We start from the raw sequence: 48697 nt of genomic DNA on the forward strand, positions 1-48697 counted from the left end.
CGCGCCAAAGGGGCGGAAGTGTGGCGCTGGATTGAAGAAGGCGCGCACCTTTACGTCTGCGGCGACGCTAATCGCATGGCGAAAGACGTTGAGCAGGCATTACTGGATGTGGTGGTCGAACACGGCGGCATGGATCGTGAAACGGCTGACGAATTTTTAAGTGAGCTGCGCATTGAGCGCCGTTATCAGCGAGACGTTTACTAATGAGCGAAAAACATCCTGGACCGCTGGTCGTTGAAGGCAAGCTGACCGACGCCGAGCGTCTGAAAAAACAGAGTAACTACCTGCGCGGCACCATTCTCGAGGATCTCGATGATGGCCTGACCGGCGGCTTCACTGGCGATAATTTCCTGTTGATCCGTTTCCACGGCATGTACCAGCAGGACGACCGCGATATTCGTGCCGAGCGTGCGGCGCAGAAACTTGAGCCGCGCCACGCGATGATGCTGCGTTGCCGTCTGCCGGGCGGGATTATCACGCCAACGCAATGGCTGGCGATTGATAAGTTCGCCACCGATAAAACCATTTACGGCAGCATCCGTCTGACTAACCGTCAGACCTTCCAGTTCCACGGCATTCTGAAAAAGAACGTGAAGCCGACGCACCAGATGCTGCATGAAGTGGGTCTCGACGCACTGGCGACCGCCAACGACGTGAACCGTAACGTGTTGTGCACCTCGAATCCAGTCGAGTCGGAATTGCATCAGGAAGCCTACGAGTGGGCGAAAAAGCTCTCCGAGCACCTGCTGCCGCAAACCCGCGCTTACGCTGAGATCTGGTGGGATAAAGAGAAGGTTGCTACCACGGATAAAGAACCGATTCTGGGCGAAACCTATCTGCCGCGTAAGTTCAAAACTACCGTGGTGGTGCCACCGCATAACGATGTCGATCTGCATGCGAATGACCTGAACTTCATCGCTATTGCTGAGAACGGCAAGCTGATTGGCTTTAACCTGTTGGTTGGCGGTGGTTTGTCGATCGATCACGGCAATAAAGCGACTTACGCGCGTACTGCGAGTGAGTTTGGCTTCCTGCCAGTAGAGAAGATCCTTGATGTGGCGGCTGCGGTAGTGACCACGCAGCGCGACTGGGGTAACCGTACCGACCGTAAGAATGCCAAAACCAAGTACACGCTGGAACGTGTAGGTGTCGAGACCTTTAAAGCGGAAGTGGAAAAGCGTGCTGGCCTGACGTTTGAACCGATTCGTCCTTACGCGTTTACCACGCGTGGCGACCGCGTGGGCTGGGTGAAAGGCATTGATAAGAAATGGCACCTGACGCTGTTTATCGAAAACGGCCGTCTGCTGGATTATCCAGGCCGTCCGCTGAAACGCGGCATCGCCGAAATTGCCAAAATTCACCAAGGCGATTTCCGCCTCACTGCCAACCAGAACCTGATCGTGGCTGGCGTGCCGGAGAAGCAAAAAGCGCAGATCGAAGCTATTGCCCGTGAACACGGTTTGATGGAAGCGGTGACGCCACAGCGTGAAAACTCCATGGCCTGCGTGGCCTTCCCAACCTGCCCATTAGCGATGGCCGAAGCCGAACGCTTCCTGCCTTCGTTTGTGACCAAGGTTGAAGAGATCATGCATAAGCACGGCGTCGGTGAAGAGCACATCGTGCTACGCGTTACCGGTTGCCCGAACGGCTGTGGCCGTGCTTTGCTGGCGGAGTTGGGTCTGGTGGGTAAAGCACCAGGCCGCTACAACTTACATATTGGCGGCAACCGCATGGGTACGCGCATTCCGCGTATGTACCGCGAGAACATCAACGAAGGCGAAATTCTGGCCAGCATCGATGAGCTGGTGGCGCGCTGGGCAACCGAGCGTCAGGCCGATGAAGGCTTCGGTGACTTCGTGATTCGCGCTGGCATCATCAAAGCCGTGGTGGATCCCGCCCGTGATTTTTGGGACTCGGAGGCAGTATGACGGTACTTGATCTCGCAGCACTGAATAGTGGCAGCAAAGTCGATCGCATCATGGCACTGGCCGAAAGCAACGTGCAGCTGGAGAAACTCTCCGCTGAGCAACGCGTGAGCTGGGCGCTGGAGAATATGCCGGGCGCGTTCGTGTTGTCCTCCAGCTTTGGTATTCAGGCGGCGGTTCTGCTGCATATGGTGACGCAGCAGAAACCGGATACGCCGGTGATCCTGACCGATACCGGCTATCTGTTCCCGGAAACTTACCGCTTTATTGATGAGTTGACTGAGAAGCTCAATCTCAATCTGCAAATCTTCCGTGCTGAGACTTCTCCAGCATGGCAGGAAGCGCGCTACGGCAAACTGTGGGAGCAGGGCGTCGAGGGGATTGAGCAGTACAACCAAATCAACAAGGTCGAACCGATGAATCGCGCGCTGCAAACCCTGGGTGCGCAGACCTGGTTTGCGGGTCTACGCCGTGACCAGTCAGGCAGCCGCGCCAGTTTGCCGGTGCTGGCGGTACAGCGCGGTGTGTTCAAGATTCTGCCGATCATTGACTGGGATAACCGTCAGGTGCACCAGTACCTAAAACAACATGGCCTCAAGTATCATCCGCTGTGGGATGAAGGCTATTTGTCCGTGGGCGATACGCACACCACTAAGAAGTGGGAACCGGGCATGGCAGAAGAAGAAACTCGCTTCTTTGGCCTGAAGCGCGAGTGTGGATTGCACGAAGGTTGATGCATCAATAAAAGGGTTGCGGCGTGATTTATCGCGCCTCCCTGCAGCGCCTCTAACGCTGACAGGTGCACGATAAATCGTGCCGCTTCCCAATTGTCCTTTAAATCCCTTTTAACCCTTCAAACGCCTCCGCTGCACGCGTCACGTTCACTTTGGTCACGTCATAATGCGCCACCGCGACAAAGGGATCTTCCGCGAGGATAGTATCCAAACGGGCGCGATCCATCTCCTTCACCAGCACCATACCGCCAGTGCGCGGATCTTTACGGCCTGCGGCAATGAAGTCACCACTGTCAAAGTAACGATCCAGCCACTCAATGTGTGGCGCCAGCAGCGCATCGGCTTCTTCTGCCGGACGGAAATAGTTGAGATACACCACGTACATCGCAAATCCTTAAGTTGTTGGGTTAGCCAGCTCAGTGACCAGCGGCAGTAAGATCTTCACGCTATCACGCGTGCGTTGCGTAATCCGGCCCGGTAGCCAGCGATCCAGATAATTGAGGTTATCCCGGTCGGTTTGATGGCGTACGTTGCCCTCCGGGAAGTGGCTGCTGTGCGCCCGTTGCTGCTGTCCATCTTTATTACCCAGCGCCCAGTTGGCGGCGGTGACATCCAGCAGCGGCATGCCGGCTTTATCAAACGGATTCACGCCCGGATAGTCGCGTGCCGTCAGCGTGTGGCTGGCGGCGGAAATACCGTAGCGATGCGCGAGCTGCACGGCGCGCGCGCTGGTCTGCTTGCGTACCGCTGAGGGCGTATTGGCGCCACTGTTAAAATAGAGGTGATCGCCGACGATCAGACTGTTGAGATCAATCACCAGCAGCGTGTTCTTTTTCTCCTGCGCACTCATCCGCGACAGGTAGTCATCCATCCCGTGCAGCCCGGCTTCACCAGCGCTAAGCGCGACAAAGCGCACGCCATAATGCAGTGGGGTTTTACTCAGCTGTTGCGCCAGCTCCAGCATTACGCCAAGGCCAGAAGCATTGTCGTCCACACCTTGTAAACGCAGGCCGCCCAGATTGTTATCCGCTTCATGACGGCTGAGTGGCGTCCAGGTGTCGAGATGCGTGACGATCAGGATCTCTTGCGGCACCGCACCGCTGCGCGCGGCGATCACCGACGTGGCGGAGACTTTACGTGCGCGGGTTTCACCCTTGCGCTCTAACCAGTTGTAGCTGGTATTGAACTGGCGGGTATTACTCTTGTAACCCAGCTCGGTGAATTGCTGTTGCAGATAATCGGCCGTCATCAGCTCAGCAGGGCTGCCGCTCATACGGCCAGGGAAATAGGTGGCGATATGGCGCAGCTGCTGTTCGGCAAAATGCCCCGGCGCATAGGTTGCGGCTTGGGCAAAGAGAGGCAAACCGCCCGCGATCAGTGCAGCCAGCACGGTGCGGCGGAGGGTGGCAAACATAGTTAAGGTCCTTTTGTGACATCCCGTCAGGCTAAAAAAATTCTGGATTAGTATGAAACTGTGACCGCGATTGCACAATTTGAATTGCTCCGAAACACCAGCAATATCATCTGTTAAGCACAAATTGTTATCAGCAATCCTGGGGCGTTATTCCATTCGGTAACTACTAATGCCAATTCGTAATTTCATCTGCCAGAAGGTGGGAAAGTATAGTCGCGTTAACTTATTGTAAAACTAACAAGGTTAACGTGGATTATCTGCCTCTCTTTGCCGATCTCAAAAACCGTCCAGTGCTGGTTGTTGGCGGTGGTGAAATCGCGGCGCGTAAAATCGAACTGCTGCGACGTGCCGGTGCGCGCGTGCGGGTAGCGGCGCGCGACCTTGGCCATGAGTTGCAGGCGCTGCTGGAAATCGACGCCATCGAGTGGATTGCACATCACTTCGATCCGGTTCAGCTGGATGGCGTCTTTTTAGTCATCGCTGCCACTGACGATAACGCGCTCAATGCGCAAGTCTTTGACGCCGCCAATGCCCGCCACAAGCTGGTCAACGTTGTCGACGATCAGCCCAAGTGCAGTTTTATCTTCCCCTCTATTGTCGACCGCTCCCCCTTGGTGGTGGCGATCTCCTCTAGTGGTACGGCGCCAGTGCTGGCCCGCTTATTACGTGAAAAAATTGAGTCGCTGTTACCTGCCAATCTCGGTCAGATGGCTGAAGTGGCAGGACAGTGGCGTGACAAAGTTAAACAGCGCTATCACAGCATGTCGGAACGTCGTCGTTTTTGGGAGCGGGCATTTAACGGTTTGTTCGCCAGCCAGATGTCAGCCGGCAACGTCAACGAAGCGCGCCGCACGCTGGATCGCGAGTTAGAGAACAGCAGCGACAATCAGGGTGAAATCACCCTGGTGGGCGCGGGTCCAGGTGACAGCGGTTTACTGACGTTACGTGGCCTGCAGGTGATGCAGCTGGCGGATGTGGTGCTGTATGACCATCTGGTGAGTGACGAAGTGCTGGAGCTGGTGCGCCGTGATGCTGACCGCATCTGCGTCGGCAAGCGTGCTGGAGCACACTCCGTATCCCAGGAAGAGACCAATGCGATGCTGGTTGAGCTGGCGCAGCAGGGTAAACGCGTGGTGCGTCTGAAAGGCGGCGATCCGTTCATCTTCGGTCGCGGCGGCGAAGAGCTGCAGGCGGCGAAAGCGGCGGGCATTCCTTTCCAGGTGGTGCCGGGCATTACTGCGGCAGCGGGAGCCACTGCTTATGCCGGGATTCCGTTAACCCATCGCGATCACGCGCAGAGCGTGCTGTTTGTCACCGGCCACTTACGCAGTGATAGCGAGGGCATTGACTGGCCGACGCTGGCGCGTGCGCGTCAGACCCTGGCAATTTATATGGGCACGTTGAAAGCGGCAGAAATTGCGGCGGGCCTTATCAAACATGGACGCGCGGCATCAACGCCAGTAGCCGTCATTGGCTGCGGCACGCGTCAGAATCAACAAGTGCTGACCGGTACCTTAGATCAGCTTGAGGCGCTGGCGGTTGCCGCGCCCACACCGGCCCTGATTGTGGTGGGGGAAGTGGTGAATTTGCACGGGCAATTAGCCTGGTTCCAACATTCGGCACAGCAGGGGGCTCGTGAGTCCGCCGTTGTCAATTTGGCTTGAGGAAAAATTATGGACCAAAATCGTCTTACTCATCTGCGCCAGCTGGAGGCAGAGAGTATCCATATCATCCGCGAGGTGGCGGCCGAGTTCAGCAATCCGGTGATGATGTACTCCATCGGTAAAGACTCCTCGGTAATGCTGCATCTGGCGCGTAAGGCCTTCTATCCTGGCACGCTGCCATTTCCGCTGCTGCACGTTGATACCGGCTGGAAATTCCGTGAAATGTACGAGTTTCGCGATCGTACCGTGAAAAACATGGGCGCGGAACTGCTGGTTCACCGCAACCCGGAAGGCGTGGCGATGGGCATCAACCCGTTCGTCCACGGTAGCGCCAAACATACCGACATCATGAAAACCGAGGGCCTGAAGCAGGCGCTGAATAAGTACGGGTTTGATGCCGCTTTCGGTGGTGCGCGTCGTGACGAAGAGAAGTCACGCGCCAAAGAGCGTATTTACTCGTTCCGTGACCGTTTCCATCGTTGGGATCCGAAAAATCAGCGTCCTGAGCTGTGGCATAACTACAACGGTCAGATCAACAAAGGCGAAAGCATCCGCGTGTTCCCGCTCTCCAACTGGACCGAGCTGGATATCTGGCAGTACATCTTCCTGGAAAACATCGAGATCGTTCCGCTGTACCTTGCGGCACCGCGTCCGGTGCTGGAGCGTGATGGCATGCTGATGATGATTGATGACGATCGCATTGATCTGCAGCCTGGCGAAGTGATCAAACAGCGCATGGTGCGTTTCCGTACCCTCGGCTGCTGGCCGCTGACCGGTGCGGTGGAATCCGAAGCGCAAACGCTGCCGGAAATTATTGAAGAGATGCTGGTCTCCACCACCAGTGAACGCCAGGGCCGTGTGATTGACCGCGACCAGGCCGGTTCGATGGAAATGAAGAAACGTCAGGGTTATTTCTAAGGAGACGCAGATGAATACCGTAATTGCACAACAGATTGCCGATCAGGGCGGCGTAGAAGCCTGGCTGACCGCGCAACAACACAAAAGCCTGCTGCGTTTCCTGACCTGCGGTAGCGTCGACGACGGCAAAAGTACGCTGATTGGTCGCCTGCTGCACGATACCCGTCAGATTTATGAAGATCAGCTCTCTTCGCTGCACAACGACAGCAAGCGTCATGGCACCCAGGGCGAGAAACTCGATCTGGCGCTGCTGGTGGATGGCTTGCAGGCCGAGCGTGAGCAGGGCATCACCATCGACGTGGCATATCGCTACTTCTCCACCGAGAAGCGCAAATTTATCATCGCCGACACGCCGGGACACGAGCAGTACACCCGCAACATGGCGACCGGCGCATCCACTTGTGATCTGGCGATTCTGCTGATCGATGCGCGTAAAGGCGTGCTGGATCAGACGCGTCGTCACAGCTTTATCTCTACGCTGCTGGGTATCAAACACCTGGTGGTCGCCATCAACAAGATGGATTTGGTGGAGTATAAACAGGAGACGTTTGAACAGATCAAACAGTCTTACCTCGATTTTGCTGGCCAGCTCCCTGAAGATCTGGATATTCGTTTTGTGCCGATGTCTGCGCTGGAAGGCGATAACGTGGCGACGCCAAGTGTGACCATGCCATGGTACAGCGGCCCTACGCTGCTCGACGTGCTGGAAACCGTGGAGCTGAACCGCGTGGTGGATCATCAGCCGATGCGCTTCCCGGTGCAGTATGTGAACCGTCCAAACCTCGATTTCCGTGGTTATGCCGGTACGCTGGCCTCCGGTACGGTGCAGGTCGGACAGCGCGTGAAAGTGTTGCCTTCAGGCGTCGAGTCTTCGGTTTCACGTATCGTCACTTTCGATGGCGATCTGCAGGAAGCCGCAGCGGGTGAAGCGATTACGCTGGTGCTGAAAGATGAGATCGACATCAGCCGTGGCGATCTGCTGGTGGATGCGGCTGCAGAGTTGCAGGCGGTGCAGTCTGCCACTGTTGACGTGGTGTGGATGGCAGAACAGCCGCTGCAGCCGGGTCAGAGCTATGAAGTGAAGATCGCCGGTAAGAAAGCGCGTGGCCGCGTGGAAAAGATCATTCATCAGGTGGAGATCAACACGCTGGAGAAACGTGCGGTGGAAAGTCTGCCGCTGAACGGCATCGGCTTAGTCGAGATCACGTTTGATGAGCCGATGGTACTGGATGCCTATCGCCAGAACCCGGTCACAGGCGGCATGATCTTTATCGATCGCCTGAGCAATGTCACGGTCGGTGCGGGGATGATCAATCAGCCGCTGAGTGATGTGCGTGGGCAGGCTGGCCAGTTCAGTGAATTCGAGCTGGAGTTGAATGCGCTGGTGCGTCGTCACTTCCCACACTGGAATGCACGCGATCTGCTGGGTGGCAAGTAATGGCCCAACACGACGAAAACGTGGTGTGGCACGATCATCCGGTCACCCGTGAAGAACGGGAACAGCAGCACGGCCATCAGGGCGTGGTGCTGTGGTTTACTGGGCTATCAGGCTCGGGTAAATCCACGGTGGCCGGTGCGCTGGAGCAGGCGCTGCATCGCGCGGGCGTCAGCACCTATCTGCTGGATGGCGATAACGTGCGTCACGGCCTGTGCCGTGACCTCGGCTTCAGCGATGACGATCGCAAAGAGAACATCCGGCGCGTGGGAGAAGTGGCGAAACTGATGGTGGATGCCGGTTTAGTGGTTTTAACTGCCTTTATTTCGCCGCATCGCACGGAGCGTCAGATGGTGCGTGATTTGCTCGGCACCGGGCAGTTTGTCGAAGTGTTTGTCGATACGCCGCTGGCCGTGTGTGAAGCGCGTGACCCCAAAGGTTTGTATAAAAAAGCGCGCGCCGGTGAGCTGCTTAATTTTACCGGTATCGACAGCGTTTATGAGGCGCCAGACGCGCCTGAAATCCATCTTGATGGCGAACAATTAGTTACAAACTTGACCGCCCAATTGTTAGACCTCCTGCGTCACCGCGATATCATCAGATCCTGAACCGACAGCGGCAAATCTCGATTGGTTTGCCGCTTTTTAGCGTCAACAGGATCTCTATGCAGAACGTTACCCCCATGCTGGCACGCAAAGATGAACGCACCCCGGATGAGTCCCGCTCATCACTGCCGGGCGGCGTGATTGGCTTTCTCTCGTACTGGTGCGCGCTGGCGATTCCGTTCATGCTCTACGGTTCCAACACGCTATTCTTCTTCCTCTACACCTGGCCGTTCTTTTTGGCGCTGCTACCGGTATCGGTGCTGATTGGTATCGTACTGAGCTTAATGATTCGCGGACGCCTGTTCTGGAGTGGGGTGATCACCGCCATCGTGGTGGTGTGCCTGTTCTGGTTGCTGTTCTCATTTCTCTCGGGTTGGTAGTCCGATCCTGATGTGCAAACGCATCGGCAGGTTACAAAACTTTACCTGCCGTCCCGCTTTTAGCCTTGCCGTTTTTTGTACAGACAATCGTCTGCTGCTGGCATTTTCGCTGTCGCTGTGGAGTCCTGTGCGAAGTTATGGGATGATTAGGCCGTTTTTCAGGGGGCGGGGATGGGAAAACTGACGTTACTGTTGCTCGTGCTGCTGGGATGGCTCCAATATTCCTTGTGGCTGGGTAAGAACGGTATTCATGACTATACGCGCGTCAATGAAGACGTCGCGTCGCAACAGGCGAATAACGCCAAACTCAAAGCACGTAACGATCAGTTGTTTGCCGAAATTGATGACCTCAATGGCGGTTCAGAAGCAATTGAGGAACGTGCACGTAATGAACTGGGTATGATCAAGCCCGGTGAGACTTTCTATCGTCTGGTGCCAGACCAGAATAAACGTAACGCGCAACAAGCTGCGCAAAATCAACAACGATAAACCATGAACAACCTCTCTTCCCTTGCGGATGTGATTGCCGTGGTGCCTGCCGCAGGCGTGGGCAGCCGTATGCAGGCTGCCTGCCCAAAACAGTATCTGACCATTGGTCAATTTACCCTTCTTGAACACAGCGTTGCGCGCTTGCTGGCTCATCCAGCCGTTAAGCAAGTGATCGTGCCCATCAGTCCTGATGATGGCTGGTTTGATTCGCTGCCACTGGCGCAGGATGCACGCGTGCTGCGCGTGACGGGTGGCGACACGCGTGCTGAGTCGGTGCTGGCAGGTTTGCAGGCGATTAAGCATAGCGAATGGGTACTGGTGCACGATGCCGCGCGGCCATGCTTGCACCCGGATGATCTGGCACGCCTGCTGGCAGTTCGTGAGCACAGCAAAGTGGGTGCGATTCTGGCGGCACCGGTGCGTGACACCATGAAGCGTGCTGAACCTCGTAAAACGGCGATTGCGCATACCGTTGAACGCGAAGATCTCTGGCACGCACTCACGCCACAATTTTTCCCGCATCAACTGCTGACGGCGTGTTTAACGCGTGCACTCCATGAAGGCGCTACCATTACCGATGAAGCGTCGGCGCTGGAATACTGCGGCTATCATCCAGAGCTCGTCAGCGGACGCAGCGACAACATTAAGGTGACGCGGCCAGAAGACCTGGCGCTGGCGGCCTTCTATCTCACCCAGATTCAGTTAAAGGAGAGCGCATGATGCGTATCGGTCACGGTTTTGACGTTCACGCTTTTGGCGGCGAAGGTCCGTTAGTGATTGGCGGGGTGCGTATTCCCTTCGAACACGGTTTTATTGCCCATTCAGATGGCGATGTGGCACTGCATGCATTAACGGATGCACTGCTCGGCGCGATGGCGATGGGCGATATCGGCAAGCTGTTCCCGGACACCGATCCCGCCTTCAAAGGGGCGGACAGCCGTGGCTTGCTGCGTGAAGCCTGGCGTCGTATTCAGCAGAAAGGTTATCGCATTGGTAATGTCGACGTGACCATCATCGCGCAAGCGCCGAAAATGCTGCCGCATGTGCCGCAGATGCGCGTCAACATCGCTGAAGATCTCGGTTGCCATATGGATGATGTCAACGTCAAAGCGACCACGACTGAGAAGCTTGGCTTTACCGGCCGTGGCGAAGGCATTGCCTGTGAAGCCGTGGCGCTGCTGGTGAAGGCCGATTAAGTATGAGTGAACTGCTTTACCTGCACGGCGTTCCGAGCGCCACCGGCGTGATCAAGGCCAATCCCGAAGATTTCGTGGTAATTGAAGACCTCGGCTATCCCTATGATGGCGAAGGCGAGCAGGTGCTGGTGCGCATCCGCAAGATAGGCTGCAATACACGCTTTGTCGCCGAAGCTATCGCGAAATTCCTCGGCGTGCATCAACGTGATATGAGCTATGCCGGGATGAAAGACCGCCATGCGGTGACTGAGCAGACGCTGTGTTTCCGCGTGCCGGGTAACGCGATGCCGAATTTGGCCGGTTTCCAGCTGGAAGGCGTGGAAATTCTGCAGGTGATCCGCCATAAGCGCAAATTGCGCACTGGCGCGCTGGCGGGGAATGCGTTCCGTTTGGTTGTGCGTCAGATTTCGGATCGCGCGGAAGTGGAAGCGCGCTTGCAGCATATCCAGCAAAGCGGCGTGCCTAACTACTTTGGTGAACAACGCTTTGGCCGCGGCGGCAATAACCTGACGCAGGCAAAATTGTGGGCAGAAGATAAGTTCCGCCCGCGCGATCGCAGCATGAAAGGTATTTTGCTGTCTGCTGCGCGCAGCCAACTGTTTAATCAGGTCACCAGTGCGCGTTTGCAGCGTGATGGCGTGTTGGATCAGGTACAAGCGGGTGATGCACTGCAGCTGGCCGGTCGCGGCAGTTGGTTTGTGGCGCAGGCGGAAGAGCTGGCGGAATTGCAGCAGCGTGTGAATCATCATGAACTGCGCATCACCGCGCCTCTCGCAGGGCGAGGTGATCTGGGCCCTCAGGGTGACGCGCTGGCCTTTGAGCAGGCTAATCTGGCACCGGCTGCGGATTTGCTGGCGCTGCTGGAGCGTGAGCGCGTTGATGCGGCACGCCGCGCCATGCTGGTGGTGCCAAAAGATCTGCGCTGGAACTGGTGGGATGACGTCACGCTAGAGATGCAGTTCTGGCTGCCAGCCGGGAGTTTCGCCACCAGCGTGGTGCGCGAACTGCTGAGTAACGGTGCCGCTGCGCCTATCAGCGATGAATAACCCCACTTTACCCGGCCTCAACGCCGGGTAAATATCTGCTCCGGCTGCATAATGTTGCGGCAAACGCCGGAAGTTCCGTGATTTACGCCTACCACTTCCCGCGCCTCACCGCTAGAATGCAAACATCTTCGTCTCGCCAAATCTTGTTTGTGCGGCACCCCAACAGCGGATGCCAGGCGAGTTGAGGACCCGTTGAATGAACAAAGGTCAGGAACAGATGCGGATATTGCTCAGCAACGACGATGGAATTCATGCCCCCGGCATTCAGACGCTGGCTCGCGCACTGCGTGAGTTTGCGGAGGTGCAGGTTGTCGCGCCCGATCGCAATCGAAGTGGCGCATCAAATTCTCTGACGTTAGAAACCCCGCTGCGGACTTTTACCCATGAGAATGGTGACATCGCTGTACAGATGGGCACGCCAACGGATTGCGTGTTTCTTGGGGTTAACAAACTGATGCAACCGCGTCCGGACATTGTGGTTTCAGGCATCAACGCTGGCCCCAATCTGGGTGATGACGTGATTTACTCTGGCACCGTGGCCGCTGCGATGGAAGGACGCCATCTTGGACTGCCTGCGCTGGCGGTTTCACTCAACGGCCATCAACACTATGCCACCGCTGCGGCGGTGACCTGCACGCTGCTGCGTGCGTTGTCCCGCGCACCGCTGCGCACCGGGCGTATCCTGAACATCAATGTGCCTGATCTACCGCTAGCGGAAATCAAAGGTTTCCGTGTGACGCGTTGTGGCAGCCGCCATCCGGCCGATCAGGTGATTTGCACGGAAGATCCGCGCGGCCATACCCTGTACTGGATTGGCCCGCCGGGGGACAAACTGGATGCGGGCCCCGACACCGATTTCGCTGCGGTAGATGCAGGTTACGTGTCGCTGACGGCATTGCATGTCGATCTTACGGCACATGCGGCGCAGGAAGTATTAAGCGACTGGTTGATCGAGGCTGAGGTAAATCTCGCATGGTGAACCGGCGCATCGAAACGCTGTTAGAGCAACTGCGTGCGCAGGGCATTCACGATGAGCACCTGTTAAAAGCCATCGCTGATGTCCCGCGTGAACGCTTTATCGATGAGGCGTTTGAGCATAAAGCCTGGGAAAACGTTGCGCTGCCGATTGGCAGTGGGCAGACCATTTCACAGCCCTACATGGTAGCGCGGATGACCGCGTTACTTGAACTGAACCCGGAATCGCGCGTGCTGGAAATCGGCACCGGTTCAGGCTATCAGACCGCTATTCTGGCCCATCTGGTCAATCACGTTTATTCCGTTGAACGCATTAAAGGGTTGCAATGGCAGGCTAAGCGTCGCCTGAAACAACTCGACCTGCACAATATTTCGACTCGTCATGGTGACGGTTGGCAAGGTTGGGCCGCACGTGGCCCGTTTGATGCCATCATTGTCACCGCTGCACCCCCTGAAATTCCGACTGCGCTGATAGCGCAATTAGGTGAGGGTGGCAAAATGGTGCTGCCAGTCGGCGAAGATCAGCAGGTTTTAAAGCGTTTGCGTCGTCAGGGTGGTGAATTAATTGAAGAAATCATCGAACCCGTCCGCTTTGTGCCGTTAGTTCAGGGCGATCTGGCCTGAGCCATTGCTACGTAAATCTTCACAACTGTTACATGGCATGGCGCAGTTGATATTGTTACTATCCTTGTTAATCAATGTGAAAGACCGTATTCCGCCTGTTGCGCAGTGAATAATGCGGTCACAACCACGACACAGTTACATCCAGGATTGCCATAACGGGGGATCAATGAGCACGGGAAGCACAGTATTTCAATTACGCCGTTTGGCGGCACTTTCACTGGTAGGTTTTTGGCTGGCGGGTTGTAGCTCAGGCGACAACACGCAGGCTCCGATTAGCCAGATTGGCGGCGGTGGCGACAGCGGTATTATGTCCTCTGGCGGCGGCACGACCTCCTCACCGAGCAGCGGTGGCATGCTCTCATCGCAGAATAGCACCGTGCCAGCTATGCCACACGGCGGAATGTTAAGCGGCGGTACACCATCAGCTGCACCCTCCGGGGGAATGGTTAGTGGCAATAATAATGTTGTCACGCAAAATGGTCGTATCGTGTACAACCGTAATTATGGGAATATTCCTAAAGGTAGTTACGGTGGTGAGACTTACACCGTTAAACGTGGAGATACCCTGTTCTACATTGCCTGGATTACCGGCAATGACTTCCGCGATCTGGCGCAACGCAATAACGTCCCGGCCCCGTATGGCCTGGAAGCGGGGCAAGTCCTGCAGGTTGGCAACGGTAATGGCCAGACCATCACCGGTGGCAATGCGATAACCGCAGCGGATGCGACACAGGGCGGCGTGCCGGTGGCATCCAACCAAACGCAAATTAAATCGGCCCCTGTTGCACAGCAACCTGTTATTACGTATTCTGATGATTCGGGTTCGACAGGCGGTAAAATGCTGCCGTCGAAAGGGGCAAATAATGTGGCAACGACCACAGCTCCGGTTACCGCACCACCTACAGTCAGCAGCACGACTAACAGCACAACCCCAGTGGGAAGCTGGCGTTGGCCGACTGATGGGAAGATCATCGATAACTTCTCCGCTGCGGAAGGCGGAAACAAAGGGATCGATATCGCCGGTTCGCGTGGACAACCTGTTGTCGCCACTGCTTCAGGAAGGGTGGTATACGCAGGCAACGCGCTCCGTGGGTACGGTAATTTAATCATCATCAAACACAATGATGATTATCTGAGTGCTTACGCCCATAACGATTCCATGCTGGTCCGGGAACAACAGGAAGTTAAGGCGGGGCAAAAAATCGCTACCATGGGTAGTACCGGAACCAGTTCGGTAAGATTACATTTTGAAATTCGTTACAAGGGGAAATCCGTAAACCCGTTGCGTTATTTACCGCAGCGATAATCCGGCAGAACCTTAGGTGTTCTGCCCTTGGATCACGGGTAGGAGCCGCTTATGAACCAGAATACGCTGAAAGTTAACGAGTTACATGAAGATGCGGAATTCGAGGAGAACGGAGCTGAGGTTTTTGATGAGAAGGCTCTCGTTGAGAACGAACCTGGTGATAACGAAGTAGCTGAAGAAGAGCTGTTGTCACAGGGTGCGACGCAACGCGTTTTGGATGCGACGCAGCTTTACCTTGGTGAGATCGGTTACTCTCCACTACTGACAGCAGAAGAAGAAGTGTTCTTCGCTCGTCGTGCACTACGTGGTGACATTCCTTCTCGCCGCCGCATGATTGAAAGTAATTTACGCCTGGTGGTGAAAATTGCCCGTCGTTATAGCAATCGTGGTCTGGCACTGCTGGATCTGATTGAAGAGGGTAATCTCGGCCTGATTCGTGCCGTGGAGAAGTTTGACCCAGAACGTGGGTTCCGTTTCTCAACCTATGCCACCTGGTGGATTCGTCAGACTATTGAACGGGCGATCATGAATCAAACCCGTACTATTCGTCTGCCGATCCACATCGTTAAAGAGTTGAATGTTTATCTGCGTACCGCGCGCGAACTTTCGCATAAGCTTGACCATGAGCCGAGTGCTGAAGAGATTGCCGAGCAGTTAGACAAGCCGGTTGATGATGTAAGCCGTATGCTGCGTCTCAACGAGCGTATTACCTCGGTTGACACACCGCTGGGTGGAGATTCCGAAAAAGCGCTGCTGGATATCCTGGCCGATGAAAAAGACAACGGCCCGGAAGACACCACGCAGGACGATGATATGAAACAAAGCATCGTTAAGTGGTTGTTTGAATTGAATGCCAAGCAGCGTGAAGTGCTGGCGCGTCGTTTCGGCCTGTTAGGCTATGAAGCGGCAACGCTGGAAGATGTGGGCCGTGAGATCGGGTTGACCCGTGAGCGCGTCCGTCAGATTCAGGTTGAAGGTCTGCGCCGTCTGCGTGAAATCCTGCAGACTCAGGGCCTCAACATTGAAGCACTGTTTCGCGAATAAGCCGTAACCGGCAATAAAAAACGGTGACCCTTGGGTCACCGTTTTTTTATGTGCGTTATCAGGCCGTTACGCTAATGAGCGGCGTCATTACCCGCCGCTCATTAAAATTGAACTAGACCAATGTTTTAAGGCGGTAAATCCACTCCAGCGCCTGTTTTGGCGTAAGACTATCAGGGTCCAACGCTTCCAGTGCGTCTACGGCTGGCGATGTTTCTGCCACCAGCAGCTGCATTTGCGATCCTTCTACCGTAGATGCCGCAGAACTGCCGGAGAGCGCTTCCAGCTCTTTCAACTTGTTGCGCGCACGTTTGATCACGTCTTTCGGCACACCCGCTAATGCAGCAACTGCTAAACCATAGCTTTTGCTGGCTGCACCATCTTGTACGCTGTGCATAAATGCAATGGTATCGCCATGCTCCATGGCATCAAGATGCACATTCACTACGCCTTCCATTTTTTCCGGCAGGGTCGTAAGTTCGAAGTAGTGGGTGGCAAACAGTGTCATCGCTTTGATGCGGTTTGCCAGGCTCTCCGCACAAGCCCATGCCAGCGACAGCCCATCGTAGGTCGATGTGCCGCGACCGATTTCATCCATCAACACCAGGCTGTTCTCCGTGGCGTTATGCAGGATATTGGCCGTTTCCGTCATCTCAACCATAAAAGTTGAACGCCCAGAAGCCAGGTCATCAGCCGCACCGACGCGAGTGAAGATGCGATCGATAGGGCCCATTATGGTTTCTTCGGCTGGCACATAGCTGCCAATCCACGCCATCAGCGCGATCAATGCAGTCTGACGCATGTAAGTACTCTTACCGCCCATGTTGGGGCCGGTGATGATCAACATACGTCGTTGATTCGACAATGATAGCGGATTAGCAATAAACGGCTCTTTCAGGACCTGTTCCACGACCGGATGGCGGCCCGCGGTGATGCGAATGCCCGCTTTTTCCTGCAACACCGGGCGGCAGTAATTCAGTGTCCAGGCGCGTTCTGCCAGGTTAGCCAACACATCCAGTTCAGCCAGCGCCGCGGCACTGATCTGCAGTGCTTCAAGATGTGGCAGCAACTGATCGAGTAACGCTTCGTACAGGCCTTTTTCCAGCGCCAGCGCTTTGCCTTTTGAGGTCAGTACTTTGTCTTCATACTCTTTCAATTCAGGAATGATGTAGCGCTCGGCGTTCTTCAGGGTCTGGCGGCGGACATAGTGAATCGGCACCAGGTGGCTTTGGCCGCGGCTGACCTGAATGTAGTAACCATGAATTGCGTTAAAACCCACCTTTAAAGTATCCAGCCCTAGCTTCTCTCGTTCGCGAATTTCCAGGCGGTCGAGATAATCAGTGGCACCGTCGGCCAGCGCACGCCATTCATCTAATTCAGCGTTATAGCCGGGCGCAATCACACCCCCGTCACGCACCAGCACGGGAGGAGATTCAATGACGGCTAGTTCCAGCAGCTCGCGTAGTTCAGTAAATTCACCCATCTGCGAACGCAGATTGACCAGTTGAGTCGCCTCGACACCTTCCAGCTGATGGTTTAATTCCGGCAGCTGCTGGAATGCATGCCGCATGCGAGCTAAATCACGCGGGCGCGCGGTGCGCAGTGCCAGACGCGCCAGGATGCGTTCCAAATCGCCCACCTGGCGCAGTACCGGCTGTAATGCTTCACTCAGAGATTGCAGTTCGGCAATCGATTCCTGGCGACGACTGATGGTGGTGACATCGCGCAGCGGCATATGCAGCCAGCGCTTCAGCATACGGCTGCCCATCGGGGTAACGGTTTTATCCAACACTGCCGCCAGGGTATTTTCGGTGCCCCCGGCCAGGTTTTGCGTGATTTCCAGGTTGCGGCGAGTGGCTGCATCCATGATTACGCTGTCCTGCTGGCGCTCCATACTTAACGAGCGAATATGTGGCAGGGAGGTGCGTTGGGTATCCTTAACATATTGAAGCAGACAACCCGCAGCGCGTAGCGCCAGATGAGCCTGTTCAACACCAAAGCCGCTAAGATCACGCGTGCCGAATTGCAGGTTTAATTGCTGGCGTGCGGTGTCGATTTCATATTCCCATAGCGGACGACGGCGCAGACCACGACGCTGATCGATCAGCGCCATGGCCTGGAAATCTTCGGGATAGAGCAGTTCAGCAGGATTAGTGCGCTGGAGTTCTGCCGCCATGGTCTCCTGGTCGACAGGTTCGCTCAGGCGAAAACGCCCCGAGCTGATATCGAGGGTGGCATAACCAAACCCGCGCTGGCTCTGGAAGATGGCCGCCAGTAAGTTGTCCTGACGCTCCTGCAGCAGCGCTTCATCACTGATGGTGCCTGGTGTCACAATGCGCACGACTTTACGCTCAACCGGTCCTTTGCTCAGTGCCGGGTCGCCAATCTGTTCGCAGATCGCCACGGATTCACCGAGCTGGACCAGTTTTGCCAGATAACCTTCAACAGCATGATAGGGCACGCCCGCCATCGGGATGGGTTCACCCGCTGACGCGCCGCGTTTCGTGAGTGAAATCTCCAGCAGTTGTGAGGCTCGCCTGGCGTCGTCGTAGAACAGCTCGTAAAAATCGCCCATGCGATAAAACAGCAGGATTTCGGGATGGTCAGCCTTCAGGCGCAGGTATTGCTGCATCATGGGCGTGTGGCCAGTAAAGTCCATTTGCGCTGCTCCTTTCATCTCGTTTTCGCTCAAAATTCACTCGTTCAATCATGGCTGCCCGATATGAGCAGGCCAGTGTGGTGCGTTATCTCACAGACGGATAACCAAGGCGCAGATATTAACATTTTGCCCTGCGCGCATCATCCGGCTGCAATGGATTCTGGCTGCCGACCTTAACAAATTGCGATAAGCAGTAAAAAGTAAAATTGGGCGATAAAGATAAAGTGTGGAGCTGTTCCGCAAATTTTCGCTGCAACCCACTGAAACCAGGGAATAGCGGCGTAAATTTAAGATATTGCTCTGTATCCCGCTTTGATGAACGATTACCATGTTGGCTTCCGGTTTCATCTGGCTTATGGATATCTAATGCGTTTTAAGGTTGCTTTTCTTCCACTTATCGCCTTGCTTGCTGCCTGCAGCAGTAAGCCTGCAACCCAGCAGCAAACCGCCGTTGTGCCTGCACCAAAAGGTGGTTTTTTACTGGAACCTTCACACGCCGTTCAGTCGATGTTTGGTGATTTCGCAGGGAATCCAGCGGCTGAGCAGTTTATTGATCAAATGGTGGCAAAACACGGTTTTAACCGTGATCAACTGCACGCCGTGATTGGCCAGGCGAAGCGTCTTGATTACGTGCTGCGCCTGATGGATCAACAAGCACCAAGCTACACGCCTCCGACGGGGCCAAACGGCGCCTGGATCCGCTACCGTAATAAATTTATCACGCCAGATAATGTGCAAAATGGTGTGGCGTTCTGGGATCAATATCAGGACGCGCTGCAACGCGCTCAGCAGGTTTATGGTGTGCCGCCGGAGATCATTGTCGGAATCATTGGTGTGGAAACACGCTGGGGTCGGGTGATGGGCAAAACGCGTCTGCTGGATGCGCTGGCCACCTTATCCTTTAGCTATCCTCGTCGCGCGGCCTACTTCAGCGGCGAACTGGAAACCTTCCTGCTGATGGCGCGCACTGAACAGGATGATCCGCTGGATCTGCGCGGTTCCTTTGCGGGTGCAATGGGGTACGGTCAGTTTATGCCGTCTTCCTATAAAGAGTATGCGGTCGACTTCAATGGTGATGGCCACATTAACCTGTGGGATCCTGTGGATGCGATTGGTAGCGTAGCAAATTACTTTAAAGAGCACGGCTGGCGGGCAGGGCAGAATGTTGCCGTACCGGCAAGCGGGCAGGCTCCTGCGCTGGAAAATGGGTTTAAAACGCTTTATCCGGTGAATACGCTGATGGCGAGCGGCCTGACGCCGCAAGGATCGCTGGATGGTAATAACCAGGCGAGTCTGCTGCGCCTTGATCTTGGCACCAGTTATCAATATTGGTATGGCCTGCCTAACTTCTATGTCATCACGCGTTATAACCACAGCACACACTATGCCATGGCTGTATGGCAGTTGGGTCAGGCAGTGGCGAAAGCGCGTCAGGGCAACATGCTTTAATGCTGTCCTTATAAAGAGTGAGGGTATAAGATGGCGCCCCTTTTGCGGTGCCATCTTCACCGCCTTTCGACTTCTGAGGAATGCTCATGACAACATTACCTGCTTGCCCTGTGTGTCAGGCTGATTATACCTGGCAGGATGGTGAGAACCTGAACTGCCCATCTTGTGGTCATATCTGGTCACCGAGTGCTGATGCAGCATCGGATGGTTTGGTGGTGCGGGATGCCAATGGCAATCTGCTGGCTGATGGGGACAGCGTTACTGTGGTTAAGGATCTCAAGGTGAAAGGCAGTTCTTCAACCCTGAAGATTGGCACCAAAGTGAAAAGCATTCGTCTGGTTGAAGGCGACCACAACATTGATTGCAAAATCGATGGTTTTGGCCCGATGAAACTCAAATCTGAGTTTGTTAAAAAGAACTGAGAACAGGACGGCTGCCCGGCCGTCCCTTATTGTGATCACATCAGCAAACGATCCAGCTCTGCGCACTGCTCAACCGTGAGTTCACCGCCATAATTACGTGAATGACTGCTCATAGAATCATATTTGCGCGCCACTGCGGTTTTGATGGTCGTGACAAAGTCATCGCCGATGGTGTAAATCGCCATCAGCTTACCAATACGCTGTTGAATTTGTGCCAACTGCGCTAACTCTCCCGCTCGCCATGCGTGCATCGCCTCGGCAAACAACTCCGGTACTATGTTGTTTAAGCCGGAAATCACCCCGGCACCGCCTGCCAGTAAATTGGGCAGCAGATATTCGTCATATCCGGAAAGCACCGTGAAATCAGGGCGTACCTTTTGGGTTTCTTCAATCAGGGCCCGGTTGTGTGAAAGACAATCCATGGTGTCTTTAATGCCGATAAACTGCGGCAGTTCAGCGGCTAATTCTGCTACCAATGCGGGCGTCAAATCGCAGCCGGTGCGCGCCGGGAAATTATAGGCAAACCACTTTCCACCTAGCTGTTTATCCAGTGCTTTAAAGTAGCTCAACAGCTGTTTCTGCGTTTGCCCATAGTAGTAGGGCGGCAAAACCATCACGGCGTCATAACCGTTTTGCCAGGCGGCTTCAGCGAGCTGCAACATGTCGGGAACGCAGGTACTTGAGATATTCGCGACCATGGTCAGTGGCGAAAGCTGACGAGCTTCGCGAATCAGCATCAGCCGTTCCTGTTGGGTCAGCGAAGCAAACTCCCCGATACTGCCCATCAGCAACAGCGTATCAATCCCCGAGGCGTTCAGGCGCGCAAAGTGGCGGCCCAGCGCATCAATGTCGAGCTTATTATCTTGATCGAAAGGGGTAACTGAAGGACACCAGACGCCGGTTAATTCAGGTTGTGAAGCCATAACGCGATCCTCGTTTTTTAAAAATGAAACATTGTTTTAACTTAGTGCTCGTGACTGACATTAACCAGTGACAAAGGGTAAAAAGGTGAGACATCGCACTTTTCTCTTCGCTTAGCGATTGAGAAAACAGGTAGTGTGATGCTCTTCAGCCAGACAGGAGCGTTGCCATGCAAGACTGGAATCCACAGCTGTATCGTCAATTTGAATCGGAACGCACGCGCCCTGCGCGTGAACTCTTAGAACGTATTCCACTAACCGACGTGCATTTCGCGACTGACCTCGGATGCGGTCCCGGCAACAGCACTGAGCTGCTGGCGCAAGCGTGGCCAGGCGCGGTGATTACAGGCATCGATAGCTCTGCAGCCATGCTGGAACAAGCGCAAGAGCGGTTACCAGCCTGCACTTTTCTGCAGGCGGATATTCGTACCTGGCAGGCGAGCCAGCCACAGCAGGTCATCTATGCGAATGCTTCGCTGCAGTGGTTAACCGATCACTACACGCTGCTGCCGCATTTGGTTGAACAGCTGGATATCGGTGGCGCTCTGGCGATACAGATGCCGGACAATCTTGAAGAAGCCTCTCACAGCTTGATGCGTAAAGTGGCGGCCAGTGAACGCTGGCAGGCACATATCTCGCCACAGGCCGCGGATCGCAAACGCCTGCTGAGCACGGAACAGTATTATGACTTGCTGAGTGATGCAGGCTGTCAGGTGGATATCTGGCGTACCACGTACTATCACCCGATGGCCGATGCGCAGGCCATCATTACCTGGCTCCGTGCCACGGGCTTGCGTCCTTTCCTCGCTGGATTGACCGAACAGCAACAAGCGGATTTTCTGCATGACTATCATCAGGCATTAATGCCGGCTTATCCCCCACGCAGCAATGGTCAGGTTTTGCTGGCTTTCCCGCGTTTATTTATGGTGGCAGTGAGAACGCGTTAAAATTGCTGGAAGCGGCTGCGCAAATTGGTGCGACAGAGGTTGAAAAGGGCGCTCTGTTGCACCATTTATGGCTAACGCGCAGCGCCAAAACAGGAGAGGGCGATGAACGACCAACAGTTGCAGCAGCTCAGCCAGCGTATTGGTGAACAGCTCAAGAAACGCAAGGCAACGGTGACCGCGGCGGAATCTTGCACCGGTGGCTGGATCGCCAAAGTGTTTACCGATATCAGTGGCAGCTCTGCCTGGTTTGAGCGGGGTTTCGTGACCTACAGCAACGAAGCCAAACAGCAGATGGTGGGCGTGCAGGCAGCGACTCTGGCGCAGTATGGCGCGGTCAGTGAGCAAACTGTGCGTGAGATGGCTCAAGGTGCCTGCAATGCCGCCGGCGCCGAGTTTGGCATTGCTGTGAGCGGGATTGCGGGGCCAGATGGTGGTTCGGCAGAAAAGCCAGTGGGTACAGTGTGGTTTGCCATTGCCGGACCTGGCGATCGTGTTCTGGCGCAGCGGCAGATCTTTGCCGGAGACCGTGACGCGGTGCGTCGGCAATCCGTCAGCTGGGCGCTGCAAACACTGCTTGATGAATTTCTGACAAATTAAACTTGATACTGTATGGTCATACAGTATAATTACCGGCAACAGAACGAGCAGGCACACAATGATGTCGGCTTACCCAGCATGATTAGGAGTGGAAATGGCGATTGACGAGAACAAACAGAAAGCTTTAGCTGCCGCGCTGGGCCAGATTGAGAAACAATTTGGCAAAGGCTCGATCATGCGCCTGGGTGAAGACCGCTCAATGGACGTAGAAACTATCTCAACCGGTTCACTGTCACTGGATATCGCGTTGGGTGCTGGTGGCTTGCCGATGGGGCGTATCGTTGAGATCTACGGACCAGAATCTTCCGGTAAAACCACGCTGACGCTGCAGGTGATTGCCGCTGCACAGCGTAAAGGTAAAACCTGTGCCTTTATCGATGCTGAACATGCGCTTGATCCGGTGTATGCCAAAAAACTCGGCGTTGATATCGACAATCTGCTGTGTTCGCAGCCGGACACCGGTGAACAAGCGCTGGAGATTTGTGATGCGTTAGCTCGCTCCGGTGCCGTTGATGTGATCATTGTGGACTCCGTTGCGGCACTGACGCCGAAAGCGGAAATCGAAGGTGAAATCGGTGATTCGCACATGGGTCTGGCCGCACGTATGATGAGCCAGGCGATGCGTAAGTTAGCGGGTAACCTGAAGCAGTCCAACACGCTGCTGATCTTCATCAACCAGATTCGTATGAAAATTGGTGTGATGTTTGGTAACCCAGAAACCACCACCGGTGGTAACGCGCTGAAATTCTATGCCTCTGTTCGTCTTGATATCCGCCGTATCGGTGCGATTAAAGAGGGCGATGAAGTGGTCGGTAGCGAAACCCGCGTAAAAGTGGTGAAGAACAAAATTGCTGCGCCATTTAAGCAGGCTGAATTCCAGATTATGTACGGTGAAGGCATCAACACCTTTGGCGAGCTGGTGGATCTCGGCGTGAAACACAAACTGGTTGAGAAAGCCGGTGCGTGGTACAGCTACAACGGCGAAAAGATTGGTCAAGGTAAAGCGAACTCGACCAACTTCCTGAAAGAGAACCCAGCGATTGCTAACGAGATCGATAAGAAGTTACGCGATCTGCTGCTGACGGGTGCAACGGCTGGAGCGGGTGCAGCAGAAATCTCTGCTGATGACTACGAAGAAGCTAGCGAAACCAACGAAGATTTCTAAGATACCCACCACGGGAGCAGCGATGCTCCCGTTTGCTTTTCCCCGTCAACACTTCCCCAGATCGTCTTCTTGCTTTACCCTGCGCAACAGTCAGAACAAGGTCAAATTCATGTCATCATCACCTTCAACGGCTTCGGTGCCGACATTTTCCCGTTTGCTGGATCGTGCCATGCGTGTGCTATCGCAGCGTGACCACAGCCGTGACGAATTGAAGCGTAAGCTGCAACTCTCTTCTCAGCGTGCGGCTTATCTGAAGCAAGAAGAAAATGTGCCGATACCGGATGAGCTGCTGGAAAAGGTGCTCGACTGGTGCCAGGAGAGTGGCTGGCTCAACGATCAGCGCTTCACCGAACGCTTTATCCAAAGTCGCGCACGGAAAGGTTACGGCTCACAGCGCGTGCGTATGGAATTGCAGCAGAAGGGCATCAGCCGCGATGAGATCAATCAGGCGATGATGGATACTGAAGTGGACTGGAGCCAATGCGCGGCCGATTTGGCTAAGCGTAAGTTTGGTGATCCTCTGCCGCAAACCTGGGCTGAGAAAAGCAAAGTACAGCGCTTTTTAATGTCTAAAGGCTTTATGATGGAAGATATTCAGGCAGTTTTCAGAAATATTGACGACTGAAAGGCGATGGGATTTTACTTCCCACTGAAGAAAATTTATCTTATTCCCACTTTTTGTTCCTCAATCAGCGGTAAACCTGCAGATGTGGTTTGCCCGCGAAAGGGAACGTTCGTTAGCGTGATTCCAGGAATTATATGAGCAAGAGCACTGCTGAGATCCGTCAAGCGTTTCTCGACTTTTTTCATAGCAAGGGACATCAGGTTGTAGCCAGCAGCTCCCTCGTACCGAACAACGACCCAACGTTGCTGTTTACCAATGCGGGAATGGTGCAGTTTAAAGACGTTTTCCTCGGTCAGGATAAACGCGATTATGCACGCGCAACCACGTCTCAACGTTGTGTACGCGCCGGTGGTAAGCACAACGATCTTGAGAACGTTGGTTACACCGCTCGTCACCACACCTTCTTTGAAATGCTGGGTAACTTCAGCTTTGGCGACTACTTCAAGAAAGAAGCGATTGCTTATGCCTGGGAACTGCTGACGGGTGAACAGTGGTTCAAGCTGCCGAAAGAACGTCTGTGGGTCACCGTTTATGAAACCGATGATGAAGCCTTCGAAATCTGGGCTAACGATGTCGGTGTGCCGCGCGAACGTATTATTCGCATCGGCGATAACAAGGGCAGCGCCTACGCGTCTGATAACTTCTGGCAGATGGGTGATACCGGCCCTTGTGGTCCGTGCACCGAAATTTTCTACGATCATGGCGACCATATCTGGGGTGGCCCACCGGGCAGCCCGGAAGAAGATGGCGATCGCTACATTGAGATCTGGAACATCGTTTTTATGCAGTTCAACCGTCAGGCCGACGGCATCATGGAACCTCTGCCGAAGCCTTCTGTTGATACCGGTATGGGCCTGGAGCGCATCGCTGCGGTACTGCAGCACGTTAACTCCAACTATGAAATCGATCTGTTTGCCAAGCTGATCAAGGCTGTTGCTCAGGTAACCGGTGCGACCGACCTCAACAATAAATCGTTGCGCGTCATCGCTGACCACATCCGTTCCTGTGCATTCCTGATCGCTGATGGCGTCATCCCGTCGAATGAAAACCGTGGCTACGTGCTGCGCCGTATCATTCGTCGTGCAGTGCGTCATGGCAATATGTTGGGAGCTAAAGAAGCCTTCTTCTACAAACTGGTTGCGCCATTGATCGATGTCATGGGTGATGCCGGTGAAGACCTGAAACGTCAGCAGAAGCATGTTGAAAATGCCCTGAAAAATGAAGAAGAGCAGTTCGCTAAAACGCTGGAACGCGGCCTGGCTTTACTGGATGAAGAGTTGGCCAATCTGCAAGGCGATACGCTGGATGGTGAAACGGTCTTCCGTCTGTATGACACCTTTGGTTTCCCAGCGGATTTGACCGCTGACGTCTGCCGCGAGCGCAATCTGAAGATTGATGAAGCGGGCTTCGAAACAGCCATGGAACAGCAGCGCCAGCGTGCGCGTGAGGCCAGTGGTTTTGGCGCGGACTACAACAGTGTGATTCGCTTTGATGCCGCCACTGACTTCAAAGGCTATGACCAACTGCAGGCTGAAGGCACCGTGCAGGCGCTGTTCGTTGGCGGTCAGCAGGTTGAGCAGATCGCGGCTGGCCAGGAAGCGGTAGTGATTCTGGATCAAACACCATTCTATGGCGAGTCAGGTGGCCAGGTGGGCGATACCGGTGTGCTGACTGGGCAGAATGCTGAATTCAGTGTCCAGGATACACAGAAGTATGGCAAAGCCTTTGGTCATATCGGTAAGCTCAACAGCGGTGAGCTACGTGTGGGTGACCGCCTCAATGCACAAGTGGATGAAGAGCGCCGTGCTCGTATTATTCTCAACCACTCCGCAACGCATCTGATGCATGAAGCGTTACGTGAAGTATTGGGCGATCATGTCGGTCAGAAAGGCTCACTCAACAACGATAAATACCTGCGCTTCGACTTCTCTCATACCGAAGCGATGAAGCCAGAGCAGATTCGCACCGTTGAAGATATCGTTAATACCCAGATTCGTCGCAATTTACTCATCCAGACTGAAGTAATGGATCTGGATGAAGCGAAAGCGCGCGGCGCAACGGCGTTGTTCGGTGAGAAGTATGAACAGCGTGTGCGCGTGGTTAGCATGGGTGAATATTCCGTTGAGCTGTGCGGTGGTACGCACGCAGCGCGCACTGGCGACATTGGCCTGTTCCGCATTCAGTCTGAATCCGGCACGGCGGCAGGTGTGCGTCGTATTGAAGCGCTGACGGGTGAAGGCGCGATTGCTCAGCTGCATGCGCAGAGCGATCAGATATCTGAAATTGCGCAGGTGGTTAAAGCCAACAGCAGTAATCTGAATGAGAAAGTGCGCGGCCTGGTTGATCATGTCCGCGCGCTGGAAAAAGAACTGCAGCAGCTACGCGATCAGCAAGCGGCGCAAGAGAGTGCCTCGCTGAGCAGTAAAGCGATGGACGTGAAGGGGACCAAACTGCTGGTCAGCGAGCTTAACAACGTTGAGCCGAAGATGCTTCGCACCATGATGGATGACCTGAAGAATCAGCTCGGCTCGGCCATCATTGTGCTGGCAACGGTTGCTGAAGGTAAGGTTTCACTGATTGCTGGGGTGACTAAAGACCTGACTGACCGCGTCAAAGCGGGTGAGCTGGTCGGCGAACTGGCCGCTCAGGTTGGCGGAAAAGGTGGCGGTCGTCCTGATATGGCTCAGGCGGGTGGTACAAACCCTGAGGCACTGGCTGGCGCACTGGCTGGCGTGTCGGAGTGGGTGAGTAACCGACTGTAACGAATTAAAATTCAGCATCGTGAGCAGCGCCAGAATCCCCATGTTCTGGCGCTTTTTAACGCGGTGTGCACCCGATAATGACAAAGTCCGGTTGATGTAGTGTATTTCGGCTAAACTAACTATCAGCAGAATGTATTGGCGTGGCGATGCACAATGGTGTATTTGTCATAGACATTGTTCAGCGTTATATGATGGATATGGCCGGGAGACCGAACAGGCCCGACTCTTTTAATCTTTCAAGGAGCAAAGAATGCTTATTCTAACTCGTCGAGTTGGTGAAACCCTCATGATTGGCGATGAGGTGACTGTAACGGTGCTGGGTGTTAAAGGTAACCAGGTCCGTATTGGCGTCAATGCGCCTAAAGAAGTTTCGGTGCATCGCGAAGAAATCTATCAGCGTATCCAGGCCGAAAAAACTCAGCAAACGAGTTACTAACGGATTCAGCGCCTCGCATCCTGCGAGGCGCTACCGCTTTTATCCTCCCATCTTCATTTTTTCCGCCCTGAACCTCATTTTCTTTCTTCCCATTTTGTTAACTGCAACGTGCTTTCGCTGTTGATTAATCACTCTTTTTGTCGGCAAAATACCCTAATTGCGCGTCATTTGTGCAAACAGAACGATATCCAGAAAAAGTCGGGAAAAATTGTTTGACTTATAAGTGCGGGAAAGTAATATGTGCGCCACGCAGTGCCGATGAGCAGAAACAAGTTCAGAAGCACGGTTCGGAAGAACGCGTAAGGTGAGGTGGCCGAGAGGCTGAAGGCGCTCCCCTGCTAAGGGAGTATGCGGTCAAAAGCTGCATCCGGGGTTCGAATCCCCGCCTCACCGCCATTTCCGATGCATCCATAGCTCAGCTGGATAGAGTACTCGGCTACGAACCGAGCGGTCGGAGGTTCGAATCCTCCTGGATGCACCATTCGGAAAACTGAAGTAAGAGTGAACGAGCAGTTCCTTTCATGGTGAGTTGTCAGCACCCTGCGTTGTACAAGAATTAACTCGATGCATCCATAGCTCAGCTGGATAGAGTACTCGGCTACGAACCGAGCGGTCGGAGGTTCGAATCCTCCTGGATGCACCATTCTTCGTATCATTCCCAGGTTGATTGCAGTAAGTCCATCGTAAGAAAATCTCTCAATGCATCCATAGCTCAGCTGGATAGAGTACTCGGCTACGAACCGAGCGGTCGGAGGTTCGAATCCTCCTGGATGCACCATCTCCTGTTCGAAACAATCAACGTCCGCTTTCTGAATTTACTTCCCATTTTTCTTCATCACGCAAAAATCACTTATATAACCGCCATTTATCCCCGGTATCGCTACCTGACCTTTTTCCGAAAACAAAAATAGCTAATGCTTTCAAAGCATTTGCTGTTAAGCACACCTGGCGACAACCTAAGCGCATTACGCTAAAGTAATGGCTCATTTTGTGGTGCTCGATGGAGTGACAATGTACGACCAATATGACGCCCTGATTTTCGATATGGACGGCACAATCCTGGATACTGAGCCGACACATCGAAAAGCCTGGCAGCAGGTGCTGAGCCGTTACGGTTTCACCATGGATGAGAAAAAAATGGTGAGTTTTAATGGCGCGCCCACCTGGCAGCTGGCGCAGTACATTCTTGAGCAGAACAACGCTGAGCATGACCCTCATTTGCTGGCCGCAGAGAAAACCGAAGCGCTCAAGGCGATGTTGCTGGATGATGTACGCCCTTTACCGTTAATGGACGTGGTAAAAGCGTATCACGGTCGTCGTCCGATGGCGGTGGGTACTGGCAGTGAACACAGCCTGGCAAAGGCCCTGCTTGAAGCCTTGGGTGTCTATCATCTGTTTGATGCCGTTGTCGGCGCGGATGATGTGCTGCGCCATAAACCCCAACCCGATACCTTTTTACGCTGCGCCGAGTTAATGGGCGTGGCACCTGAACGCTGTGTGGTATTTGAAGATGCTGACTTTGGTGTTCAGGCGGCGCAAGCCGCGGGCATGGATGTGGTTGATGTCCGTTTACTGTGAATGAATTTCTGACCTATGGATCGTTATTCGGCAGTAGCTTTCTGAGTGCCACCCTGCTTCCGGGAAGTTCAGAGGCTGTGCTGATTGCTTTGCTGATCGCCCAAAAGGGTTCGATCTATGGATTGTTATTGGCCGCATCAGTGGGAAACACGCTGGGCGGCCTGACCAACATTATTCTTGGTCGCCTCATGCCGCCAAAAGGGCAGGGGCGATGGCATGACACAGCAATGACGTGGTTACATCGATTGGGACCTGCAGCGCTGCTTTTAAGCTGGCTGCCGGTAGTGGGCGACCTGCTTTGCGTGCTTGCAGGCTGGTTGCGCTTTGCCTGGCTGCCCTCGGTGCTGTTCCTCGCCATCGGTAAAACGCTGCGTTATATCGTTATCGCGACCGCCACATTACAAACAATGCAATGGTGGCATTGATTCGCACAGATTCGAGGCTACGGTTAACATTATGCTGAACAAAAATAAATTATTCGCACAGCGGGAGGTTAATGTGATCCCGGACGTATCAAAAGCGCTTTCCTGGTTGGAAGCGCATCCCGACGCGTTAAAGGGTATCGGCCGTGGCATTGAACGCGAGACGTTACGCGTCAATCCGAATGGTCACCTGGCAACCACCGGACATCCTGAATCTCTGGGTTCAGCGCTGAAGCACAGTTGGATCACCACCGATTTTGCCGAAACGCTGCTGGAGTTCATTACACCTGTCGATCAAAGCATTGATCGATCACTGGCCTTCCTGCGTGATATACATCGCCACACTGCGCGAGAGTTAGGTCAGGAACGCATGTGGCCGTTCAGTATGCCGGGTTATGTTGAAGATGTTGATAGCATTGAGCTGGCGCAATATGGCAGCTCTAATATCGGCAAGATGAAAACCCTCTATCGGCAGGGGCTGAAAAATCGCTACAGCGCACTGATGCAGATTATTTCGGGCGTGCACTATAACTTCTCGCTGCCACTGTCGTTTTGGCAAGAGTGGGCAGACGTTAAAGATGCGGAGAGCGGTAAAGAGACCATCTCTGCCGGTTATCTGCGTCTGATCCGCAATTACTATCGCTTTGGCTGGGTGATACCATATCTGTTTGGTGCCTCACCGGCGATCTGTTCGTCCTTCCTGCAAGGTCGCGAAAGCAAGTTGCCGTTTGAAACAGACGGCAAGGGTACGCTGTGGCTGCCGTATGCGACTTCACTGCGACTTAGTGATTTGGGATATACCAACAAGTCACAAAGCGGCCTGGGTATCACCTTTAACTCGCTCGACGGTTACGTTGCTGCGCTGAAAGCAGCGATTAAAACGCCGTCAGAAGAGTATGCGGCCATGGGCACCAAAGATGCCGATGGCAACTGGCTGCAGCTGAACACCAACGTGTTACAGATTGAGAACGAACTGTACGCACCTATTCGTCCAAAACGTGTGACGCGTTCGGGTGAAGCGCCTTCGGATGCGTTGTTACGCGGCGGGATCGAGTACATTGAAGTGCGTTCTCTGGATATCAACCCGTTCTCTGCCATTGGCGTGGATGCTAATCAGGCGCGTTTCCTCGACCTGTTCCTGATCTGGTGTACCCTGGCGGATGCCCCTGAAATGAGTTCGGACGAACTGCTGTGCAGTCGTAAAAACTGGAACCGCGTGGTGATGGAAGGGCGTAAGCCAGGCCAGGTGATTGGCGTGGGCTGTAGCGATACCGAACATCCGTTGGTTGATGTAGGTAAAGCCCTGTTTGCCGATCTGCGTCGTGTTGCCGAGGTGCTCGACAGCAATTATGGCAGCACGCAATATCAACAGGTTTGCGATCAACTGGTGGCATCGTTTGATGATCCTGAGCTAACCTATTCAGCGCGTATTCTGCATGCCATCAAAGAAAATGGCTTAACCGGCGCAGGTGTGGCACTGGCTGAACAGTATCGCCATCTGCTGTGTGAAGAGCCGTTAGAGATTTTGACCGAAGATGACTTCAGTCGTCAGGCGTTGGAATCGGTACAGGCGCAGGAAAAGCTGGAACAGAGTGATACGCTGGATTTCGAAAGTTATCTGGCAGGTCGCGAAGGCTAAAAAAGAAAATGGCCACATCATTGTGGCCAAAATTAACATCTCTGTTGTCAGGGATGATGATAACAAATGCGCGTCTTTCATATATTCAGACGTTGGGCGAACGGAAAAGTTTCATCGTTTTAAAAAAAATCTCAAAACAGGAGGTGACGTATGCCACTACTGGATAGTTTTACTGTTGATCACACCATCATGGGCGCACCCGCTGTGCGCGTTGCAAAAACCATGAATACTCCGCATGGCGATACCATCACCGTTTTTGACCTGCGTTTCTGCCGTCCGAATATCGATATTCTGACTGAGCGCGGCATCCATACGCTGGAGCACCTGTTCGCTGGCTTTATGCGTAATCACCTCAATGGTGATGGCGTGGAAATCGTTGATATCTCGCCAATGGGCTGCCGCACCGGCTTCTACATGAGCTTGATTGGTGAACCAGACGAGCAGCGCGTAGCGAAAGCGTGGAAAGGGGCGATGGAAGATGTTCTGAAAGTGAAAGAACAGAGCCAGATCCCGGAACTGAATGAATACCAGTGTGGTAGCTACAAGCTACACTCACTCGACGAAGCGCAGCAGATTGCGCGTAACGTGTTGGCGCATGAGATTGGCGTGAACCGTAACGAAGATCTGAAACTACCGGCTGAGAAGCTGAAAGAGCTGCACATCTAGTGCCTGTCTGAGCAGAAATGAAAACGCCGCGATGTTCGCGGCGTTTTTTTGGCTTCAGGAACCGATGGAGGATTTCAGCGGATGGTGTGGGGTAATGCGCACCTGCTTCACCATGTTGTCTTGCACGTCGAGGATATCCACATCGTACTTCCCGATTTTCACGCGTGTATCGACCAGCGGAATCTCTTCCAGCGCTTCCAGCAGCATGCCATTGATGGTGCGTGCTTCGTCTTCGGGTAACGTCCAGTTAAAGGCTTTATTGATTTCACGCACGTTGGCGCTGCCTTCAATCAGCACTGAGCCATCATTCTGCGGCATCACTTCTTCCGCCAGCGAAGGAGACATAGACGTCGTAAAGTCGCCAACAATCTCTTCCAGAATGTCTTCAATGGTCACCAGCCCTTTGATGTCACCATATTCATCAACCACTAAGCCGACTTTCTTCTTATTACGCTGGAATTTCACCAGCTGGACATTCAGCGGTGTACCTTCCGGCACATAGTAAATTTCATCAGCGGCACGCAGCAGGCGATCTTTGTTGAACTCTTTCTTCTCGGTCATCATGCGCCAGGCTTCACGCACGCGCAGCATGCCAACCGAATCATCCAGCGAATCGCGGAACAGCACAATGCGGCCATGCGGGGAGTTACTCAGTTGGCGAACAATCGATTTCCAGTCGTCGTTGACGTTAATGCCGACAATTTCATTGCGTGGCACCATGATGTCATCAACGCTGACCTTTTCCAGGTCCAGCACCGACAGCAGCATGTCCTGATTACGACGTGACATCAGTGAGCGCGACTCATAGACAATGGTACGCAACTCTTCCTTACTTAGGGCTGAACTGATGGAGCCTTCCGTCTTGATACCAACCATGCGCATCAGAATGCGGGTAATGGTGTTGAGCAGCCAGACCAAAGGCAGCATCACATACTGCAGCGGCGCCAGCAGCACGCTGCTGGGATAGGCGACTTTTTCGGGGTAAAGCGCTGCAATGGTTTTCGGCAGCACTTCAGCAAACACCAGCACCACAAAAGTCAGGATCCCGGTGGCAATTGCCACACCCGCATCGCCGTAAAGACGCATACCGACAATGGTACCCAATGCGGAAGCCAGGATATTCACGAGGTTGTTGCCTATCAGCACCAGGCTGATTAAGCGATCAGGACGGCGTAAAAGTTTTTCGACACGACGAGCCGCGCGATTACCGCTTTTGGCTTTGTGGCGCAATTTATAACGATTGAGCGTCATCATGCCGGTCTCTGAACCGGAGAAGTACGCAGAGACCAGCACCATGATGACCAGCGTAACGATCAGCGTGGTGGTTGAAACATGTTCCAACGCAAAAATTCCTTTAGTGAGAAGTGAGCAGGTGCTGAAGCACGCGACTGCCGAAGTAGGCCATGGTCAGCAGCAGTGCACCACCGCAGTTAAACCAGACGACGCGACGTCCGCGCCAGCCCTCATGATAGTGTCCCCAGAGCAGAACGATATAAACAAACCAGGCAAGAATGGACAGCACCGCTTTATCGACATTCTCCGCGCTAAACAGGTTATGCATGAAGAACAGACCGGTACACAGCACCAACGTCAACAGCACTACACCAATTTGCGTGATATGAAACATCTTACGCTCAATACTCAGCAGCGGCGGCATATCCTGGGTGAAAGCCAGTTTCTTATTTTTTAACTGGTAATCAATCCATGCCAGCTGCAGCGCATACAGTGCCGCGATAATCAGCGTAGCGTAGGCAAACAGCGACAGGCCGATATGGATCATCATGCCCGGCGTGGTTTCGAGATGGGTAATAAAGGCATTCGGCACAAAGGTGGCGAAGGCGAGGTTAATCAAGGCAAAGCCGTAGACAATCGGCAACAGTAACCAACCGCGATTGCGCGATGCAACGATGGTCATGATCGCGCAGATCAGCAAACTCACCAGCGAACCGATATTTAGCAGGCTGAGGTTTTGTCCGTTATCGACGGCAAAAATGCGTTGTTGCAGTGCAACCGCATGGGCGATCAACGCGACGCAAGCAGAAAGTACGGCAAAACGACGCCAGCCACCGTTGCGTTTCAGCAGGCTGGGGATGATCAATGCAAGACTGAGGGAGTAGGCGAACAGCGCCACGATCGCGAAAACGAACATAGATCCTTTCAGGTGTCGGTCAGATAAGGAAAAAACCAGTATAGCGCCAGCTGCATCAGGCTCCAAACGATCTGAAGGTCAATTGCAGAGATCGCTGTGGCTTCGTGCTATAATCCGCCGCATTGTGCCGCCCAGGCGGCCTCGCTACGGTCCTAAGTGAGAGAGCATGTTTGATAATTTAACCGATCGTTTGTCGCAATCCCTGCGCAACATCAGCGGCCGCGGAAGGCTGACCGAAGACAACATTAAAGACACCTTGCGTGAAGTGCGCATGGCATTGCTGGAAGCGGACGTTGCGCTGCCGGTCGTGCGTGAGTTCATCAACCGCGTGAAAGAAGCGGCGGTAGGGCAGGATGTAAACAAAAGCCTGACGCCTGGCCAGGAATTTATCAAAATTGTTCGCAACGAGCTGGTTGCGGCAATGGGTGCAGAAAATAATGCGCTCAATCTGAACGCACAGCCGCCGGCTGTGGTGTTGATGGCGGGCCTGCAGGGTGCGGGTAAAACCACGAGCGTGGCGAAGCTGGGTAAGTTCCTGCGCGAGAAGCATAAGAAGAAAGTGCTGGTGGTTTCTGCCGACGTTTATCGCCCGGCGGCGATTAAACAGCTGGAAACACTGGCGCAGCAGGTTGGCGTGGACTTCTGTCCTTCCGATCTGAGCCAAAAGCCTGTCGACATCGTTAATAACGCCCTGAAAGAAGCGAAGCTGCAATTCTACGACGTGCTGCTGGTGGATACCGCCGGTCGTCTGCACGTAGATGAAGCGATGATGGACGAGATCAAACAGGTACACGCCGCGATCAATCCGGTGGAAACCTTGTTTGTGGTCGATGCCATGACCGGTCAGGATGCGGCAAACACGGCAAAAGCCTTCAATGAAGCGCTGCCACTGACGGGCGTGATTCTGACGAAAGTGGATGGTGATGCGCGCGGTGGTGCAGCGCTGTCTATTCGTCATATTACCGGCAAGCCGATTAAATTCATGGGTATGGGTGAGAAGACGGAAGCACTGGAAGCGTTCTATCCAGACCGTATCGCCTCACGCATCCTCGGCATGGGCGACGTACTGTCGCTGATCGAAGATATCGAGAGCAAAGTTGACCGCGAACAGGCGGAGAAGCTGGCGAAGAAGCTCAAAACCGGTGATGGCTTCGATCTCAACGACTTCCTCGACCAGTTGAAGCAGATGCGCAACATGGGCGGCATGGCCAGCCTGATGGGTAAGCTGCCGGGCATGGGGCAGTTGCCAGACAACGTGAAATCGCAGATGGATGACAAAGTGCTGGTGCGTATGGAGGCGATCATCAATTCGATGACCACCAAAGAGCGTCAGAAACCGGAAATCATCAAGGGCTCACGCAAGCGCCGTATTGCCACCGGTTCAGGTATGCAGGTTCAGGACGTTAACCGTTTACTGAAACAGTTCGACGACATGCAGCGCATGATGAAGAAAATGAAGAAGGGTGGCATGGCCAAAATGATGCGTGGCATGAAAGGTATGATGCCGCCCGGATTCCCCGGTCGCTAAGGCGAGCGGCACACAGCCAGAAAATTAACACGCTCAGGTTGCTTTTTTCGCCAAAATGAGTAAAATTTTCGGGCTTTTTATATTGCGCTCGGGTTCCATCCCTCGATGGAGCCCGAGCGCTTTATTAACTAATGAGGATGTTATGGTTACAATTCGTTTGGCACGTCACGGCGCGAAAAAGCGTCCGTTCTATCAGGTCGTCGTTACTGACAGCCGCAATGCGCGTAATGGTCGTTTCATCGAGCGCGTAGGTTTCTTCAACCCGATCGCTTCTGGTCAGGCTGAAGGTCTGCGTCTGGATCTGGACCGTATTGAGCACTGGGTTGGCCAGGGCGCAACGCTTTCTGATCGCGTTAACGCGCTGATCAAAGAAGCAAAAAAAGCAGCTTAATCTGTCACGGTGGTTAGCATGAGCATTAAACCTGCCGCACAGCCTCTCGTTAACCCAATTGTATTGGGGAAAATGGGGGCCGCTTACGGCATTCGAGGTTGGCTCAAAGTGTTTTCCTCCACTGAAGACGCTGAAAGCATCTTCGACTACCAACCCTGGTTCATCCAGCGCGCCGGTAAATGGCAGCAGGTCGAACTGGAAGGTTGGAAGCACCACAATCAGGACCTGATCATCAAAGTCAAAGGCATTGACGATCGGGACGCTGCGGCACAGTTAACCAATTGCGAAATTACGGTTGATTCTGCTCAGCTGCCAGCGCTGGAAGAGGGTGATTACTACTGGAAAGACCTTATGGGTTGCAAAGTGGTAAACCTCGACGGTTACGAAATGGGCAAAGTCATTGATTTGATGGAAACCGGTTCGAACGACGTTCTCGTCGTTAAGGCAAACCTGAAAGATGCATTCGGTGCGCAAGAGCGGTTAATCCCGTTTCTTGATGAACAGGTTATCAAGAAAGTCGATCTCTCTACTGGCACGATTGAAGTAGATTGGGATCCTGGTTTTTGATCTCCGGACAATCCGGTAACGTAACGGCGAACGCGATGTGGATTGGTGTTATTAGCCTGTTTCCAGAGATGTTTCGCGCTATTACCGAGTACGGGGTAACTGGCCGGGCAGTAAAAAATGGCCTGCTCAACATTCAAAGCTGGAGTCCTCGTGACTTCGCGCACGACCGGCACCGTACCGTGGATGAACGTCCTTACGGCGGCGGACCGGGAATGTTGATGATGGTGCAACCCTTACGGGATGCTATCCACGCAGCGAAAGCGGCGGCGGGAGAAGGTGCCAGGGTGATTTATCTTTCACCTCAGGGTCGCAAACTGGACCAACAGGGCGTTTGCGAACTGGCGACCAACCAGAAGTTGATTCTGGTGTGTGGTCGTTATGAAGGGATTGATGAGCGCGTGATTCATACTGAGATTGATGAAGAATGGTCAATCGGTGATTACGTGCTCAGTGGTGGTGAGCTACCAGCCATGACGTTGATTGATTCAGTCGCCCGGTTTATCCCCGGCGTATTGGGCAAGCAGGCGTCAGCCGATGAGGATTCGTTCTCGGATGGTTTACTGGATTGCCCGCACTACACCCGACCTGAAGTGTTAGAAGGGATGGAGGTTCCGCCAGTCTTACTGTCGGGCAACCATGCCGATATTCGCCGCTGGCGTCTGAAACAGTCGCTAGGCCGTACCTGGCTAAGAAGACCTGAACTTCTGGAAAACCTGGCTCTGACTGAAGAGCAAGCACGGTTGCTAAATGAGTTCCAACGGGAACATCAGCAGCAACAAAACCATCAGGTGGAAGAGTAATCTTCCCTGACTATCAGTTTACCCAGGATATAGAGATTTAATTATGAGCAACATTATCAAGCAACTTGAACAAGAGCAGATGAAGCAGGACGTACCTTCATTCCGTCCGGGTGATTCCGTGGAAGTGAAAGTATGGGTCGTTGAAGGTTCTAAGAAACGTCTGCAGGCATTCGAGGGCGTGGTTATCGCTATTCGTAACCGCGGTCTGCACTCTGCATTCACTGTTCGTAAGATTTCAAACGGCGAAGGCGTTGAGCGTGTCTTCCAGACTCACTCTCCGGTAATTGACAGCATTTCTGTCAAACGTCGTGGTGCTGTACGTAAAGCCAAACTGTACTACCTGCGTGAGCGTACCGGTAAGTCAGCTCGTATCAAAGAGCGTCTGGGCGCGTAAGCGACATCCCAAAGTTAATAGCAAACAAGGGGTTGGCCTAAGGGCCAGCCCCTTTTTTTATGGTCGCTTGAGATGGTAAATCGCGCTATTCACTGGGCCGCTATCAAGAATGATTAAACCATAGCGGCAATCGATAAACTCAAAACCACTGCGCAATGCCACGGCACGGCTGGCATGATTCTCCTCAGCAGCGATAATCTCCAGTAAGGGGATCTGCGCGTGCTTGAAGCCAAAGTCCACCAATTGAGCCACTGCACGTGTTGCGACACCTTGCCTTTGTGCATCGCTGCGAACCCAATAGCCTAATGCACTAAATTCCCCAAGCCGCTGTGCGAATCTGATGCCTGCGCCGCCGAGTAACCGATCATTGCTATCGACAATAGCGAACTCTTCCGCTTCACCGTTACTCCGCTGCATATGGGTGAAATTAATCCAGTTAGTGGCTTCCTCTGCCCGATAATCGTGATGCGCCCATACCATCCATGGCAGCAGGCTGTTGAGAGACTGATTGACCGCCGCAGTAAAAGCGCCAGCATCCTGTAGAACGAAAGGGCGTAAGTTGATGACAGAGGTTGACATCCTAAGATCCTGGAAAACGATGAATAACAAAATGTTAATGGAAAAAGAGGGGGTTGGCACTTTTAAATAAAAGTGGGGTGTAAAATAAAATTTACATAAATCAATTTGTGTTAGATGACCTAAATCACATTAACTTTATGTATTTAATGTGTTTTTAGTTTTGTTTTTGTGATGGTTATCAGCGGTGGTAATAAAAGTGTACATTCACGGATTGCAAGATGTACATGTTGTGGTACAGTAAGCGCCATCCTCAGTGAGGATCCCAAACCGCATACACGAGTTAAAAAGGATCGCCATCATGCAGAAAGACGCGCTGAACAATGTGCATATCGCCGACGAACAAATTTTAATCACCCCGCAAGAGCTGAAAGCGAAGTTCCCGCTCACTGCGGCGCAGGAAGCGCAGATTACTGCTTCTCGCCAGACCATTGCCGATATTATTGCTGGCCGCGATCCGCGCCTGCTGGTGGTCTGTGGTCCTTGTTCAATTCACGATACCGAAGCCGCACTGGAATATGCTCGTCAGCTGCAAACTCTCTCTGCACAGTTGAAGGATCAGCTGTATATCGTTATGCGCGTTTATTTTGAAAAACCCCGTACCACCGTTGGCTGGAAGGGGCTGATCAACGATCCTTACATGAACAACTCATTTGATATGGAAGCCGGGCTGCACATTGCGCGTCAGCTGCTGGTGAACCTGGTGGAGATGGGACTGCCGCTGGCAACTGAAGCACTGGATCCTAACAGCCCACAATACTTGGGCGATCTGTTTAGCTGGTCTGCGATCGGTGCTCGTACTACCGAGTCACAAACACACCGCGAGATGGCTTCTGGTTTATCAATGCCTGTCGGCTTCAAAAATGGCACTGATGGCAGCCTGGGCACGGCGATCAACGCCATGCGCGCCGCCGCGATGCCGCACCGTTTTGTCGGCATCAATCAGGCGGGACAGGTTTGCCTGTTACAAACTCAAGGCAACCCGGATGGCCACGTGATCCTGCGTGGTGGGAAAGCGCCTAACTATGGCCCTGAAGATGTTGCGCAGTGTGAAAAAGAGATGCTGAAAGCGGGACTGCGTCCAGCCTTAATGATAGATTGCAGCCATGGTAATTCTAATAAAGACTACCGCCGCCAGCCTGGTGTAGCCGAATCGGCTATTGCGCAGATTAAAGATGGAAATCGTTCCATTATTGGCCTGATGCTGGAAAGCAATATTCACGAAGGCAATCAGTCTTCTGAGCAGCCACGTAGCGAAATGAAATACGGTGTTTCCGTCACGGATGCCTGCATCAACTGGGAAACCACGGAAACCTTGCTGCGTGAAATCCATCAGGATCTGCAGGGAGTGCTGTCGGCACGTCTGTCACACGAGGAATAAAGAGTCATGGTGGCTGAACTGACCGCGCTACGCGATCAAATTGATGAAGTCGATAAAGCCCTGCTTGGGCTATTAGCCAAACGCCTTGAGCTGGTAGCTGAAGTAGGTGAGGTCAAAAGCCGTTATGGTTTGCCGATTTATGTGCCAGAACGTGAAGCCAGCATGTTGGCTTCACGTCGTCAGGAAGCTGAAGCGCTCGGCGTTTCGCCAGATCTGATTGAGGATGTCTTACGTCGCCTGATGCGTGAATCTTATGCGCATGAAAACGACAAAGGCTTCAAAACGCTCTGCCCAACGCTGCGCCCGGTGGTGATTGTTGGTGGGCGTGGCCAGATGGGGCGCTTGTTTGAAAAGATGCTCAATCTGTCAGGTTACCAGGTCCGTATTCTGGACAAGGGCGATTGGGATCGTTCTGAAGAGCTGCTCAAAGATGCGGGCATGGTCATCATTAGTGTTCCCATTCATCTGACCGAGCAGATCATCGCTGAACTGCCAACGCTGCCAGAAGATTGCATCCTGGTGGATTTGGCATCGGTGAAGAACCGTCCACTGCAGGCGATGCTGGCGGCGCATACCGGCCCTGTTCTCGGCTTGCATCCCATGTTTGGCCCGGATAGCGGTAGCCTGGCGAAGCAGGTGGTGGTGTGGTGTGATGGCCGTCAGCCAGAAGCCTACCAGTGGTTCCTTGAGCAGATTCAGGTTTGGGGCGCGCGCTTACATCGCATCAGCGCGGTCGAGCATGACCAGAACATGGCCTTTATCCAGGCGCTGCGTCACTTTGCCACTTTTGCCTATGGTTTGCATTTAGCGGAAGAGAACGTCAACCTTGATCAACTGTTGGCGCTGTCCTCACCGATTTATCGCCTGGAACTGGCGATGGTTGGTCGACTGTTTGCTCAGGACCCGCAGCTTTACGCAGACATCATCATGTCTTCGGAGAGTAATCTGGCGCTGATTAAGCGTTATTACCAGCGTTTTGGTGATGCGATTAAATTGCTGGAGCAGGGCGATAAACAGGCGTTCATCAAGAGTTTTGAAGGTGTCGCGCACTGGTTTGGCGATTACGCTCAACGCTTCCTGGTAGAGAGCCGAAGCATGTTGCGTTCGGCTAACGATAGCCGGCAATAAAAGAGAAGGCATCCGCAAGGATGCCTTTTTCATTTACAGTCGCGGTTCCACCGGAACAACATTTTCACCCGGATAGCAGCCGAGTACTTTCAGAGATCGCGTCAAATCACGCAGCTCTTTCAACGCCAGCTGCATGTTCTCCGATTGCAGATTGCCCTGCACATCAATGTAAAACATCTCTTCCCATGGGTTGCCGTTAATTGGGCGGTTTTCTAGTTTGCTCATGATCAGATTGTGATTACGCAGCACCAGCAGAGCCTCAACCAGTGCACCAGCTTGCTGACCGGTAGCCATAATCAATGTGGTTTTGGCTGGTACCTGGCCAGAAACTTCAATCGGCTTACGTGCCAGCACAATGAAGCGGGTATGGTTTTGTTGCTGGTTAGCTAAATTCCGTTCTAACACCTGCAGACCATACAGCTCACCGCCCGCTTCACTGCCCAGAGCCGCCACTTTTGGTGAACTCATCGCCGCGACCTTTTCCATTGCCGCTGCGGTGCTCTCGGTATATTCGATTTTCCATTGTGGGAACCGATTGATGAACTGGCTGCACTGCTGGAATGGCTGAGGATGGCTATAAACCGTTTCAATTTGCTGTAAGTCGGTATTGCCGTTGACCAGCACACAGTGTTCGATTGGGATGGTCAGCTCGCCAACGATGGAGAGCGTGGTTTGCTGCAGCAGGTCATAGACGTCGTTAATCGAGCCTGAGCTGGTATTTTCGATTGGCATCACGGCGTAATCGGCCTGGCCACTCTCCACCTGATGAATGATGTCATGGAATTTTAGGCAGCCCATCTCAACCATGGAATCAAAATGACGTGTGGCGTATTTACGCGCCGCGAGGTGAGAGTACGAACCCTTAGGACCCAGAAATGCGATGCGCGGCGCGTGTGCGTGCGGGTGGTTTAAGTTTTTCTGCAGCAGCGCTTGCTGAGTCAGTACCGAATCTTCAATCACCAGTTGGAACAGACGAGTAATGTAGTGCGCATCAAGCTGGTGCTTTTTGCCGAGTGAGATCAGGTTTTCCAGCAGTGCGCGTTCACGCTCAACATCGCGAATCGGGCGATGGGTCGCGAGCTTTGCTTGCGCCACCTCAACCGCCAGCGAACGGCGTTCAGATAACAGCGTTAACAGCTTTTCATCAACGGCGCTGATCTTATCGCGTAATGCCAGCAGCGGATTTTCGGGATTCATAGGGCTCACCTGTAAAATGTCCAATAAAAAAGCCTCCCGTTTGGGAGGCTTTGTTGTTCGTCTTCGCATTCATTTTCACATGACGAATCGCCTCCCAATCAGGGGAAGGTAAAAAAGAATGCGAAGAAGAACGGTAGATGTTTCATGTGTGATTCCAGCAATAAAGTGGATTGAGAGTAACCGCAGTGATTTAAAGCTGTCAATAAAAAACGCGCCCGCAGGCGCGTTACTGGAAAAGGTCTATTTATCCCGCAGGGGTGAAATCTTTCATACTGCTGGTTGCGCGGCGCGCTTCAGGTTTGTGCTGCGCCTTATTCAGTTGTCGCTCCAGCTTGGCAATCAGATCGTTGATAGCCGTGTACATATCTTCGTGTTTCGCGCTGGCAACCAGCGTGCCGTTCGGTGTGTTAATGGTGGCATCAGCCACGAATTCTTTCGGCTCTTTCGATAACACGATGTGCGGATTTATCAGGTGAGTTTGCCACTTTTCCAGCTTGGCGAGACGGTCTTCGACATGGTTGCGGATAGCCGCAGTGATTTCCATTTGTTTGCTGGTAATGTTCAGAATCATAGTTAAACCTCTCTGTCATTTCCGTCTGGGTAGGACCAGCATACCGCGTAAATCAGGAAAAAGTGTGATGTAGATCACATTGAAATGTCACTTTTTGTCAATGCCAGTGAATTGTGAGAAAGGCTCATAAAATCGCGGAAAATGCTTGAAGGGCAGGGATGAAAAGAGCAAGATTGATGAGTTAACCGCAGCGAATAATCAGCAATCTGGCTGAATTTTCGGCAAAAAAAAGCAGCCATCAAGGCTGCTTTTTTATTGGTAGTAAAATCAGGACTGATTATTTGTCGCGATGATCTTCGCTACCTTATCCGCTTCTGCGGTTAACTGCAGCTGGCGGTAGGCATTTTCCATCAGCGGCAGCGCTTTGTGCGTTGCTTCGGTATCCGGGAAATCTTTCATCATCCCTTCAACACGGTTAACAACGGCGACATAGGCCCCACGCTTGGTATAGAATTGCGCCACCGAGAGTTCATACTTCGCCAGACGCTCTTTCAGGTAGGCTAAACGTTTCTGCGCATCCTCAGCATACTGGCTGTTCGGATAGCTGCGCAGCAACTGTGAGAAGTCACGGAAAGCATCACGAGCGTGCGTCGGATCACGATCTGAACGATCGATACCGAAGAAGCCCTGCAGTGCAGAGTCATCCAACGCCATATCCGTCAGGCCTTTCATGTAGATGACGTAATCGATGTTTGGATGAGTCGGATTCAGGCGCATAAAGCGAGCGATAGCGGCTTGCGCCAGTGGCAGATCGGCATTTTTGTAATACGCGTAGATTAAATCCAGCTGTACTTGCTGCGAATAAGGGCCAAACGGGTAGCGGTTATCCAGTGCTTCCAGTTGCTTAATCGCCGCTTTAAAGTTACCGTCCTGCAGCTTTTGCTGGGCTGTAGCGTAAATTTCAGATGGCGGGCTGTCCGGAACGGGATCCGATGAGCCGGAACAACCCACCAGAGCCAGGCTCAGGCTCAATGTGGCAGCAGCCACCAGATGTTTCATACGCGTCATGACGAAATGATTATCCTCAAAGTGTTGTAGCGGAAGCTGTCCGTATAGCTCCCGGTTATGACCTGGTACGATAGCACATTATATTAAACGGCATCGCCGTGAAAACCCAACGTTAACGAAGAAGCTGTATATGGCACAACAAGTTCAACTCACCGCAACGGTGTCCGAAGCACAGCTTGGACAACGCTTAGATCAGACTTTGGCGGAATTGTTCCCTGATTATTCACGTTCCCGCATAAAAGAATGGATCCTTGAGCGTCGCGTCAGCGTCAACGGCACCATCATCGATAAACCGAAAGAGAAAGTTTTCGGCGGTGAGCAGGTGTCTATCGATGCTGAAATCGAAGAAGCGCAGCGCTGGGAAGCGCAAAACATTCCCCTGAACATCGTTTATGAAGACGATGATATTCTGGTCATCAACAAACCGCGTGGCCTGGTGGTGCATCCTGGGGCAGGTAATCCGGATGGTACGGTCCTGAATGCGCTGCTTTATCATTACCCACCAATTGCCGACGTCCCGCGTGCTGGGATCGTCCATCGTCTTGATAAAGACACAACCGGTTTGATGGTGGTGGCGAAGACCGTTCCCGCTCAGACGCATCTGGTAGAAACGCTGCAACTGCGCGAGATTACCCGTGAATATGAAGCGGTTGCGATTGGCACCATGACGGCAGGCGGCACGGTTAATGAGCCGATGGCGCGCCACTCCACCAAACGCACCCACATGGCGGTACACCCTATGGGTAAACCCGCGACCACGCATTATCGCATCATGGAGCATTTCCGTGCTCATACGCGTCTGCGTCTGCGTCTGGAAACGGGTCGTACTCACCAGATTCGTGTGCACATGGCGCATATCAACCATCCATTAGTGGGTGATCCGCTGTACGGCGGTCGTCCGCGTCCGCCTAAAGGTGCATCAGATGCGTTCATCGCCGCGCTGCGCGGTTTTGACCGTCAGGCGCTTCATGCCACCATGCTGCGTCTCTACCATCCCATCACCGGCATTGAGATGGAATGGCATGCGCCGTTGCCGCAAGACATGGTCGATCTGATTGACGCGCTGAAAGCCGATACCCATGAGTTCCGCGATCAAATGGATTGGCTATGAGTGAGTGGATCATTCCTGACTGGCCTGCACCGCAGCGCGTTCAGGCATGTTCCACCTTGCGACATGGCGGTGTTAGCACTGCGCCCTGGGATTCGCTGAATCTTGGGGCGCACGTTGGCGATGCTGAAACGCATGTCTTGCAAAATCGTCAGTATTTGAAGGATAAGCTGCTGCCCGCCATGCCGCAGTGGCTTAATCAGGTGCATGGGCAGGACGTTGTGCGTTTGCCTGCGGACGAGTTATTACCCAATGCAGATGCGGCCATCACCCGCGAATCCGGTGTAGTCTGCGCCATCATGACGGCGGATTGCTTGCCGGTGTTGTTTTGCAGTGATGATGGCAGTGAAGTGGCCGCTGCTCACGCTGGCTGGCGTGGTCTGTGTAACGGCGTGCTGGAACAGACGCTGCAACAGTTTCGCTCACCAGCCCGTGAGATCCACGCCTGGCTTGGACCCGCTATTGGCCCGCAGGCATTTGAAGTCGGTGCTGAGGTGCGTGAAGCCTTTTTGGCGCACGATGTACAAGCCGATGCGGCTTTTCGCCCGGTTGGTGACAAATTTTTTGCGAATATCTGGCAGCTAGCGCGTCAGCGACTTCAGGCCGCTGGAGTGCATTCTATCAGTGGTTCACAGCGTTGCACTTTCACCGAAGCCAATGATTTTTTCTCCTACCGACGAGATGGAATCACCGGGCGTATGGCAACTTTGATTTGGCTGAGATAATCTTACGCCGCAAGACGATCCAGTAGCGTATTTTTTGTTCGCAACACAGGTCATTAACCTTGAAATATTTGAGGGATGACCTCATTTAATCTCCAGTAGCATTTTGACCTGTATTGGAGGAATCATGCGTCTGGATCGTCTTACTAATAAATTCCAGTTGGCCCTTGCCGATGCTCAGTCCCTTGCTCTGGGACACGACAATCAATTTATCGAACCCCTGCACTTGATGAGCGCTTTGCTCAATCAGGAAGGCGGATCGGTGCGTCCGTTGCTTAGCGCAGCAGGTGCCGATGTGGCTGGTCTGCGTACCAGCATCGAACAAGCTATCAACCGACTGCCGCAGGTAGAAGGTACGGATGGCGATGTACAGCCTTCAGCCGATCTCATTCGGGTCCTGAACCTGTGCGACAAACTCGCGCAAAAGCGCGGCGACAACTTTATATCATCTGAATTATTTGTTCTGGCGGCCCTCGACTCTCGTGGTTCGCTGGCGGACCTATTGAAGTCCGCTGGTGCAACCACCGAAAAACTCACTAAGGCCATCGAGCAATTGCGGGGAGGAGAGAACGTGAACGATCAAGGGGCTGAAGATCAGCGCCAGGCTCTAAAAAAATACACCATCGATCTGACCGAGCGCGCCGAGCTTGGCAAGTTAGATCCGGTGATTGGTCGTGATGAAGAGATTCGTCGTACCATTCAGGTATTGCAGCGCCGTACCAAAAACAACCCGGTATTAATTGGGGAACCCGGCGTAGGTAAAACTGCGATTGCCGAAGGGTTAGCGCAGCGCATTATCAATGGTGAAGTGCCAGAAGGATTGAAAGGTCGCCGCGTGTTGGCCCTGGACATGGGTTCGCTGGTGGCGGGTGCTAAATATCGTGGTGAGTTCGAAGAGCGCCTGAAAGGTGTGCTGAGCGATCTGGCAAAACAGGAAGGCAACGTCATTCTGTTTATCGACGAGTTGCATACCATGGTTGGCGCGGGTAAAGCCGATGGCGCCATGGATGCCGGTAACATGCTGAAACCTGCATTAGCGCGTGGTGAGTTGCACTGCGTGGGTGCTACCACGCTGAATGAGTATCGCCAGTTCATTGAGAAAGATGCGGCGCTGGAGCGTCGTTTCCAGAAAGTCTTTGTGGCTGAACCGAGCGTGGAAGACACCATTGCTATTCTGCGTGGCCTGAAAGAGCGCTATGAGTTACACCACCATGTGCAGATTACTGACCCGGCGATTGTGGCAGCGGCCACGTTGTCGCACCGCTATATCTCCGATCGCCAGCTGCCAGATAAGGCAATTGACTTGATTGACGAGGCTGCATCGAGCATTCGTTTGCAGATGGACTCGAAACCGGAGTCGCTTGATCGTCTGGAACGCCGCATCATCCAGTTAAAGCTGGAACAACAGGCACTGAAGAAAGAGTCGGACGATGCCAGTATTAAACGTCTGGAGATGCTGGAAACGGAACTCGATCAGAAAGAGCGTGAATACGCTGAGCTGGAAGAAGAGTGGAAAGCCGAAAAGGCCTCTTTAACAGGTACGCAGAACATCAAGGCGGAACTGGAGCAGGCTCGTCTGGCGATGGAACAGGCGCGACGTGTTGGTGATTTGGGCCAAATGTCCGAACTGCAGTACGGTAAAATTCCGGAGCTGGAAAAACAGCTCACTATTGCGACGCAGTCTGAAGGTAAAACCATGAAGCTGTTACGTAACCGCGTAACAGATGTGGAAATTGCTGATGTGCTGGCACGCTGGACCGGCATTCCAGTAGCACGAATGATGGAAGGTGAGCGCGAGAAACTGTTGCGGATGGAGCAAGAGCTGCATGCGCGCGTGATTGGCCAGAACGAGGCGGTTGATGCGGTATCGAATGCGATTCGCCGTAGTCGTGCGGGTCTGTCCGATCCTAATCGCCCAATTGGCTCGTTCCTGTTCCTTGGACCAACCGGTGTGGGTAAAACCGAGCTGAGTAAAGCGCTGGCTAACTTCTTGTTCGACAGCGACGATGCCATGGTGCGTATTGATATGTCCGAGTTTATGGAAAAACACTCGGTGTCACGTTTAGTGGGTGCACCTCCGGGCTATGTCGGTTATGAAGAGGGCGGTTATCTGACAGAAGCTGTTCGTCGTCGCCCTTATTCCGTGATTCTGCTGGATGAAGTCGAAAAGGCTCATCCGGAAGTCTTCAACATCTTGTTGCAGGTACTGGATGATGGGCGCTTGACCGATGGCCAGGGACGTACGGTCGATTTCCGTAATACCGTGGTCATTATGACCTCTAACCTTGGGTCTGACCTGATCCAGGAACGTTTCGGTGCGTTGGACTATCCGGAAATGAAAGATATGGTGATGACGGTAGTAGGTTCGCATTTCCGCCCAGAGTTCATTAACCGTATTGATGAGGTGGTGGTGTTCCATCCGCTTGGCGAGCAGCATATTGCTTCTATCGCGCAGATTCAGCTGCAGCGGTTGTACAAACGTCTGGATGAACGTGGCTACCAATTGCATATCACGGATGCAGCGCTGAAGCTGTTGGGTGAAAATGGATATGATCCGGTATACGGTGCACGTCCATTGAAACGCGCTATTCAGCAGCAAATTGAAAACCCACTGGCGCAGAAGATTCTTTCTGGTGCTTTTGTTCCGGGTAAAACCATTGAAATGGATGTTAAAGACGATGTCATCGTCGCACATCAGTGATGAGATTTGACGTAAACGGGCCTTCGGGCCCGTTTTTTTTGCCCGATTGATGCCAATTCGTTGCTAATTTCAGCGCATTGACCGAAAAGTGAGCGGTCGTGCAAAAACTTTAAATTAACGCTTGTCAGTCCATCAGAAATCCCTATACTGCGCCACCACTGAGACGGCAAAGCGGCAACGCAGGCGGCTCAGCAGGGAGTGAAGAAATTCATCCCGCCGGAGAAAAACGCTGAAAAAAGTGTTTGACTCTGAAGGAGGAAGGCGTAATATACGCCACCTCGCAACAGCAGCTTAAGGCGCTGATTGCACCGCTCTTTAACAATTTATCAGACAATCTGTGTGGGCACTCGCAGGATTGATATCAGCGTCTCCGGACGTAAAAAATATCAAGTCTCACGAGTGAACACATAATGAAATTCATTATGACGTTTTACAGA

General features: G+C 53.3%; 49 protein-coding genes, 4 tRNA genes and 1 other annotated feature (1 of these 54 cut by a window edge). Of the genes, 42 read left to right on the forward strand and 11 right to left on the reverse strand.

Translation table 11 applies throughout. The annotated features are described in order from the left end of the window. The 3 genes in view from cysJ to F3J37_RS08240 are tightly spaced (each overlapping or abutting the next) and all read left to right on the forward strand, a layout consistent with a single transcriptional unit that may run on beyond the window. Window positions 1-204 carry the 3' end of an NADPH-dependent assimilatory sulfite reductase flavoprotein subunit gene (gene cysJ, locus F3J37_RS08230; protein ID WP_166932945.1) on the forward strand. Its footprint begins 1602 nt before the window's first position, so only the last 204 of its 1806 coding nucleotides appear in the window; the start codon falls outside the window, past its left edge; the stop codon is at window positions 202-204. After that, window positions 204-1928: an assimilatory sulfite reductase (NADPH) hemoprotein subunit gene (gene cysI, locus F3J37_RS08235; protein WP_058961502.1), complete on the forward strand. Its 1725-nt coding sequence runs from the start codon at window positions 204-206 to the stop codon at window positions 1926-1928. Before cysJ ends, cysI begins: the two co-directional genes overlap by 1 nt. Then, a complete protein-coding gene (locus F3J37_RS08240) occupies window positions 1925-2659 on the forward strand; it encodes a phosphoadenylyl-sulfate reductase (RefSeq protein ID WP_097117963.1) in 735 nt (244 codons plus the stop codon). The genes cysI and F3J37_RS08240 overlap by 4 nt, the downstream gene beginning before the upstream one ends. Window positions 2660-2759: 100 nt before the next feature. On the opposite strand, the gene F3J37_RS08245 is transcribed toward F3J37_RS08240, so the two are convergent. Both F3J37_RS08245 and F3J37_RS08250 read right to left on the reverse strand, forming a co-directional pair. Next, entirely contained in the window at window positions 2760-3044 is a 285-nt protein-coding gene (locus tag F3J37_RS08245; protein ID WP_038645154.1) for a YciI family protein, read from the reverse strand. A 9-nt stretch (window positions 3045-3053) separates the two neighbouring features. Beyond that, entirely contained in the window at window positions 3054-4073 is a 1020-nt protein-coding gene (locus tag F3J37_RS08250; protein ID WP_058961499.1) for an aminopeptidase, read from the reverse strand. Window positions 4074-4321: 248 nt separating this feature from the next. Here F3J37_RS08250 and cysG point away from each other — a divergent pair, with 248 nt between their 5' ends. The 13 genes from cysG to rpoS all read left to right on the forward strand — a co-directional run bounded on the left by cysG (window position 4322) and on the right by rpoS (window position 15755). Further along, the gene (cysG, locus tag F3J37_RS08255; protein ID WP_097117961.1) at window positions 4322-5737 is read left to right on the forward strand and encodes a siroheme synthase CysG; all 1416 of its coding nucleotides are present in this window, start codon (window positions 4322-4324) and stop codon (window positions 5735-5737) included. A 9-nt stretch (window positions 5738-5746) separates the two neighbouring features. Continuing rightward, complete coding sequence (gene cysD / locus F3J37_RS08260) at window positions 5747-6655, forward strand: sulfate adenylyltransferase subunit CysD (RefSeq protein ID WP_034823008.1); 909 nt, start codon at window positions 5747-5749, stop codon at window positions 6653-6655. A gap of 10 nt (window positions 6656-6665) precedes the next feature. Beyond that, window positions 6666-8093: a sulfate adenylyltransferase subunit CysN gene (cysN, locus tag F3J37_RS08265; RefSeq protein WP_166932946.1), complete on the forward strand. Its 1428-nt coding sequence runs from the start codon at window positions 6666-6668 to the stop codon at window positions 8091-8093. Next, window positions 8093-8698 (forward strand): adenylyl-sulfate kinase, encoded by a 606-nt coding sequence (cysC, locus tag F3J37_RS08270; protein ID WP_166932948.1) that lies wholly within the window; start codon window positions 8093-8095, stop codon window positions 8696-8698. The genes cysN and cysC overlap by 1 nt, the downstream gene beginning before the upstream one ends. Window positions 8699-8754: 56 nt before the next feature. Beyond that, complete coding sequence (locus tag F3J37_RS08275) at window positions 8755-9075, forward strand: DUF3561 family protein (RefSeq protein WP_058961495.1); 321 nt, start codon at window positions 8755-8757, stop codon at window positions 9073-9075. A 171-nt stretch (window positions 9076-9246) separates the two neighbouring features. Further along, complete coding sequence (gene ftsB / locus F3J37_RS08280; RefSeq protein WP_007893240.1) at window positions 9247-9564, forward strand: cell division protein FtsB; 318 nt, start codon at window positions 9247-9249, stop codon at window positions 9562-9564. Window positions 9565-9567: 3 nt separating this feature from the next. Further along, complete coding sequence (ispD, locus tag F3J37_RS08285; protein WP_166932950.1) at window positions 9568-10284, forward strand: 2-C-methyl-D-erythritol 4-phosphate cytidylyltransferase; 717 nt, start codon at window positions 9568-9570, stop codon at window positions 10282-10284. After that, a complete protein-coding gene (gene ispF, locus F3J37_RS08290) occupies window positions 10284-10760 on the forward strand; it encodes a 2-C-methyl-D-erythritol 2,4-cyclodiphosphate synthase (protein ID WP_166932984.1) in 477 nt (158 codons plus the stop codon). The genes ispD and ispF overlap by 1 nt, the downstream gene beginning before the upstream one ends. A 2-nt stretch (window positions 10761-10762) precedes the next feature. Beyond that, window positions 10763-11806 (forward strand): tRNA pseudouridine(13) synthase TruD, encoded by a 1044-nt coding sequence (truD, locus tag F3J37_RS08295; RefSeq protein WP_166932952.1) that lies wholly within the window; start codon window positions 10763-10765, stop codon window positions 11804-11806. A 217-nt stretch (window positions 11807-12023) separates the two neighbouring features. Further along, the gene (gene surE / locus F3J37_RS08300; RefSeq protein ID WP_097118184.1) at window positions 12024-12785 is read left to right on the forward strand and encodes a 5'/3'-nucleotidase SurE; all 762 of its coding nucleotides are present in this window, start codon (window positions 12024-12026) and stop codon (window positions 12783-12785) included. Next, window positions 12779-13405: a protein-L-isoaspartate(D-aspartate) O-methyltransferase gene (locus F3J37_RS08305; protein WP_058961492.1), complete on the forward strand. Its 627-nt coding sequence runs from the start codon at window positions 12779-12781 to the stop codon at window positions 13403-13405. The genes surE and F3J37_RS08305 overlap by 7 nt, the downstream gene beginning before the upstream one ends. Window positions 13406-13571: 166 nt before the next feature. Continuing rightward, window positions 13572-14711, forward strand: a complete 1140-nt coding sequence (gene nlpD / locus F3J37_RS08310) for a murein hydrolase activator NlpD (RefSeq protein WP_166932954.1) — start codon at window positions 13572-13574, stop codon at window positions 14709-14711. 51 nt (window positions 14712-14762) lie between these two features. Further along, window positions 14763-15755: an RNA polymerase sigma factor RpoS gene (gene rpoS / locus F3J37_RS08315; RefSeq protein ID WP_034822992.1), complete on the forward strand. Its 993-nt coding sequence runs from the start codon at window positions 14763-14765 to the stop codon at window positions 15753-15755. Between the two features lie 112 nt (window positions 15756-15867). On the opposite strand, the gene mutS is transcribed toward rpoS, so the two are convergent. Then, the gene (mutS, locus tag F3J37_RS08320; RefSeq protein ID WP_370662127.1) at window positions 15868-18429 is read right to left on the reverse strand and encodes a DNA mismatch repair protein MutS; all 2562 of its coding nucleotides are present in this window, start codon (window positions 18427-18429) and stop codon (window positions 15868-15870) included. Between the two features lie 348 nt (window positions 18430-18777). On the opposite strand from mutS, the gene mltB reads away from it, so the two are divergent. Next, the gene (gene mltB / locus F3J37_RS08325) at window positions 18778-19860 is read left to right on the forward strand and encodes a lytic murein transglycosylase B (protein WP_166932958.1); all 1083 of its coding nucleotides are present in this window, start codon (window positions 18778-18780) and stop codon (window positions 19858-19860) included. Between the two features lie 86 nt (window positions 19861-19946). Further along, complete coding sequence (locus F3J37_RS08330; protein WP_034822198.1) at window positions 19947-20282, forward strand: zinc ribbon domain-containing protein YjdM; 336 nt, start codon at window positions 19947-19949, stop codon at window positions 20280-20282. A 35-nt stretch (window positions 20283-20317) separates the two neighbouring features. On the opposite strand, the gene F3J37_RS08335 is transcribed toward F3J37_RS08330, so the two are convergent. Then, window positions 20318-21205 carry a dihydrodipicolinate synthase family protein gene (locus F3J37_RS08335; protein ID WP_160868371.1) on the reverse strand — a complete coding sequence of 296 codons (888 nt, stop codon included), beginning with the start codon at window positions 21203-21205 and terminating at the stop codon, window positions 20318-20320. 167 nt (window positions 21206-21372) lie between these two features. Between F3J37_RS08335 and tam the strand changes: the two genes are divergently transcribed. The 14 genes from tam to luxS all read left to right on the forward strand — a co-directional run bounded on the left by tam (window position 21373) and on the right by luxS (window position 32039). Continuing rightward, window positions 21373-22149, forward strand: coding sequence for a trans-aconitate 2-methyltransferase (gene tam, locus F3J37_RS08340; RefSeq protein WP_166932960.1), 777 nt, complete (start codon window positions 21373-21375; stop codon window positions 22147-22149). Window positions 22150-22251: 102 nt separating this feature from the next. Next, window positions 22252-22746 carry a nicotinamide-nucleotide amidase gene (gene pncC / locus F3J37_RS08345; RefSeq protein ID WP_058961482.1) on the forward strand — a complete coding sequence of 165 codons (495 nt, stop codon included), beginning with the start codon at window positions 22252-22254 and terminating at the stop codon, window positions 22744-22746. 94 nt (window positions 22747-22840) lie between these two features. After that, window positions 22841-23911 carry a recombinase RecA gene (gene recA / locus F3J37_RS08350; protein WP_034822205.1) on the forward strand — a complete coding sequence of 357 codons (1071 nt, stop codon included), beginning with the start codon at window positions 22841-22843 and terminating at the stop codon, window positions 23909-23911. Between the two features lie 109 nt (window positions 23912-24020). Beyond that, window positions 24021-24536 (forward strand): regulatory protein RecX, encoded by a 516-nt coding sequence (locus tag F3J37_RS08355; protein ID WP_176505750.1) that lies wholly within the window; start codon window positions 24021-24023, stop codon window positions 24534-24536. 134 nt (window positions 24537-24670) lie between these two features. Continuing rightward, window positions 24671-27298: an alanine--tRNA ligase gene (alaS, locus tag F3J37_RS08360; protein ID WP_166932962.1), complete on the forward strand. Its 2628-nt coding sequence runs from the start codon at window positions 24671-24673 to the stop codon at window positions 27296-27298. Between the two features lie 250 nt (window positions 27299-27548). Beyond that, the gene (csrA, locus tag F3J37_RS08365) at window positions 27549-27734 is read left to right on the forward strand and encodes a carbon storage regulator CsrA (RefSeq protein ID WP_004155916.1); all 186 of its coding nucleotides are present in this window, start codon (window positions 27549-27551) and stop codon (window positions 27732-27734) included. A 303-nt stretch (window positions 27735-28037) separates the two neighbouring features. After that, window positions 28038-28130 (forward strand) — tRNA-Ser (locus tag F3J37_RS08370). Window positions 28131-28138: 8 nt separating this feature from the next. Continuing rightward, window positions 28139-28215 (forward strand) — tRNA-Arg (locus F3J37_RS08375). A gap of 85 nt (window positions 28216-28300) precedes the next feature. Next, window positions 28301-28377: transfer RNA gene (locus F3J37_RS08380), tRNA-Arg, on the forward strand. A 58-nt stretch (window positions 28378-28435) separates the two neighbouring features. Continuing rightward, a tRNA-Arg gene (locus tag F3J37_RS08385) sits at window positions 28436-28512 on the forward strand. Window positions 28513-28745: 233 nt separating this feature from the next. After that, window positions 28746-29312, forward strand: a complete 567-nt coding sequence (gene yqaB / locus F3J37_RS08390; RefSeq protein WP_166932964.1) for a fructose-1-phosphate/6-phosphogluconate phosphatase — start codon at window positions 28746-28748, stop codon at window positions 29310-29312. Beyond that, on the forward strand, window positions 29309-29737 hold the full coding sequence (locus F3J37_RS08395; RefSeq protein WP_100703645.1) for a YqaA family protein: 429 nt from the start codon (window positions 29309-29311) through the stop codon (window positions 29735-29737). The genes yqaB and F3J37_RS08395 overlap by 4 nt, the downstream gene beginning before the upstream one ends. 31 nt (window positions 29738-29768) lie before the next feature. After that, entirely contained in the window at window positions 29769-31373 is a 1605-nt protein-coding gene (gene gshA / locus F3J37_RS08400) for a glutamate--cysteine ligase (RefSeq protein ID WP_034822215.1), read from the forward strand. 150 nt (window positions 31374-31523) lie between these two features. Next, window positions 31524-32039, forward strand: coding sequence for an S-ribosylhomocysteine lyase (gene luxS / locus F3J37_RS08405; RefSeq protein WP_034822217.1), 516 nt, complete (start codon window positions 31524-31526; stop codon window positions 32037-32039). Between the two features lie 54 nt (window positions 32040-32093). On the opposite strand, the gene F3J37_RS08410 is transcribed toward luxS, so the two are convergent. Next, window positions 32094-33380 carry an HlyC/CorC family transporter gene (locus tag F3J37_RS08410; protein ID WP_045816444.1) on the reverse strand — a complete coding sequence of 429 codons (1287 nt, stop codon included), beginning with the start codon at window positions 33378-33380 and terminating at the stop codon, window positions 32094-32096. Window positions 33381-33393: 13 nt separating this feature from the next. Continuing rightward, window positions 33394-34188 (reverse strand): cytochrome C assembly family protein, encoded by a 795-nt coding sequence (locus F3J37_RS08415; protein ID WP_038645240.1) that lies wholly within the window; start codon window positions 34186-34188, stop codon window positions 33394-33396. 166 nt (window positions 34189-34354) lie between these two features. Here F3J37_RS08415 and ffh point away from each other — a divergent pair, with 166 nt between their 5' ends. The 5 genes from ffh to rplS all read left to right on the forward strand — a co-directional run bounded on the left by ffh (window position 34355) and on the right by rplS (window position 37868). Next, window positions 34355-35716 (forward strand): signal recognition particle protein, encoded by a 1362-nt coding sequence (gene ffh, locus F3J37_RS08420; protein ID WP_166932966.1) that lies wholly within the window; start codon window positions 34355-34357, stop codon window positions 35714-35716. A 142-nt stretch (window positions 35717-35858) separates the two neighbouring features. Then, a complete protein-coding gene (gene rpsP, locus F3J37_RS08425; RefSeq protein ID WP_007893313.1) occupies window positions 35859-36107 on the forward strand; it encodes a 30S ribosomal protein S16 in 249 nt (82 codons plus the stop codon). 18 nt (window positions 36108-36125) lie between these two features. Then, window positions 36126-36674, forward strand: a complete 549-nt coding sequence (gene rimM, locus F3J37_RS08430; protein ID WP_034822227.1) for a ribosome maturation factor RimM — start codon at window positions 36126-36128, stop codon at window positions 36672-36674. 35 nt (window positions 36675-36709) lie between these two features. Then, on the forward strand, window positions 36710-37474 hold the full coding sequence (gene trmD / locus F3J37_RS08435; RefSeq protein ID WP_045816445.1) for a tRNA (guanosine(37)-N1)-methyltransferase TrmD: 765 nt from the start codon (window positions 36710-36712) through the stop codon (window positions 37472-37474). 43 nt (window positions 37475-37517) lie between these two features. Beyond that, window positions 37518-37868, forward strand: coding sequence for a 50S ribosomal protein L19 (rplS, locus tag F3J37_RS08440; RefSeq protein WP_034822234.1), 351 nt, complete (start codon window positions 37518-37520; stop codon window positions 37866-37868). A 57-nt stretch (window positions 37869-37925) separates the two neighbouring features. On the opposite strand, the gene F3J37_RS08445 is transcribed toward rplS, so the two are convergent. Continuing rightward, a complete protein-coding gene (locus tag F3J37_RS08445; protein WP_166932968.1) occupies window positions 37926-38447 on the reverse strand; it encodes a GNAT family N-acetyltransferase in 522 nt (173 codons plus the stop codon). Between the two features lie 298 nt (window positions 38448-38745). Between F3J37_RS08445 and F3J37_RS08450 the strand changes: the two genes are divergently transcribed. Both F3J37_RS08450 and tyrA read left to right on the forward strand, forming a co-directional pair. After that, entirely contained in the window at window positions 38746-39825 is a 1080-nt protein-coding gene (locus F3J37_RS08450; RefSeq protein WP_166932970.1) for a 3-deoxy-7-phosphoheptulonate synthase, read from the forward strand. 6 nt (window positions 39826-39831) lie between these two features. Beyond that, window positions 39832-40953 (forward strand): bifunctional chorismate mutase/prephenate dehydrogenase, encoded by a 1122-nt coding sequence (gene tyrA / locus F3J37_RS08455; RefSeq protein ID WP_058962335.1) that lies wholly within the window; start codon window positions 39832-39834, stop codon window positions 40951-40953. Window positions 40954-40986: 33 nt separating this feature from the next. Here the strand turns inward: tyrA and pheA are convergent, their stop codons facing one another. The 4 genes from pheA to bamD all read right to left on the reverse strand — a co-directional run bounded on the left by pheA (window position 40987) and on the right by bamD (window position 43729). Beyond that, window positions 40987-42150, reverse strand: coding sequence for a bifunctional chorismate mutase/prephenate dehydratase (gene pheA / locus F3J37_RS08460; RefSeq protein ID WP_166932972.1), 1164 nt, complete (start codon window positions 42148-42150; stop codon window positions 40987-40989). A gap of 22 nt (window positions 42151-42172) precedes the next feature. Next, window positions 42173-42297: a sequence feature (Phe leader region), on the reverse strand. Then, a complete protein-coding gene (pheL, locus tag F3J37_RS08465) occupies window positions 42249-42296 on the reverse strand; it encodes a pheA operon leader peptide PheL (RefSeq protein ID WP_100703679.1) in 48 nt (15 codons plus the stop codon). (Overlaps the previous feature by 48 nt.) A gap of 97 nt (window positions 42298-42394) precedes the next feature. After that, window positions 42395-42721: a ribosome-associated translation inhibitor RaiA gene (gene raiA, locus F3J37_RS08470; protein ID WP_034822244.1), complete on the reverse strand. Its 327-nt coding sequence runs from the start codon at window positions 42719-42721 to the stop codon at window positions 42395-42397. A gap of 267 nt (window positions 42722-42988) precedes the next feature. Further along, window positions 42989-43729: an outer membrane protein assembly factor BamD gene (gene bamD, locus F3J37_RS08475; protein ID WP_034822246.1), complete on the reverse strand. Its 741-nt coding sequence runs from the start codon at window positions 43727-43729 to the stop codon at window positions 42989-42991. A 130-nt stretch (window positions 43730-43859) separates the two neighbouring features. Here bamD and rluD point away from each other — a divergent pair, with 130 nt between their 5' ends. From rluD to clpB, 3 genes are all read left to right on the forward strand, one after another. After that, window positions 43860-44840 carry a 23S rRNA pseudouridine(1911/1915/1917) synthase RluD gene (gene rluD, locus F3J37_RS08480; protein ID WP_034822248.1) on the forward strand — a complete coding sequence of 327 codons (981 nt, stop codon included), beginning with the start codon at window positions 43860-43862 and terminating at the stop codon, window positions 44838-44840. After that, window positions 44837-45562, forward strand: coding sequence for a purine nucleoside phosphorylase YfiH (gene yfiH, locus F3J37_RS08485; RefSeq protein ID WP_166932974.1), 726 nt, complete (start codon window positions 44837-44839; stop codon window positions 45560-45562). The genes rluD and yfiH overlap by 4 nt, the downstream gene beginning before the upstream one ends. Before the next feature lie 124 nt (window positions 45563-45686). Beyond that, window positions 45687-48260, forward strand: coding sequence for an ATP-dependent chaperone ClpB (clpB, locus tag F3J37_RS08490; protein ID WP_166932976.1), 2574 nt, complete (start codon window positions 45687-45689; stop codon window positions 48258-48260). Window positions 48261-48697 lie beyond the last annotated feature (437 nt).

This window comes from Candidatus Pantoea communis (assembly GCF_011752685.1).
Lineage (GTDB): Bacteria > Pseudomonadota > Gammaproteobacteria > Enterobacterales > Enterobacteriaceae > Pantoea > Pantoea communis.

Excerpts from the sequence above, each read along its gene's own strand:
- cysD (WP_034823008.1), top strand. The coding sequence starts at position 5,747 with ATGGACCAAAATCGTCTTACTCATCTGCGCCAGCTGGAGGCAGAGAGT.
- ispD (WP_166932950.1), top strand. The coding sequence starts at position 9,568 with ATGAACAACCTCTCTTCCCTTGCGGATGTGATTGCCGTGGTGCCTGCC.
- F3J37_RS08335 (WP_160868371.1), bottom strand. The coding sequence starts at position 21,205 with ATGGCTTCACAACCTGAATTAACCGGCGTCTGGTGTCCTTCAGTTACC.
- gshA (WP_034822215.1), top strand. The coding sequence starts at position 29,769 with ATGCTGAACAAAAATAAATTATTCGCACAGCGGGAGGTTAATGTGATC.
- alaS (WP_166932962.1), top strand. The coding sequence starts at position 24,671 with ATGAGCAAGAGCACTGCTGAGATCCGTCAAGCGTTTCTCGACTTTTTT.
- pheA (WP_166932972.1), bottom strand. The coding sequence starts at position 42,150 with ATGAATCCCGAAAATCCGCTGCTGGCATTACGCGATAAGATCAGCGCC.
- raiA (WP_034822244.1), bottom strand. The coding sequence starts at position 42,721 with ATGATTCTGAACATTACCAGCAAACAAATGGAAATCACTGCGGCTATC.
- yqaB (WP_166932964.1), top strand. The coding sequence starts at position 28,746 with ATGTACGACCAATATGACGCCCTGATTTTCGATATGGACGGCACAATC.
- csrA (WP_004155916.1), top strand. The coding sequence starts at position 27,549 with ATGCTTATTCTAACTCGTCGAGTTGGTGAAACCCTCATGATTGGCGAT.
- F3J37_RS08305 (WP_058961492.1), top strand. The coding sequence starts at position 12,779 with ATGGTGAACCGGCGCATCGAAACGCTGTTAGAGCAACTGCGTGCGCAG.
- truD (WP_166932952.1), top strand. The coding sequence starts at position 10,763 with ATGAGTGAACTGCTTTACCTGCACGGCGTTCCGAGCGCCACCGGCGTG.
- rpoS (WP_034822992.1), top strand. The coding sequence starts at position 14,763 with ATGAACCAGAATACGCTGAAAGTTAACGAGTTACATGAAGATGCGGAA.
- rluD (WP_034822248.1), top strand. The coding sequence starts at position 43,860 with ATGGCACAACAAGTTCAACTCACCGCAACGGTGTCCGAAGCACAGCTT.
- F3J37_RS08450 (WP_166932970.1), top strand. The coding sequence starts at position 38,746 with ATGCAGAAAGACGCGCTGAACAATGTGCATATCGCCGACGAACAAATT.
- mutS (WP_370662127.1), bottom strand. The coding sequence starts at position 18,429 with ATGAAAGGAGCAGCGCAAATGGACTTTACTGGCCACACGCCCATGATG.
- F3J37_RS08245 (WP_038645154.1), bottom strand. The coding sequence starts at position 3,044 with ATGTACGTGGTGTATCTCAACTATTTCCGTCCGGCAGAAGAAGCCGAT.
- ffh (WP_166932966.1), top strand. The coding sequence starts at position 34,355 with ATGTTTGATAATTTAACCGATCGTTTGTCGCAATCCCTGCGCAACATC.
- F3J37_RS08250 (WP_058961499.1), bottom strand. The coding sequence starts at position 4,073 with ATGTTTGCCACCCTCCGCCGCACCGTGCTGGCTGCACTGATCGCGGGC.
- ftsB (WP_007893240.1), top strand. The coding sequence starts at position 9,247 with ATGGGAAAACTGACGTTACTGTTGCTCGTGCTGCTGGGATGGCTCCAA.
- ispF (WP_166932984.1), top strand. The coding sequence starts at position 10,284 with ATGCGTATCGGTCACGGTTTTGACGTTCACGCTTTTGGCGGCGAAGGT.
- tyrA (WP_058962335.1), top strand. The coding sequence starts at position 39,832 with ATGGTGGCTGAACTGACCGCGCTACGCGATCAAATTGATGAAGTCGAT.
- rimM (WP_034822227.1), top strand. The coding sequence starts at position 36,126 with ATGAGCATTAAACCTGCCGCACAGCCTCTCGTTAACCCAATTGTATTG.
- F3J37_RS08415 (WP_038645240.1), bottom strand. The coding sequence starts at position 34,188 with ATGTTCGTTTTCGCGATCGTGGCGCTGTTCGCCTACTCCCTCAGTCTT.
- pncC (WP_058961482.1), top strand. The coding sequence starts at position 22,252 with ATGAACGACCAACAGTTGCAGCAGCTCAGCCAGCGTATTGGTGAACAG.
- rplS (WP_034822234.1), top strand. The coding sequence starts at position 37,518 with ATGAGCAACATTATCAAGCAACTTGAACAAGAGCAGATGAAGCAGGAC.
- rpsP (WP_007893313.1), top strand. The coding sequence starts at position 35,859 with ATGGTTACAATTCGTTTGGCACGTCACGGCGCGAAAAAGCGTCCGTTC.
- F3J37_RS08240 (WP_097117963.1), top strand. The coding sequence starts at position 1,925 with ATGACGGTACTTGATCTCGCAGCACTGAATAGTGGCAGCAAAGTCGAT.
- surE (WP_097118184.1), top strand. The coding sequence starts at position 12,024 with ATGCGGATATTGCTCAGCAACGACGATGGAATTCATGCCCCCGGCATT.
- yfiH (WP_166932974.1), top strand. The coding sequence starts at position 44,837 with ATGAGTGAGTGGATCATTCCTGACTGGCCTGCACCGCAGCGCGTTCAG.
- nlpD (WP_166932954.1), top strand. The coding sequence starts at position 13,572 with ATGAGCACGGGAAGCACAGTATTTCAATTACGCCGTTTGGCGGCACTT.
- trmD (WP_045816445.1), top strand. The coding sequence starts at position 36,710 with ATGTGGATTGGTGTTATTAGCCTGTTTCCAGAGATGTTTCGCGCTATT.
- bamD (WP_034822246.1), bottom strand. The coding sequence starts at position 43,729 with ATGACGCGTATGAAACATCTGGTGGCTGCTGCCACATTGAGCCTGAGC.
- clpB (WP_166932976.1), top strand. The coding sequence starts at position 45,687 with ATGCGTCTGGATCGTCTTACTAATAAATTCCAGTTGGCCCTTGCCGAT.
- recA (WP_034822205.1), top strand. The coding sequence starts at position 22,841 with ATGGCGATTGACGAGAACAAACAGAAAGCTTTAGCTGCCGCGCTGGGC.
- F3J37_RS08275 (WP_058961495.1), top strand. The coding sequence starts at position 8,755 with ATGCAGAACGTTACCCCCATGCTGGCACGCAAAGATGAACGCACCCCG.
- cysC (WP_166932948.1), top strand. The coding sequence starts at position 8,093 with ATGGCCCAACACGACGAAAACGTGGTGTGGCACGATCATCCGGTCACC.
- cysN (WP_166932946.1), top strand. The coding sequence starts at position 6,666 with ATGAATACCGTAATTGCACAACAGATTGCCGATCAGGGCGGCGTAGAA.
- F3J37_RS08330 (WP_034822198.1), top strand. The coding sequence starts at position 19,947 with ATGACAACATTACCTGCTTGCCCTGTGTGTCAGGCTGATTATACCTGG.
- tam (WP_166932960.1), top strand. The coding sequence starts at position 21,373 with ATGCAAGACTGGAATCCACAGCTGTATCGTCAATTTGAATCGGAACGC.
- F3J37_RS08445 (WP_166932968.1), bottom strand. The coding sequence starts at position 38,447 with ATGTCAACCTCTGTCATCAACTTACGCCCTTTCGTTCTACAGGATGCT.
- luxS (WP_034822217.1), top strand. The coding sequence starts at position 31,524 with ATGCCACTACTGGATAGTTTTACTGTTGATCACACCATCATGGGCGCA.
- F3J37_RS08355 (WP_176505750.1), top strand. The coding sequence starts at position 24,021 with ATGTCATCATCACCTTCAACGGCTTCGGTGCCGACATTTTCCCGTTTG.
- cysI (WP_058961502.1), top strand. The coding sequence starts at position 204 with ATGAGCGAAAAACATCCTGGACCGCTGGTCGTTGAAGGCAAGCTGACC.
- mltB (WP_166932958.1), top strand. The coding sequence starts at position 18,778 with ATGCGTTTTAAGGTTGCTTTTCTTCCACTTATCGCCTTGCTTGCTGCC.